Genomic DNA, 57671 nt, shown 5'->3' with positions numbered 1-57671 from the left:
AGCCGGCCGTCACCGGCACCTGGTGGCTGCTCACCGGCCCCGACGACACCGGCGCGGCCGAGGCCGACTTCTGCGCCGAGGCGTTGCGGCGCCACGGCGGCACCGTCGTACCGCTGGCGCTGGACGCCGACCGCACGGACCGCGCGGCGCTCGCCGCCCGGCTGCGCGACCTCGCCGACGGCGGCCCCCGCCCCGCCGGGATCGTGTCGCTGCTGCCGCTCGACGAGACGCCCGCCCCGGCGTACCCGTCCGTGCCGGTCGGCTTCGCCGGCACCGTCACCCTCGTGCAGGCGCTCGGCGACGCCGGCGTCCGCGCGCCCCTGTGGTGCCTCACCCGGGGTGCCGTCGCGACCGGCCCAGCCGACCCGCTGCCGCACCCGCTCCAGCAGCTCACCTGGGGCTTCGGCCGGGTCGCCGCGCTGGAGCACCCGGACCGCTGGGGCGGCCTCGTGGACCTGCCCGACGAGCTCGACGATGCGGCCGGCCGCCGGCTCGTGCGCGTCCTCGCCGGTGCCGACGGGGAGGACCAGGTCGCGCTGCGGTGGGCCGGCGCGTTCGGCCGGCGACTGCTGCACGCCCCGCTCGGCGACACGCCCGCCCCGCGCGCCTGGCGGCCCTCCGGCACCGCCCTGGTCACCGGCGGCACCGGCGCGCTCGGCGGGCACATGGCCCGCTGGCTCGCCGCCAACGGCGCCGCCCACCTGGTGCTGGTGAGCCGGCGCGGCCGGCAGGCCGAGGGCATCGCCGACCTCGAGGCCGAGTTGGTCGCACTGGGCGCCCGGGTGACCGTCGCCGCCTGCGACGCCGCCGACCGCTCGGCGCTCGCCGCCGTCCTCGCCGACCTGCCGTCCGAGCACCCGCTGACCACCGTCGTGCACACCGCAGCCGTGCTCGACGACTCGGTGATCAACTCGCTGACGCTGGACCAGGTCGACTACGCGCTCAGCGCGAAGGTCACCGCCGCACTGAACCTGCACGAGCTGACCCGCGAGCTGGACCTCGACGCGTTCATCCTGTTCTCGTCGATGGCCGGCACCGTCGGCAGCTCCGGCGTGGGCAACTACGCCCCCGGCAACGCGTTCCTCAACGCCCTCGCCGAGCACCGCCGCGCCCTCGGTCTGCCCGCCACCTCCATCGGTTGGGGCGCCTGGGGCGGCGGTGGCATGGCCGACGGCGAGTTCGGCCGGATGCTGCACCGCCACGGTGCACCCGAGATGCCGCCGCGGCTCGCCGTCGCGGCCCTGCACCAGGCCGTCGAGCACGACGAGACGTTCCTGACCATCTCGAACATCGCCTGGGAGCGGTTCTTCGTCGCGTTCACCGCCACCCGGCCCGGCCCGCTGATCTCGGAGATCCCCGAGGCGCAGCGGTTGCAGGCCACCAAGGGACTGGCCGAGACGAAGGAGACCGACGAGGCCGGCCCGGCCGGCGCGTTCACCCGGATGAGCGCCGCCGAGCGCCAGCAGGCGCTGCTCGACCTGGTCCGCGACCAGGCGGCCACGGTTCTCAGGTACGCCGACGGCCAGGCCGTCGACCCGCACCACGCGTTCCGCGACCTCGGCTTCGACTCGGTGACCGCGGTGGAACTGCGCAACCGGCTCGCCACCGCCACCTCGCTGCGGCTGCCGGTGACCCTGGTCTTCGACTACCCGTCGCCGACCGCGCTCGCCCGGCACCTGCACGAGGAACTGGGCGGGGAGGCCGCCGTGGCCGTCGAGGCCGCCCCGGTGGCGCTCGGCGACGACGAGCCGGTGGCCATCGTGGCCATGTCCTGCCGCTTCCCCGGTGGGGCCAACGATCCCGAGCGGTTCTGGCAGATGCTGCACGCCGGCCGCGACGCCGTGTCGGACCTCCCCGGCGATCGGGGTTGGGACGTCGAGCGCCTCTACGACCCCGACCCCTATTCCACCGGCACCTCCTACGTCCGCAGCGGCGCCTTCCTCTACGAGGCGGCGGAGTTTGATGCCGGTTTCTTCGGGATTTCCCCCCGCGAGGCGTTGGCCATGGACCCGCAGCAGCGGTTGTTGCTGGAGGTTTCGTGGGAGGCCGTCGAGCGGGCAGGGGTTGAGCCTGGGGTTCTGCGGGGTTCGCGAACAGGGGTGTTCGTGGGCACGAATGGTCAGGACTATGGGGCCCTGCTGATGGTGGCGGGGGACGAGGTGGAGGGCTTCGCGGGGACGGGCAACGCCGCGAGTGTGGTGTCGGGCCGGGTGGCGTACGCGTTGGGGTTGGAGGGGCCGGCGGTGTCGGTGGACACGGCGTGTTCGTCGTCGCTCGTGGCGTTGCACCTGGCGGTGCAGTCGCTGCGGCGTGGCGAGTGCGACCTGGCCCTCGCCGGCGGCGTGACCGTGATGGCGACGCCCGGGCTGTTCGTGGAGTTCTCCCGGCAGCGGGGCCTGGCGGCCGACGGCCGGTGCAAGGCGTTCGCGGCGGCTGCGGACGGTACGGGCTGGGGCGAGGGTGTGGGTGTGCTGCTGGTGGAGCGGCTGTCGGACGCGCGGCGCAACGGTCACGAGGTGCTGGCGATCGTGCGGGGCAGTGCCGTCAACCAGGACGGCGCGTCGAACGGCCTGACGGCGCCGAACGGTCCGTCGCAGCAGCGGGTGATCCGGCAGGCGCTGGCGTCGGCGCGGCTCTCCGCGGCCGATGTGGACGTGGTCGAGGCGCACGGCACCGGCACGACGCTGGGTGACCCGATCGAGGCGCAGGCCCTGCTCGCCACGTACGGGCAGGAGCGCGAGGAGCCGCTGCTGCTCGGCTCGGTCAAGTCGAACATCGGCCACACGCAGGCCGCCGCCGGCGTCGCCGGTGTGATCAAGATGGTGCTGGCGATGCGGGAGGGCGTGGTTCCCGCGACGCTGCACGTGGACGAGCCGTCGCCGCACATCGACTGGACCTCCGGGGCCGTCGAGCTGGCGATCGAGTCGCGGCCGTGGCCGGCCGTGGACCGGGCGCGCCGGGCGGCGGTGTCGTCGTTCGGCATCTCCGGCACGAACGCCCACGTGATCATCGAACTGCCCGAGGACCTGCCTACCGAGAGCGCGGAACCCGAGACCGCCACCGGCCGGAGCGCGGGGCTCGTGGCTTCCGACGTCGTCGTCTGGGCGGTGTCGGGGCGGACGCGGGGCGCCCTGGCCGGTCAGGCCGCCCGCCTGGCCCGGCACGTCCGCGCGCACGCCGCCATCGACACGGCGGCGGTGGGCTGGTCTCTCGCCGTCACCCGGTCGGTGTTCGACCAGCGGGCGGCTGTGGTCGGGTCGGGCATGGAGGAGTTGCTGGCGGGGCTGGACGCTCTGGCGTCGGGGTCGCCGGCGGGGAACGTCGTCGCCGGCACCGCCATGTCCCATGGCGCGGGCGCGGTGTTCGTGTTCCCGGGTCAGGGTGCGCAGTCGGCGCGGATGGCGGCGGGTCTGGTGGGTCGTGTGCCGGTGTTCGACGCGCGCCTGGCGGAGTGCCAGCGGGCGTTGGCGCCGTATCTGGACGTGGACCTGGTGTCGGTGTTGACCGGTGACGACGAGTCGTGGCTGGCGCGGGTGGAGGTCGTACAGCCGGTGCTGTGGGCCGTTGGTGTGGCGCTGGCGGCGGTGTGGCAGCACGCCGGGGTCACCCCGGCGGCGGTGGTCGGCCATTCGCAGGGCGAGATCGGTGCCGCGTGCGTGGCCGGGATTCTCTCCCTGGAGGACGCGGCGAAGGCCGTGGCGTTGCGGTCGCGGGCGCTGACGGTGCTGCGGGGCACCGGCACGATGGCGTCGATCGACCTGTCCGCCGAGGCGGTCGCCGAGCGGTTGCCGGTGTTCCCGGGCGTGGGGGTGGCGGCCGTCAACGGCCCGTCCACCGTGGTGGTGTCCGGTCCGCCGCAGCCGGTCGCCGACCTGGTGGAGGCGTGTCAGGCCGACGGGGTGCGGGCGCGGTTGATTCCGGTGGACTACGCGTCGCACTCGGCGGCGGTGCAGGAGGTCGCCGAGCGGTTGCGCGCCGACCTGGCCGACGTGACGCCGCGACAGGGCAACGTCCGGCTCGTCTCCACCCTCACCGGGGACTGGGTGGACCCGTCCTCGATGACGGCGGACTACTGGTACGACAACCTGCGGCAGACGGTGCGGTTCGACGCCGCTGTGCGGGTGGCGGTCGAGGCGGGTCACACGACGTTCGTGGAGATCTCCCCGCATCCGGTGCTGACGATGCCGGTCACGGCGATCCTGGACGACGCCGGCGTCACCGGGCACACCCTGGGCAGCCTGCGCAGGGGCGACGACGACCCGACGCGGCTGCTGACCAACCTGGCTACCGCCCACGCGATCGGCCTGCCCGTCGACCTGACGGCCGTCCTCGCCGAGACCGACGTGGTGGCACTGCCCACCTACGCCTTCGACCGGGGACGCTACTGGCCCACCGCCGTGACCGGGCAGGACGGCGCCGAGGAGACCCCGAACGGCGTCGACTCCGCGTTCTGGGCGGCCGTCGAACGCGAGGACCTGGCCGCGCTCGCGGAACTCACCGAGCAGGACGCGACGGAATCCCTGGAACGGCTGGGCGGGGCCCTGCCCGTGCTCGCCTCCTGGCGACGCCGGCAGCGCAACCGGTCCGCCCTGGACGACCTGCGCTACCGCACCGTCTGGCAGCCGTACACCGGCACGCCCGTCAGCTTCCTCCCCGGCGCCTGGTGGGTGATCGCCGACGCGCGGCACCCGGAGGAGGGCGAGGCCGCCGTCGCCGAGCTGTCCCGCCGGGGCGCCGACGTCCGGCTGGTGTCGCTGCCGGAGAACCTGACCGACCGGGCCGCCCTCACCGCACACCTGAGCGGTGTCACCCGTACCTCCGACGGCGGAACGGCTCCGGTCGACGGGGTGCTGTCCCTGCTCGCCCTCGCCGACGGCGCGGTCGACGACACCCAGCCGGTGCCGCCGTTCCTCGCCCGGTCGCTGGCGCTGATCCAGGCGCTCGGGGACCTCGACGTCGCCGCCCCGCTGTGGTGCGTCACCCGGGGCGCCGCCGGCACCACCCGGGGCGGCACCGCCGGCCGCCCGGAGCAGTCGCTGCTCTGGGGCCTCGGCCGGGTCGTGGCCCTCGAACACCCCGAGCGGTGGGGCGGCCTGGTCGACGTTCCGGCCACCCTGGACGACCACGGCTGGGACCTGCTCTGCGCCGCCCTCGCCGGCCTCGACGGCGAGGACCAGCTAGCGGTCGACGGCGCCACCGTCCTCGTCCGCCGGCTGGTACGCGCGCCCGGCGGGGAGGCACCCACCGACGAGGCCGGCTACCCGGGCACGACGCTGGTCACCGGCGGCACCGGCGCGCTCGGCGCGGAGGTGGCCCGCTGGCTGGCCGCCCGGGGCGCCGAGCACCTGATGCTCGTCAGCCGCCGCGGCGCGGACGCCCCCGGCGCCACGGCACTCGTCCGTGAGCTGACCGGGGCGGGCACCCGGGTGACCGTCGCGGCCTGCGACGTGGCCGACCGGGCCGCGCTGGCCAAGCTGCTCGACGAGGTGCCCGCCGACGCGCCGCTGACCAGCGTCGTGCACGCCGCCGGCGTGCTGGAGGACGGGGTGCTCGACGGGCTCACCCCCGACCGGCTCGCCACCGTCCTGCGACCCAAGGTGCTCGGCGCCCTGCACCTGCACGAGCTCACCCTCGGGCGGGAACTGCGCACGTTCGTGCTGTTCTCCGCGATGGCCGGCCAGCTCGGCGCCGCCGGCCAGGGCAGCTACGCCGCCGCCAACGCCTACCTCGACGCGCTCGCCGAGCAGCGGCACCGCCAGGGCCTGCCGGCCACCTCGGTCGCCTGGGGCCCCTGGACGGCCGGCGGGATGGCCGCCACCGACCAGGCCGTCGAGGAGCGCCGCCGGCGTACCGGCGTGGCCCGCCTCGACACCGCGCCCGCGCTCACGGCGCTCGCCCAGTGCGTCGCGCGGGGCGAGCCGGCGACGATGGTGACCGACATCGACTGGGCCCGCTACGTGCCCGGCTTCGTGGCCGTGCGGCCCAGCCCGCTCATCGCGGGTGTGGCCGAGGCACGGCGGGCCGTCGCCGAGCGGGCCGAGGACACCAGCGTCTCCGCGGAGTCCCTGGCCGCCCTGCTCGCCGGGCAGACCGACGCCGAACGACGCAAGACCCTGCTGGAGCTGGTACGCGGGCAGGCCGCCGCGGTGCTCGGGCACGCCTCGGCGGACGCCGTCGAGCCGGACCGGGCGTTCCGCGAACTCGGCTTCGACTCGCTGACCGCCGTGGAGCTGCGTAACCGGCTCACCGCGGCGACCGGCGTGCGGCTGCCCGCCACCGTGGTCTTCGACTACCCGACCGCCGCCGGGCTGGCCGAATACGTGCGGGCCGCGATCGTCGACGGCGGCGTGGCCGGGGTCGCACCGGTCTTCGGTGAGCTGGACAGGTTGGAAGCGGCACTCTCCGGCTCGGCGCCGGACCGCAGCGCCCGAATTCGGATCACCGAACGGCTGCGGGCGCTGCTGGCCTCCCTCAACGAGGCCGACGCCCCGGCGGACGGCGACACCGTCGCCGAGAAGCTCCAGGACGCGACGCCGGACGAGGTCTTCGACTTCATCGACCGCGAGCTGGGGATGTCCTGACGTGATCGCTGCTGTGACGACGGGTCAACACAAGGAGTGCGCGGTCCATGGCTGACGAGGCGAAGCTTCTCGACTACCTCAAGCGGGTCACCGCTGACCTGCACCAGGTGCGCCAGCGCCTGCGCGAGGTGGAGGCCGGTGAACAGGAACCGGTCGCCATCGTCTCCATGAGCTGCCGCTTCCCCGGCGGGGTGCGCTCTCCCGAGGATCTGTGGGAGGTGGTCGCGTCCGGCCGGGACGTGGTCACCGACTTCCCCGAGGACCGCGGCTGGGACCTCGGGTCGCTCTACGACAGCGACCCCGAACAGAGCGGCACGTCGTACACGCGGCAGGGCGGCTTCGTCCACGACCTGCCCGACTTCGACCCGGGCTTCTTCGCGATCTCCCCCCGCGAGGCGCTGGCGATGGACCCGCAGCAGCGCTGGCTGCTGGAGACATCGTGGGAGGCCCTGGAGCGGGCCGGCATCGACCCGCACTCGCTGCGCGGCAGCCGCACCGGCGTCTTCGCCGGCAGCACCGGCCAGGACTACGGCACCGTGCTGATGGGTGCCGCGCAGGGCCTGGAGGGGCACCTGATGACCGGCAACGCCGGCAGCGTGGTCTCCGGCCGGATCGCCTACACCTTCGGGCTGGAGGGCCCGGCGGTCACCATCGACACCGCCTGCTCGTCCTCGCTGGTCGCCCTGCACCTGGCGGGGCAGGCGCTGCGGCAGCGGGAGTGCACCCTGGCGATCGTCGCCGGGGTCACCGCCATGTGCACCCCGGCCGCCTTCGTCGAGTTCTCCCGGCAGCGCGGCCTGGCCGCCGACGGCCGCTGCAAGGCGTTCGCCGCCGCCGCCGACGGGACCGGCTGGTCCGAGGGCGTCGGCGTCCTGGTGCTGGAGCGGCTGTCGGACGCGCAGCGCAACGGCCACCCCGTCCTCGCCGTGGTGCGGGGCAGCGCCGTCAACCAGGACGGCGCCTCCAACGGCCTGAGCGCCCCGAACGGGCCGTCGCAGCAGCGGGTGATCCAGCAGGCGCTGGCCAACGCCGGCCTCGCCACCGGCGGCGTGGACGTGGTGGAGGCGCACGGCACCGGCACCCGGCTCGGCGACCCGATCGAGGCGCAGGCGCTGCTGGCCACGTACGGGCAGGACCGGGGGGACTCGGCGCCACTGCTGCTCGGGTCGGTGAAGTCGAACATCGGGCACGCCCAGGCCGCCGCCGGTGTCGCCGGTGTGATCAAGATGGTGATGGCGATGCGGCACGGCGTCGTACCGCCCACCCTGCACGTGGACGAGCCGACGCCCGAGGTGGACTGGTCGGCCGGCGAGGTGTCGCTGGTGACCGAGGCGACGCCGTGGCCGGCGGTGAGCCGGCCGCGCCGTTCGGCCGTCTCCTCGTTCGGGGTGTCCGGCACGAACGCCCACACCATCCTGGAGCAGGCTCCGGCGCCCCAGCAGTCCCCGTCGGCCGACGGCGCGTTGCTGGTCGAGCGGCCGGTCGTGCCGGTGCCGGTGTCGGCCCGGGACGCGGCCGGCCTCGCCGCGCAGGCGGGCCGCTGGGCGGCCCGGATCGCCGCCGACGAGACCCTGCGGCCCCTGGACGTGGCCTTCTCGTCGGTCACCTCCCGCTCCACCCTGGAGCACCGGGCCGTGGTCTCCGTGACCGGCCGTGAGGAGTTGCTGGCCGGGTTGCGTGCCCTGGCCGCTGGGCAGCCGTCGGGTGCGGTTGTCGTGGGCCAGGCCGGCGGTCGGGGTCCGTTGGCGGTGCTCTTCTCGGGTCAGGGTGCGCAGCGCGCCGGCATGGGCCGGGAGCTGTACGCGGAGTTCCCCGTCTTCGCCGCCGCCCTCGACGAGGCGTGCGGGCACCTGGACAGGGCCCTGCCGCGCCCCCTGCGTGAGGTGCTCTTCGCTGAGCCGGGTTCGGCTGAGGCGGAGTTGCTGGATCAGACGGTGTTCACGCAGGCGGGGTTGTTCGCGGTCGAGGTGGCGTTGTTCCGGCTGGTGGAGTCCTTCGGCGTCGCCCCCGACCTGGTCGGCGGGCACTCGATCGGCGAGGTCACGGCGGCGTACGTGGCGGGGGTGCTGTCGCTGGAGCATGCCTGTGCGTTGGTGGCGGCGCGGGGTCGGTTGATGCAGGCGCTGCCCGCCGGGGGTGGGATGCTGGCCGTGGCGGCCACCGAGGCCGACGTGGCGGCCACGCTGGACGGGCTGGCCGGAGTGGGGATCGCGGCGGTCAACGGTCCGCAGGCCGTCGTGGTCTCCGGCGCCGTTGAGGCCCTCGACGAGGTGGAGCGGGTCTGGCGGGACCGGGGTGTACGTACGCGTCGGCTCGTGGTCAGTCACGCGTTCCACAGTCCGTTGATGGAGCCGATGCTCGCCGATTTCCGGGCCGTTCTCGACGGGTTGGAGTTCGCTGCGCCGTCGCTGCCGGTGGTGTCGAACGTGACGGGTGCTCTGGCCGGCGATGAGATCTGCACGCCGGAGTATTGGGTGCGGCATGTGCGGGAGGCGGTGCGGTTCGCTGACGGGGTGACGGCGCTGCGCGCTGCTGGGGCGGACACGTTCCTGGAGGTCGGCCCGCGTAGCGTGCTGACCGCGATGGTCGGCGATGTCCTGCCCGCCGACGACGCCGTGCTGGCCGTCGCCGCGCAGCGCGCGGACCGGCCCGAGGTGCACGGGCTGCTGGCCGGGCTGGCCGAGTTGCACGTGCACGGGGTGGCGGTCGACTGGCGGCGGTGGTTCGCCGACACCGGCGCGCGGCGGGTGGACCTGCCCACGTACGCCTTCCAGCACCAGCGCTACTGGCCCGAGGCGGGCGCCGGGTGGACCGGCGACGTCACCGCCGTCGGCCTGCGCCCCGCGCAACACCCCCTGCTCGGGGCCGCCGTCGGCGTCGCGCACGCCGAGGGATTCCTGTTCACCGGCCGGCTGGCCCGGCGTACCCACCCGTGGATCTGTGACCACGTCGTCTTCGACACCGTGCTGCTGCCCGGCACGGGCTTCGTCGAACTCGCCCTCCAGGCCGGCGCGCACGTCGGCGCGGACCACGTCCGCGAACTCACCCTGGAGTCGCCGCTGATCCTGCCGGAGACCGGGGGCGTCGACATCCAGCTCTGGATCGGCCCGGCCGACGAGACCGGCTGCCGGTCCGTGTCGCTGCACTCCGCCCAGGACGGCGAGCCGGCCGAGGGCGCGGGCGAGCGGACCTGGACCCGCAACGCCAGCGGCGTGCTGGCCAGCGGCCCCGCCGCCCCGAGCGGCCCCACCGGCTGGTCCGACCTGACCACCTGGCCGCCGCCGGGCGCCACCGAGGTCGGCACCGACGACCTCTACCTGAACCTCTCCGCCCAGGGCTACGACTACGGTCCGTCCTTCATCGCCCTGCGCTCCGCGTGGCGGCGCGGCGACGACCTCTTCGCCGAGCTGGCGCTGCCCGAGGCCCCCGCCGCCGAGGCCGGCGGGTACGGCCTGCACCCGGCCCTGCTCGACGCGGCGCTGCACACCCTCGGCCTGACCACGCCGGCCGGAGAGCCTTCAGGGGCGGGCATGCCCCCGGGGTACGGCCGGCTGCCGTTCTCCTGGAACGACGTCGCCCTGCACGGCGCCGGGGCCGCGGCGGCCCGCGTCCGGGTCTCGCACACCGGCCCCGACAGCATCTCGCTGCTGCTCACCGACGTCACCGGCGCGCCCGTCATCTCCGTCGGCTCCCTGGTCCTGCGGCCGGTCTCCGCCGACCAGCTCCGCACCGCCTCCGGCGGCGGCACCGAGTCGCTCTTCCAGGTCGAGTGGGCGCCGCTCGCGCTGCCCGCCGGCCCGTCCACTGTCGACTGGGCGGTCATCGGCGACGCCGCGGCGCTCACCGACGCGGTCGCGGCCACCGACACGGCCGTGGCGGCGTACCCCGACCTGACGGCCCTGGCCACGGCGATGGACGACGGGACGGACGCGCCCGGCGTGCTGGTCCTGCCGTTGCTCGACCCACCCGCGTCGGCGGACGTGCCGCGCGCCGTCGCCGAGGCGACCCACCGGGTGCTTGCCGTACTCCAGCAGTTCCTCGCCGAGGAGCGCTACGCGGTGTCCCGGCTGGTGGTGCTGACCTCGGGCGCGGTCGCCACCGACCGGGACGCCGACCTGACCGACCTGGCCGGCGCCGCCGTGATCGGCCTGCTCCGCTCCGCCCAGTCGGAGAACCCCGACCGGTTCGTGCTCGTCGACGTCGACGACGTGGCCGGCTGTGCCGCCGCGCTCGTCCCGGCCGTCGCGACCGACGAACCGCAGGTCGTGATCCGCGCGGGTGTCGCCGCCGGCGCCCGGCTCACCCGGGTTCCCGCCCCGGCCGAGCCGCCGGCCGCCCCGTTCGACTCCGACGGCACCGTCCTGATCACCGGCGCCACCGGCACCCTCGGCCAGCTGATGAGCCGGCACCTGGTCAGCACGTACGGCGTCCGGCACCTCATCCTCACCAGCCGGCGCGGCCGCGCCGCCGGGGGCGTCGCGGAGCTCTGCGCCGAGCTGGAGGCGCTCGGCGTGAGCGTCACCGTCGCCGCCTGCGACGTCGCCGACCGCGCCGCCGTGGCCGAGCTGCTGGCCGGCATCCCGGCGGAGCACCCCCTCACCGCCGTCGTCCACGCCGCCGGCGTCCGCGACGACGGCGTCATCTCCTCGCTCACCCCCGAGCGGATGGACGGCGTGCTGCGGCCCAAGGTCGACGCCGCGTGGCACCTGCACGAGCTGACCGCCGACCTCGGCCTGAAGGCGTTCGTCTCGTACTCCTCGCTGGCCGCCACCGCAGGCGGCCCGGGCCAGGGCAACTACGCCGCCGCCAACGCGTTCCTCGACGGGCTGGCCCAGCACCGCAAGGCGCGCGGCCTCGCCGCGCTCACCCTCGCCTGGGGCCTCTGGGCCGACCGTAGCGGCATGACCACCGAGCTGGACGACGTCCACCTCAACCGGATCTCCCGCTCCGGCGTCGCCGCCATGGAGGCCGAGGAGGGGCTCGCGCTCTTCGACACGGCCTGCCGCACCACCGACGCCGCGCTCGTCCCGGCCCGGCTGGACCTCGCCGCGATGAAGGTGCAGTTCGCCGGCGGGAGCATCCCGCCGCTGTACCGGGCGCTGATCCGCACGCCCGCGCGCGCCGCCGCGGCCACCACCGGCGCGTCACTGGTGCAGCAGCTCGCCGGGCTTGGCGACGCCGAGCGGGCCGCCGCGCTGGTCGAGATCGTCCGCGGGCAGGCCGCCGCCGTGCTCGGCTACCCCGACCCGGCGGCCATCGAGCCGCGCCGGGCGTTCAGCGAGTTCGGCTTCGACTCGCTGACTGCCGTCGAGATGCGCAACCGGCTCAACAACGCCTTCGGGATGCGGCTGCCGGCCACCCTCGTCTTCGACTACCCGACCCCGCACGACCTGGCGGGCTTCCTGGGTACGGAGATCGCCGGCACCCCGGTCCCCGTGCGACCCGCGACGACCACCGTGCCGGTCGGCGACGACGAGCCCCTCGCGATCATCGGCATGGCCTGCCGGCTACCCGGCGGCGTGTGGTCGCCCGACGACCTGTGGCGGCTGGTGGTCGACGGCGTCGACGCGATCAGCGACCTGCCGACCGACCGTGGCTGGGATCTCGACAGCCTCTACAGCCCCGATCCCGACGCCCCCGGCACCTTCTACGCCCGCGGCGGCGGCTTCCTCAGCGGCGTCGACCGGTTCGACCCCGGCTTCTTCGGCATCTCGCCCCGCGAGGCCCTGGCCATGGACCCGCAGCAGCGGCTGCTGCTGGAAACCACCTGGGAGTCCTTCGAGTCCGCCGGCATCGACCCGGCCGACGTACGGGGCAGCAGCACCGGCGTCTTCGTCGGCACCAGCGGGCAGGACTACGGCTCGCTGCTCGCGTACTCGCCGGAGGCCGCCGAGGGCTACATGCTGACCGGGATGACCAGCAGCGTCATCTCCGGCCGGGTGGCGTACACGTTCGGGCTGGAGGGGCCCGCGGTGTCGCTGGACACGGCCTGCTCCTCGTCGCTGGTGGCCCTGCACTGGGCCGGTCAGGCGCTGCGGCGCGGCGAGTGCGACATGGCCCTCGCCGGTGGCGTGATGGTGATGGCCACCCCGACCGCCTTCGTCGAGTTCTCCCGGCAGCGCGGCCTGGCCGCCGACGGCCGGTGCAAGTCGTTCGCCGCGTCCGCCGACGGCACCGGCTGGTCCGAGGGCGTGGGCATGCTGCTCGTGCAGCGGCTCTCCGACGCCCGTCGGCAGGGCCGCACCGTGTACGCGGTGGTGCGCGGCTCGGCGATCAACCAGGACGGCGCCTCGAACGGGCTGACGGCGCCGAACGGTCCCTCGCAGCAGCGGGTGATCCGGCAGGCGCTGGCGTCGGCGCGGCTCTCCGCGGCCGATGTGGACGTGGTCGAGGCGCACGGCACGGGCACGACGCTCGGTGACCCGATCGAGGCGCAGGCCCTGCTGGCCACGTACGGGCGGGAGCGGCCCGCCGACCGGCCGCTGCTGCTCGGCTCGATCAAGTCGAACATCGGCCACGCCCAGGCCGCCGCCGGGGTGGCCGGTGTGATCAAGATGGTGCAGGCCATCCGGCACGGCCTCGTCCCGGCGACGCTGCACGTGGACGAGCCGTCCCCGCACATCGACTGGACCTCCGGCGCCGTCGAGCTGGCCACGGAGTCGCGGCCGTGGCCGGCGGTGGACCGGCCGCGCCGGGCGGCGGTGTCGTCGTTCGGCATCTCCGGCACGAACGCCCACGTGATCATCGAGCAGGGTGACGAGCCGGTCGACGCCGCACGCGTGGACACACGGCCCGGCCTCGTGGATTCCGGCGTCGTGGCATGGCCGCTGTCGGGGCGGTCGAGGGAAGCCCTGACCGGCCAGGCGGCCCGGCTGGCCCGGCACGTGCGCGAGCACGGCGAGGTCGATGCGGCGGCGGTGGGCTGGTCCCTGGCGACGACCCGGTCGACGTTCGACCACCGGGCGGCAGTGGTCGGGTCGAGCACGGAGGAGTTGCTGGCGGGGCTGGACGCTCTGGCGTCGGGGTCGCCGGCCGGCAACGTCGTCGCCGGCACCGCCATGTCCCATGGTGCGGGCCCGGTGTTCGTGTTCCCGGGTCAGGGTGCGCAGTCGGCGCGGATGGCGGCGGGCCTGGTGGGTCGTACGCCGGTCTTCGACGCGCGGTTGGCGGAGTGCCAGCGGGCGTTGGCGCCGTTTCTGGACGTGGACCTCGTGTCGGTTCTCACCGGTGACGACGAGTCGTGGCTGGCGCGGGTGGAGGTCGTGCAGCCGGTGCTGTGGGCCGTCGGCGTCGCCCTCGCCGCCGTGTGGCAGCACGCGGGTGTGGTTCCGGCGGCGGTGATCGGTCACTCGCAGGGCGAGATCGGCGCGGCGTGTGTGGCGGGGATCCTGTCGCTGGGGGACGCGGCGAAGGCGGTGGCGCTGCGGTCGCGGGCGCTGACGGTGCTGCGGGGCACCGGCACGATGGCGTCGATCGACCTGTCCGCCGAGGCGGTCGCCGAGCGGTTGCCGGTGTTCCCGGGCGTGGGGGTGGCGGCCGTCAACGGCCCGTCCACCGTCGTGGTGTCCGGTCCGCCGCAGCCGGTCGCCGACCTGGTGGAGGCGTGTCAGGCCGACGGGGTGCGGGCGCGGTTGATCCCGGTGGACTACGCGTCGCACTCGGCGGCGGTGCAGGAGGTCGCCGAGCGGTTGCGCGCCGATCTGGCCGACGTGACTCCGCGGCCCGGCCATGTCCGGATGGTGTCGACGTTGACCGGTGACTGGGTCGATCCGGCGTCGATGGACGCCGGTTACTGGTACGACAACCTACGGCAGACGGTGCGGTTCGACCCGGCCGTGCGGGTGGCCGTCGCCGCCGGGCACACCACGTTCGTGGAGATCTCCCCGCATCCGGTGCTGACGATGCCGGTGACGGCGATCCTGGACGACGCCGGCGTCACCGGGCACACTCTGGGCAGCCTGCGCCGCGGTGACGACGATCCGACGCGGCTGCTGACGAACCTGGCTACCGCCCACACGATCGGCCTGCCCGTCGACCTGACGACCGTCCTCGCCGAAACCGACGTGGTGGCACTGCCCACCTACGCCTTCGACCACCAGCGGTACTGGGTCGAGCCGCCGGCGCACCGGGCGCAGGACGTCAGCTCCGCCGGTCTCCAGGACGCCGGGCACCCGCTGCTCAGCGCCACGCTGACGTTCCCCGACAGCGAGCGGATGGTCTTCACCGGGCGGCTGTCGGTGCGTACCCACCCGTGGCTCGGCGAGCACCGGGTGATGGACAACATCCTGCTGCCCGGCACCGCCTTCGTGGAACTCGCCACGTACGCCGGTGCGCAGGCCGGCTGCCCGACGGTGGAGGAGTTGACGCTGCTCGCCCCGCTCGTCCTGCCCGAACTCGGCGCGCTCCAGGTGCAGCTGACGGTCGGCGACCGCGACGACGACGGGCGGCGCACCGTCCAGCTCTACTCCCGGCCCTACCGGGACGGCTCCGACGAGATCCTCGCCGACGTCGCCTGGACCTGCCACGCCACCGGCCTGCTCGGCCCGCAGCCGGCCGACGCCGCGCCCGCCTTCGACCTGGGGGTGTGGCCGCCGCCCGGCGCGACGCGCGTCGAGTCCGACGACTTCTACTCCGGCATCGAGGCGACCGTCTTCGGGTACGGGCCGGCGTTCCGGGGTCTGCATGCCGCGTGGATCCGCGACCACGAGGTCTTCGCCGAGGTCGAACTGCCCGCCGGCCACCACGCCGAGGCCGGCCGTTTCGGCGTGCACCCGGCGCTGCTGGACGGCGCGCTGCAGGCCATGTCGATCGGCGGCTTCCTCGGCCGGATGGGCGACGGCGCCGACGCCGACGTGCCCCGTCTGCCGTTCGCCTGGACCGGGGTCTCCCTGCTCGCCGCCGGGGCCACCGCCCTGCGCGTGCGCGTCGCCGCGGCCGGCGAGGTCGGCGTCTCCTTCCAGGTGGCCGACGCCACCGGCGCCCCGGTGCTGCACGTCGACTCGCTGATCATGCGCCGTGTCTCCGGGGACTCCCTCGGCGCGGCCCGCTCCGGCCGGCACGAGTCGCTGTTCCAGGTGGACTGGCCCGTGCTGCCGGTGCCCACCGGCCCCGTGCCGGCGGCCATCCGCTGGGTGGCGCTCGGCGACGACCTGGTGCTCAGCGCGGCCTGCGAGGCGGCCGGTGCCCGGGTGCGTACCGACGTCGGGCTCGACACCCTCGGCGACCTGCTCGCCGGGGGTGAGCCGGCGCCCGAGCTGGTGATCGTCCCGGTCGGCGACGCCGGGAACCCGTCCGACCCGGAGCTCGCCGCGCAGGCGCGCGCCGCCACGCACCGTACGCTCGCCGCGTTGCGGACCTGGCTCGCCGACGACCGGTTCGCCGACTCGCGGCTGGTGCTCGTCACCCGGGACGCGGTCGCGGCGGGGGAGCAGGAGCCGGTGAACCTGCGCCAGGCCCCGGTCTGGGGCCTGCTGCGCGCCGCCCAGCTCGAACACCCGGGCCGGTGCCAGCTCGTCGACCTCGACGACGCCCCGGACAGCGCCGCCGCGCTGGCCGCCGCCATCGCCTCCGGCGAGCCGCAGCTCGCCGTGCGCGACGGGCAGGTCCGCACCCCACGGCTCGGCCGGGTTCCGGCCGGTGTCGAGCCGCTGCCCGGCGGGATCGACCCGGCCGGCACCGTGCTGATCACCGGCGGCACGGGCGTGCTGGGCCGCATCCTGGCCCGCCACCTCGCCACCCGCCACGGCGTACGGCACCTGCTGCTGGCCGGACGGCGCGGCGCGGCGGCCGAGGGGATCGGCGACCTGGTCGGCGAACTCGCCGGCACCGGTACGGAGGTGACCGTCGCGGCCTGCGACGTCGCCGACCCCGATGCCCTGTCGGCGCTGCTGGCCGGGGTGCCGGCAGCGCACCCGCTCACCGCCGTGGTGCACGCCGCCGGCGTCCTCGACGACGGCGTGCTGGAGTCGATGACCCCCGAACGGGTGGACGCGGTCGCCGTGCCGAAGATCGACGCCGCTTGGCACCTGCACCGCCTCACGGCCGACGCGAACCTCGCGGCCTTCGTCCTGTTCTCGTCGGCGGCGGCCACACTGGGCAGCGCCGGCCAGTCCAACTACGCGGCGTCGAACGCCTTCCTCGACGCCCTCGCGGCGCACCGCCGGGCACGCGGCCTCGTCGGCATCTCGCTCGCCTGGGGCCTGTGGGCGCAGGCCAGCGGCATGACGGGCCACCTCGGCGACGACGACGTGCGGCGGATGGCCGAGCAGGGCGCCACCGGCCTGGCCACCGAGCAGGCGCTCAATCTCTTCGACGCCGCGTGGCGGCTCGACGCGGCAGCCGTCCTGCCGATGCGCCTGGACGTCGGGACGCTGCGCGGGCAGGCGGAGACCGGCACCCTCGCGCCCATGCTCCGGGCCCTGGTCCGGGTGCCGCTGCGACGCTCCATGGACGCCACCGGTGCCCGCTCGGGCGGCGTGCAGCTCGGCCGGCGGCTCGCCGGACTGGCCGCCCCGGAGCGGCTCAAGGTGGTGCTCGACGTGGTACGCGCGAACATCGCCGCCGTCCTCGGCCACGCCGGCTCGGACGCGGTCGACCCGAACCGGCTCTTCACCGACCTGGGCTTCGACTCGCTCACCGCCGTCGACCTGCGCAACCGGCTCAACAGCCTGTCCGGCCTGCGGCTGCCGGCGACGCTCGTGTTCGACTACCCGACGCCGACGGCGCTCGCCGAGAAGCTGACGAGCGAGATCGCCGCCGACGCGGCGCCCTCCACCCAGCCGCTCTTCCAGGGCATCGACACGGTGGAGAGCCTGCTCACCGCCATCCCGCTCGACCCGGCGGCCCGCGCCCGGTTCACCGCCCGGATGCAGGACCTGCTCGCCAAGGCGTCCGACCTGGCGGCCGGGCCCGCCGTCGAACCGGACCGACCAGACCTCGACTCGGCCAGCGACGACGAGATCTTCGACTTCATCAGCAAAGAGTTTGGAATCTCCTGAGATGACCAACCTTCGGATCGAGGCAGGGGCCACCCGATGAGCGACGACAAGCTGCGGTACTTCCTGAAGCGGGTGACAGCCGACCTGCACGACACCAAGCGCAAGCTGCAGACCGTCGAGGCCCGCGACCAGGAGCCGCTGGCCATCGTCTCGATGAGCTGCCGCTTCCCGGGTGGCGTGCGGTCGCCGGAGGACCTGTGGGAGCTTGTCGCCGACGGCCGGGACGCGCTCACCGAGTTCCCGGACGACCGGGGCTGGGACCTGGAGGCGCTCTACGACCCCGACCCGAACAAGCCGGGCAAGAGCTACACCCGCATCGGCGGGTTCCTCGACGGCGCCGGTGACTTCGACCCGTCCCTGTTCGGGATCTCGCCGCGTGAGGCCCTCGCCATGGACCCGCAGCAGCGGCTGCTGCTGGAGACGTCCTGGGAGGCCGTCGAGCGGGCCGGCATCGACCCGCTGTCGCTGCGCGGCAGCTCCACCGGTGTCTTCGTCGGGCTGAGCACCTCGAACTACGGCATGGGTCTGCCGAACGTGCCCGAGGGCGTCGACATGTACATCGGCACCGGCAACACCACGAGCGTGGCGTCCGGCCGGATCTCGTTCACCCTCGGCCTCAACGGCCCGGCCGTCACCGTGGACACCGCCTGCTCCTCCTCGCTGGTGGCCCTGCACCTCGCCGTGAACGCCCTGCGCCGCGGCGAGTGCGACCTGGCCATCGCCGGTGGCGTCACCGTCATGGTCACCCCCGGCGTGTTCGTCGTCTTCTCCCGGCAGCGCGGCATGTCCGTCGACGGCCGGTGCCGGGCCTTCGCGGCCGGCGCGGACGGCACCGGCTGGGGCGAGGGCGGCGGCGTGCTCGTCGTGGAGCGGCTGGCCGACGCCGAACGCAACGGCCACCCGGTCCTCGCCGTGATCCGGGGCAGCGCCCTCAACCAGGACGGCGCCTCCAACGGGCTCACCGCCCCCAACGGCCCCTCTCAGCAGCGGGTCATCCGCCAGGCCCTCGCCAACGCCCGGCTCGGCTCCGCCGACGTCGACATGGTCGAGGCGCACGGCACCGGCACCACCCTCGGCGACCCGATCGAGGCGCAGGCGCTCATCGCCACGTACGGGCAGGACCGCCCGGCCGACCGTCCGCTGTGGCTGGGCTCGGTGAAGTCGAACATCGGCCACACCCAGAGCGCCGCCGGCGTCGCCGGGCTGGTCAAGATGGTGATGGCGCTGCGTAACGGCGTCATGCCGGAGACCCTGCACATCGACGAGCCGTCCCCGCACGTGGACTGGACGGCCGGGGCGGTCTCCCTGCTCACCGAGTCCAAGCCGTGGCCGGAACTGGACCGCCCCCGCCGCGGCGGCGTCTCCTCCTTCGGGGTCAGCGGCACCAACGCCCACGTCATCCTGGAGGAGTACCGCCCGCGCGTCGCCGAGGCGGCGACCGTCGACGGCGGGCAGGCGGACGGGACCGGCGCCGTCGAGCCCGCGCGCCGGCCGGGCCTGGTCGCCTCGGACGTGACCCTCTGGCCGGTGTCGGCCCGGTCGAGGACCGCCCTGGGCGGGCAGGCGGCCCGGCTCGCGGACTTCCTGCGCAAGCGCGGCGAGATCGATCCGGCGGCGGTCGGCTGGTCGCTGGCCACCACCCGCTCGACGTTCGACCACCGTGCCGCCGTCGTCGGGTCGACCGCCGACGAGCTGCTGGCCGGGCTGGACGCCCTCGCCGCCGGCCAGCCGGCAGGGAACCTCGTCACCGGTACGGTCACCAGCGCCGGCGCAGGTTCCGTCTTCGTGTTCCCCGGTCAGGGGGCGCAGTCGGCGCGGATGGCGGCCGGGCTCGTCGGTCGTACGCCGGTGTTCGACGCGAAGCTGGCCGAGTGCCAGCGGGCTCTGGCGCCGTACCTCGACGTGGACCTCGTCGCGGTGTTGACCGGTGACGACGAGTCGTGGCTCGATCGGGTCGAGGTCGTGCAGCCCGTGCTGTGGGCCGTCGGCATCGCCCTGGCGGCCGTGTGGCGCGCGGCGGGCGTCGTCCCGGACGCGGTGATCGGTCACTCCCAGGGCGAGATCGGCGCGGCCTGTGTCGCCGGGATCCTGAGCCTGGAGGACGCTGCGAAGGCAGTGGCGTTGCGGTCGCGGGCGCTGACGGTGCTGCGGGGGACCGGGACGATGGCGTCGATCGACCTGTCGGCCGACGCGGTCACCGAGCGACTGGGGGAGTTCCCGGGCGTCGGTGTCGCGGCCGTCAACGGGCCGTCCACCGTCGTGGTGTCCGGCCCGCCGCAGCCCGTGGCCGACCTCGTGCAGGCGTGCCAGGCGCAGGGCGTCCGCGCCCGGCTGATCCCCGTGGACTACGCGTCGCACTCCGAGGCCGTGCAGCAGGTGGCCGAGCAGCTCCGCGCGGACCTGGCCGGCGTCACCCCGCGGGCCGGCCACACCCGGCTGGTCTCCACCCTCACGGGCGAGTGGGCCGACCCGCTCACCATGGGCGCGGAGCACTGGTACGACAACCTGCGGCAGACCGTGCAGTTCGACGCCGCGGTCCGTACGGCTGTCGCCGCCGGGCACACCACGTTCGTCGAGATCAGCCCGCACCCGGTGCTGACGATGCCGGTCACCGCGATCCTCGACGACACCGGCGCGAGCGGGCACACCCTGGGCAGCCTGCGCCGGGGCGACGACGACGCGACCCGGCTGCTGACCAACCTCGCCACCGCGTACGCCGTCGGCCTGCCCGTCGACCTGGCGGACGTCCTCGCCGAGACCGAGGTCGCGCCGCTGCCCACGTATGCCTTCGACCACCAGCGGTTCTGGCTCGACGGCAGCGGCGGTCCCGACCTGGAGACCCTGCTGTCGGGCATGAGCGGCGACCCGGGCGACGCGGGCTTCTGGGCCGCCGTCGAGAGCGGGGACGTCACGGCCCTCGCCGAGACCATCGCCACCGAGGAGACCCCGGCACACGAGGTTCTCGACGCGCTGCTGCCGGCCCTGCCGATGCTCACCTCCTGGCGCCGGCAGCGGCGCCGGCAGGCCGACATCGACAGTTGGCGCTACCAGGACACCTGGAAGCCCCTGACCGGCGTCGCCAACCGGGGCATGGACGGCACCTGGGTCGTGGTCATGCCGACCGGCGACATCATCGAGCCCTGGCAGGACGCCTGCGTCGAGGCGATCGCGGCGGCCGGCGCGACGCTCGTGCCGGTGGCCGTCTCCACGCCCGACGTCGACCGCGACCAGTTCGGCAAGCTGCTGCAGGAGGCGCTCGCCGCCGCACCGGGCGGCGACGCCACCGCCGACGTCGCCGGCGTGGTCTCGCTGCTCGCCTTCGACGAGCTGGCCCACCCGCTGTACCCCTCCGTGCCCGGCGGCTTCGCCGCCACCGTCGCGCTCTTCCAGGCCCTCGGCGACATCGGACTGCACGCGCCGATGTGGAGCGTCACCTCCGGCGCCGCGTCGGTAGGCATGGCCGACCTGCTGCGCGCCCCGGCGCAGTCGCTGGTCTGGGGCTTCGGCCGGGTCGCCGCGCTGGAGCACCCGCAGCGCTGGGGCGGCCTCGTGGACCTGCCCGAGGCCGTGGAGGACCGCTGTGCCGACCTGCTGGTCGCCGCCCTCACCAGCGCCGGGGACGAGGACCAGATCGCGGTACGCCCGAGTGGCCTGCTCGCCCGCCGGCTCACCCGCGTCCCGCTCGGCGACAGTCAGCCCGCCAACCCGTGGCAGCCGTACGGCACGGCGCTCGTCACCGGCGGCACCGGCGCGCTCGGTGGGCACGCCGCCCGCTGGCTGGCCCGCAGCGGTGTGGAGAACATCGTCGTCGTCAGCCGGCGGGGCATGGCCGCGCCCGGCGCGCAGCAGCTCGTCGACGACCTCACCGCGCTGGGCGCCCAGGCCACAGTGGTCGAGTGCGACGCCTCCGACCGCGACGCCCTGGCCGAGCTGATCGAGGCGATCCCCGCCGAGTACCCGCTCACCGCGGTCGTGCACGCCTCCGCGGTCCTCGACGACGCCATGATCAACGACATCCGGCCCGAGCAGATCGAACGGGTGCTGCGGGCCAAGGTCGACGTCGCGTACAACCTGCACGAGCTGACCCTCGACCACGAGCTGTCCGCGTTCGTCATGTTCTCGTCCTTCGCCGGCAGCGTGGCCAGCTCCGGCGTCGGCAACTACGCCCCGAGCAACGCGTTCCTCGACGCGCTCGCCCAGCACCGCCGGGGCCTCGGCCTCACCGCCACCTCCGTCGCCTGGGGGGCGTGGGCCGGCGGCGGCATGGCCGACGGGCCGCTCGGCGAGCTGCTGCACCGCCACGGCGTACCCGAGATGACCCCGGAGGCGGCGATCACCGCGCTGCACCAGGCCGTGGACCATGGCGAGGCGTTCCTCACCATCGCCGACATCGCCTGGGAACGGTTCTCCGTCGCGTTCACCGCCACCCGGCCCGGTCCGCTGATCAGCGACCTGCCGGACGTCCGGCGGCTCGCCGCCGCCGAGGCGATGGGCAGCGTGGAGGCCGGCGACGGCCCGGAGTCGTTGCGGGAGCGGCTCGCCGGGCTGCCCGCCGCCGAGCGGTTCGCCGTGCTGCTCGGCCTGGTCCGTGGCCAGGTCGCCGCCGTGCTCAACTACCCGTCCGCCGACTCCGTGGACGAGCATCGGGCGTTCCGGGAGCTGGGCTTCGACTCCGTCACCGCCGTCGAGCTGCGTAACCGGCTCGGCGCGGCCACCGCCGTGGCCCTCCCGGTCACCCTGGTCTTCGACTACCCGACCCCGACGACCCTGGCGGAGTACCTCTACGCCGAGGTCGCCCACGACGACGTGGTCACCCCGAACGCGCTCCTCGACGATCTGGACCGGATCGCCGAGGGCCTCGACGTGGTCGCCCGGGACGAGGCGGCCCGGGTGCGGGCCACCGTACGCCTGCAGGCGATGCTCTCCCGGCTCGGCCAGGACAGCGGTGGCGCCGACATCGGCCGGCACCTCGACGACGCCACCGACGACGAACTGTTCGCGATGGTGGACAAGGACCTCGGCATCTCCTGACCCAGCTTCAGCTCTCTCCCGTCTCTTTCGAGGAAGCGGCACTCCGATGGCCAACGAAGACAAGCTCCGCGACTACCTCAAGCGGGTCATGGCTGATCTCCACGACACCCGCCGCCGACTCAGCGAGGCCCAGTCCCAGGAACTGGAGCCGGTGGCGATCGTGGCGATGAGCTGCCGGTTGCCGGGCGGGGTGCGCAACCCCGACGACCTGTGGGAGCTGTTGCGGGACGGCCGGGACGCCGTCGCGCCCTTCCCCGACGACCGGGGCTGGGACCTGGAGCGCCTCTACCACCCCGACCCCGACCACCCGGGCACCTCGTACGCCCGGGAGGGCGGGTTCGTCGACGGGGCCGGCGACTTCGACTCCGCCTTCTTCGGCATCTCGCCGCGCGAGGCGCTGACCATGGACCCCCAGCAGCGGCTGCTGCTGGAGACCGCCTGGGAGGCGGTAGAGGCCGCCGGCATCGACCCCGCCTCGCTGCGCGGCAGCCGGACCGGGGTGTTCGTCGGCACCAACGGGCAGGACTACGGCACCCTGCTGATGATGTCGCCCGACGGCGACGAAGGGCACTCGATGACCGGGGGCGCGGCGGCCGTCGCGTCGGGCCGGGTGTCGTACGCCCTCGGGCTCGAAGGACCGGCCGTATCCATCGACACGGCCTGCTCGTCGTCGCTGGTGGCGCTGCACCTCGCCGTGCAGGCGCTGCGGGCGGGGGAGTGCGACCTGGCGCTGGCCGGCGGGGTGACCGTGATGGCCACCCCGGGCCTCTACATCGGATCCAGCCGGCAGCGCGCACTCTCCACCGACGGGCGTTGCCGGTCGTTCGCCGCCGCCGCCGACGGCGCCGGGTTCTCCGAGGGGGTCGGCTGGCTGCTGGTCGAGCGGCTGTCGGACGCCCGCCGCAACGGCCACCGCGTCCTGGCTGTGGTCCGCGGCACCGCCGTCAACCAGGACGGCGCGTCGAACGGGCTGACCGCGCCCAACGGGCCGGCCCAGCAGCGGGTCATCAGCCAGGCCCTCACCTCCGCCCGGCTCTCCACCGCGGACGTCGACGTGGTGGAGGCGCACGGCACCGGCACCAGGCTGGGCGACCCGATCGAGGCGCAGGCGCTCATCGCCACGTACGGGCAGGACCGTGACGAGGCCCCGCCACTGCTGCTCGGCTCGGTGAAGTCGAACATCGGCCATGCCCAGGCCGCCGCGGGCGTGGCCGGCGTGATCAAGCTGGTGCTCGCCATCCGGCACGGCCTCGTGCCGGCGACGCTGCACGTCGACGCGCCGTCGCCGCACGTCGACTGGACGGCCGGTGCGGTGGAACTGGTGACGGAGGCCCGCCCGTGGCCCGAGACGGGCCGGGTACGCCGGGGCGCCGTCTCCTCGTTCGGCATCTCCGGCACCAACGCTCACGTGATCATCGAGCAGTCGGCTGAGCCGGTCGAGTCGGGTGCGTGCGGGCGTGGGGCGGGGTTGGTCGCTTCGGATGTGGTGGCTTGGCCGGTGTCGGCGCGGTCGGGGACGGCGTTGGCCGGTCAGGTTGTCCGGCTTGCGCGGCACGTGCGTGAGCGGGGTGGGATCGATCCGGCAGGGGTGGGCTGGTCGTTGGCGGCTACCCGGTCGGCGTTCGATCATCGCGTCGTTGTCGTCGGGTCGTCCGTCGAGGGGTTGCTTGCCGGGCTGGATGCCTTCGCCGCCGGTCAGCCGGCGGGGAACGTGGTCACGGGGGTGGCGTCGAGTCCGGGTGCGGGTCCGGTCTTCGTGTTTCCGGGTCAGGGTGCGCAGTCGGCGCGGATGGCGGCGGGGCTGGTGGGTCGTACGCCGGTGTTCGACGAGTGTCTGGCGGAGTGCCGGCGGGCGTTGGCGCCGTATCTCGATGTGGATCTCGTGTCGGTGCTCAAGGGCGAGGACGAGTCGTGGCTGGACCGGGTCGAGGTGGTGCAGCCGGTGCTGTGGGCCGTCGGTGTCGCTCTGGCGGCGGTGTGGCGTGCGGCGGGTGTGGTTCCGGACGCGGTGATCGGTCACTCGCAGGGTGAGATCGGTGCGGCGTGTGTGGCGGGCATTCTGAGCCTGGAGGACGCGGCGAGGACGGTGGCGTTACGGTCGCGTGCGCTGGCGGTGCTGCGGGGTACCGGGACGATGGCGTCGGTGGACCTGTCGGCCGAGGCGGTGGCCGAGCGGCTGCCCGCGTTCCCGGGTGTCGGGGTCGCGGCGGTCAACGGCCCGTCCACCGTCGTGGTGTCGGGTCCGCCGGAGCACGTCGCCGGCCTTGTGCAGGCGTGCGGGGCCGAGGGTGTTCGTGCCCGGCTGATCCCCGTGGACTACGCGTCGCATTCGCCCGCGGTGCAGGAGGTCGCCGAGCAGCTTCGGGCGGACCTGGCCGGTGTCAGTCCGCGGGCCGGTCACACCCGGCTCGTGTCCACTCTCACCGGGGACTGGGTGGATCCGGCGGTGATGACCGCTGACTACTGGTACGACAACCTGCGACGGACTGTGCTCTTCGACGCGGCCGTGCGGACGGCTGTGGCTGCCGGGCACGCCACGTTCGTCGAGATCAGCCCGCATCCGGTGCTGACGATGCCGGTCACCGCGATCCTCGACGACGCCGGTGTGAGCGGGCACACCATCGGCAGTCTGCGTCGTGGTGACGACGACGCGACCCGGCTGCTGACCAACCTCGCCACCGCGTACGCCGTCGGCCTGCCCGTCGACCTGACGAGGGTGCTGCCCGCCGCGGCCACCGTCGACCTGCCCACGTACGCCTTCGACCACCACCGGTACTGGCCCGCGCCGCCGCTCTTCCTCACCGCGGCCGGCGCCGCCCCGGACATCGACCGCTGGCGCTACCGCGTCACCTGGCGGGCCCTGCCCGACCTGCCGCTGACCTGGCTCGCCGGCACCTGGCTCGCGCCGGTGCCCGCGGCGCTGGGCGACGACCCGCTGGTCACCGACGTGCTGTCGGCCCTCGGCAACTTCGGCGCGGACGTCGTCCCGGTGGAGCTGGACGTCACACACGACCCGGCGGCGCTGGCCGAGCGGCTGAGCGCCGCGCTCACCGGCCCGGACGGACCCGTCGCCGTGCTCTCGCTGCTGGGTCTGGACGAGCGGGCGCACCCGGAGCACCCGGCCACCTCGCTGGCCGTCTCGGGCACCGCCCTGCTGGTGCAGGCGCTCGGGCTGCTCGGCGTCGAGGCGCCGCTGTGGTGCGCCACCCGGGGAGCCGTCGTGGCCTGCGCCGACGACCCGGCGCCGCGCCCCGCCGCCGCCTCCGTCTGGGGGCTCGGCCGCGCCGTCGCCCTGGAACACCCCGCCCGCTGGGGCGGCCTGCTCGACCTGCCCGACGTGCTCGACGCGCAGGCCGGCGCGCTGCTCTGCGCGGCGCTCGGCGCCAACGGTGGCGAAGACGCCTTCGGCGACGACGGCGCGGAGCAGTCCGGCCGGGGCGAGGACCAGCTCGCCGTCCGCGCCTCCGGCGTCTTCGTCCGCCGCCTCACGCGGATCACCGAACCCGAGCCGGTCGACTCCGGCGACGCGGACGACACCCGGCGGATGCGCGGCACCGTGCTGATCACCGGTGGCACCGGCGGACTGGGCGGGCATCTGGCCCGCTGGGCGGCCCGCTCCGGCGCCGCGCACGTCCTGCTGGCCAGCCGGCGCGGCCCGGACGCCCCGGGCGCCGCCGAACTGGAGGCGGAGCTGACCGGCCTCGGCGTACGGGTCACAGTGGCCCGCTGCGACGTCGCCGACCGGGCACAGGTGGCCGACCTGCTCGCCGCCGTCCCCGCCGACGCCCCGCTGAGCGCCGTGCTGCACACCGCCGCCGTCCTCGACGACGGCATCGTCGACACCGTCACCGCGCAGCGCCTGCACACCGTCGCCGCGTCGAAGTGCGTCGCCGCGCTGCACCTGGACGAGCTGACCCGCGACCTCGACCTGGACGCCTTCGTGCTCTTCTCCTCGGTGGCCGGAACCACCGGCAACGCCGGGCAGGGCGCGTACGGGGCGGCCAACGCCTTCCTCGACGCCCTCGCCGAGCGGCGCCGGGCCGAGGGACTGCCGGCCCTCTCGGTGGCCTGGGGCGCCTGGCGCGGGGCCGGCCTGCCCGCCGAGAACGAACGCGCCCAGGAACGGCTGCGCCGGGGCGGCATGATCGGCATGGACCCGGAACTGGCCGTCGAGGCCCTCGCCCGGGCGCTGCGCCGCGACGAGCCCACCACAGTCGTCGCCGACATCGACTGGGCCCGTTTCGCCCCCGCGTTCACCCTGGTGCGGCCCAGCCCGCTGATCGGCGACCTCGCCGAGGCCCAGGAGGCGACGCAGCCGGCCGGGCAGGAGGCCGCCGAGGAGGAGACGGGCGTACCATCGGCCCTCGCCCGGCGGCTCGCCGCGCTCGCGCCGGGGGAGCGCACCGCGACACTGCTGGAGCTGGTTCGGCAGTGCGCGGCGACGGCCCTCGGCTACGGCGCCGCCGACGACATCCCGGCCACCCAGCCCTTCCGCGACCTCGGCCTGGACTCGCTGACGGCAGTCGACATGCGCAACTTCCTGGCCGCCGCCACCGACCTGCGGCTGCCCGCGACGCTCGCCTTCGACTATCCGAACCCGACGGTGCTCGCCGCGCACCTCGGCGAACTGCTCACCGGGATCGTCCCCGACGCGACCACCCCCGCCCCGGCCGCCGCGGCCGAGGACGACGACCCGATCGCCATCGTGGCGATGAGCTGCCGCCTGCCCGGTGGGGCGGACACCCCGGAGCAACTGTGGCAGCTCCTCGCCGCCGGCGGCGACGCCATCGGGGAGTTCCCCACCGACCGGGGCTGGGACCTGGACCGGCTCTTCGACTCCGACCCGGAGAAGGAGGGCACGAGCTACGCCCGTGAGGGCGGCTTCGTCACCGGCGCCACCGACTTCGACGCCGGCTTCTTCGGCATCAGCCCCCGCGAGGCCCTCGCCATGGACCCGCAGCAGCGGCTGCTGCTGGAGGCGTCCTGGGAGGCGGTCGAGCGGGCCGGGATCGACCCGCACACGCTGCGCGGCAGCGCCACCGGCGTATTCGTCGGCACCAACTACCAGGACTACCGCAACCTGATGTTCAGCGCCGAGGGCGCCGAGGGGCACCTGATGACCGGCAACGCCGGCAGCGTCCTGTCGGGCCGGGTGTCGTACACCCTCGGGCTGGAGGGGCCCGCCGTCTCGGTCGACACCGCCTGCTCGTCGTCGCTGGTCGCGCTGCACTGGGCCTGCCAGGCGCTGCGCCGCTCGGAGTGCTCACTCGCCCTGGTCGGCGGCGTCACCGTCATGTCCACCCCCGGGGTGTTCGTCGGCTTCAGCCGGCAGCGGGGCCTCGCCCCGGACAGCCGGGTCAAGGCGTTCGCTTCCGCCGCCGACGGCACCGGCTGGGGCGAGGGCCTCGGCCTGCTGCTCGTCGAGCGGCTCTCCGACGCCCGCCGCAACGGTCACCCGGTGCTCGCGGTCATCCGGGGCAGCGCCGTCAACCAGGACGGCGCTTCCAACGGCCTCACCGCCCCGAACGGGCCGTCGCAGCAGCGGGTGATCCGGCAGGCGCTCGCCAACGCCGGCCTCGCCCCGGCCGACGTGGACGCCGTCGAGGCGCACGGCACCGGCACGAAGCTCGGCGACCCGATCGAGGCGCAGGCCCTGCTCGCCACGTACGGCAGGGAGCGGCCCGCCGAGCAGCCGCTCTGGCTCGGCTCGATCAAGTCGAACATCGGTCACACCCAGGCCGCCGCCGGTGTCGCCGGGATCATCAAGATGGTGCTGGCGCTGCGGCACGGCTACCTGCCGCAGACCCTGCACGTAGACGAGCCGACCGACCAGGTGGACTGGAGCGTCGGTGCGGTCGAACTGCTCAGTGAGGGCCGCCCTTGGCCGGTCACCGACCACCCGCGCCGCGCCGCCGTCTCCTCGTTCGGCATCAGCGGCACCAACGCGCACACCATCCTGGAGCAGGCCCCGGAGCCGGTCGAAGCCGAGCAGCCGACTGGTGACCCGGCGCGGCTGCCGGTGGTGCCGGTGCTGCTGTCGGGCCGTTCGGGGCTCGCGCTGGCCGCCCAGGCGCAGCGCTGGTCCGAGCAGCTCACCGGGCTGGAGGCGCCACGTACGGTCGACGTCGGCTGGTCGTCGGCCGTCGCCCGGGCAGCCCTGGAACACCGGGCCGTCGTGCTGGCCACCGACCGGATCGCGCTGGGCGCCGGGCTGCGCGCCCTCAGCACCGGCGAGGACGCGCCGCTGGTGGTCACCGGCGTGGCGGTGCCCCGGCCGAAGGTGGCGTACCTGTTCTCGGGTCAGGGCGCCCAGCGGGCCGGGATGGGTCGCGAGCTGGCCGAGGCGTTCCCCGTCTTCGCCGCCGCCCTGGACGAGGCCTGCGCCGCCCTCGACGCGCATCTGCCCCGCCCGCTCAGGCCCCTGCTCTTCGCCGAGCCCGGCACGCGTGAGGCCGAGGCGCTGGACCGCACCGAATTCACCCAGCCGGCGCTGTTCGCCGTGGAGGTGGCGCTGTTCCGGCTGTTCGAGGCGTGGGGGGTCCGCCCCGACGCCGTCGCCGGGCACTCGATCGGCGAGATCGCGGCCGCCCACGCCGCCGGTGTGCTCTCCCTGGCCGACGCCGCCGAGCTGGTCGCCGCCCGGGGCCGGCTGATGCAGGCGCTGCCGGCCGGGGGGGCGATGCTTGCCGTCGCCGCCACCGAGGCCGAGGTGACCGCCACGATCGGTGAGCGGGCCGACCGGGTCTCCGTCGCGGCCGTCAACGGCCCCGCCGCGGTCGTGGTGTCCGGGGCCGGCGACGCCGTCGAGGAACTGGCCGCCCAGTGGGCCGCCCGGGGTGTCCGGGTCCGGCGCTTGGCGGTCAGCCACGCGTTCCACAGTCCGCTGATGGATCCGGTGCTCGACGACCTCGCGGCCGTCGCCGGACGGCTGCGGTACGCGGCTCCGAGCGTCCCGATGGTCTCCACCGTCACCGGCGCGCCGGTCGACGCGGCGGAGATCGGCACGCCCGGGTACTGGGTGCGCCACGCCCGCGAGGCGGTACGCTTCGCCGACGCCGTCGTGGCACTGCGCGAGCGCAACGTCACCGGCTACGTCGAGATCGGCCCGGACGGGGTGCTCACCGCCCTCGCCCAGGCCGTCCTGGCCGAGGCCCCGGCCGGCGGCCGGGCCCCACTGGTGGTGCCCGCCCTGCGCCGGGACCGCGCCGAGCCGAGCACCCTGCTGCGCGCGCTCGCCGCGCTGCACACCCACGGCGTCTCCCCGGACTGGTCCGTCCTCTACGCCGGTACCGGCGCCCAGCGGGTCGAGCTGCCCACCTACGCGTTCGACCGGCAGCGCTACTGGCCGGAGCCGCCGCCCTGGGCCGCCCTCGTGGCCGCCGACGAGGCCACCGAGGTCGAGCGCCGCTTCTGGGCCGCGGTCGAGGCCGAGGACCTGGAGTCGCTGGCCCGCGACCTCGACGTGCACCGCGACCAGCCGTTCGGCACCGTGCTGCCCGCCCTGTCGGCGTGGCGCCGGCGCGGCCGGGAGCAGGCCCTGGTCGACGGCACCCGCTACCGGGCGGTCTGGGAGCCCATCGCGGAGACCACGCAGGAGCAGGATCCCGGCCGGTGGCTGGTGCTGCTGCCCGCCGACCGGGCGGACGACCCCGACCTGCACTCCTGCACCTGGGCCCTGGGTGCCGAGGTGAGCATCGTGCCCGTGGACACCGCCGCCGACTCCGAGGAGCTGTGCGGCGGGTTCGCCGACGTGCTCACCGAGGCGCTCGGCGCGGGCGACGAGCCGCTGTCGATCCTGTCCTTCCTCGGCCTGGACGACGCCCCGCACGCCGAGCACCCGGCGCTGCCGCGCGGCCTCGCCGCGACCGTGCACCTGCTCCAGCAGCTCGTCGACCTCGACGCCTCGGTCCGGCTCTGGTGCGTCACCCAGGGCGCCGTCGGCCTCGGCGACGGCGACGCCCCGGCCAACCCGCGGCAGGCGATGCTGTGGGGCCTGGGCCGGGTGGCCGCGCTGGAGCAGCCCGCCCGCTGGGCCGGGCTGGTCGACCTGCCCACTGACCTGGAGCCGTGGACGGCGATGCGTCTCGGCGGCATCCTCACCGGCGGCGGCGTGGAGGACCAGCTCGCCGTCCGCGAGTCCGGGGTGCTGGTGCGGCGGCTCGTACCGGCCACCACCACCGACGGGGAGCTCACGCCGTGGCAGCCCCGGGGCACGGTGCTGATCACCGGAGGCGCCGGTGCGCTCGGTGGGCACGTGGCCCGCTGGGTGGCCGCCGAGGGCGCCCAACGGGTGGTGCTGACCAGCCGGCGGGGGACCGGCACCCCGGGCGCCGCCGAGCTGATCTCCGAGCTGGCCGGGCTCGGCGTGGACTGCCGGGTGGTCCGCTGCGACGCCGCCGACCGCGCCGCCGTGACCGACCTCCTGGCCGATCTCCGACGGGAGGGGCCGCCGCTGCGCGCTGTGGTGCACGCCGCGGGGGTCAGCGAGGTGGTGCCGCTGGCCGACACCACCCTGGAGGACCTGGCGTACGTCATCGCCCCGAAGGTCTGCGGCGCCGAACACCTCGACGAGCTGCTCGGCGACGCCGAACTGGACGCGTTCGTGCTCTTCTCGTCCATCTCGGCGGTGTGGGGCAGCGGCGGACAGGGCGCGTACGCGGCCGGTAACGCCTACCTGGACGCGCTCGCCGAGCGGCGACGCGGCCAGGGCCGGGCGGCCACCTCCATCGCCTGGGGACCGTGGACCGAGTCGGGCATGTACACCGAGGGTGCGGCGGAGCAACTGCGTCGCCGCGGCCTCCAGGTGATGCCGCCCGGCGTGGCGATGGCCGGGCTGCGGCACGCCGTCGCGGTCGGCGACAGCTGCGTCACCGTCGCCGACGTCGACTGGGCCACCTTCCAGCCGCTGTTCACCTCGCTGCGGCCCAGTCCGCTGCTGGCCGACCTGCCGGCCGTACGCGGGCTGGCCGCCGCCCCCGCCGAGGCGCCGGAGGCGGTCGCGCCCGGCGCTCGGAACCTGCTCGCCGGGCTGCAGGCGCTGCCGGACGACGAGCGGCGGGCCGCACTGCTGGAGATGGTGCGGGTCGACGCGGCGAAGGTACTCGGCCACCCCTCCGCTGACGCGATCGAGACCGACCGGGGCTTCCTGGACCTCGGCTTCGACTCGCTCACGGCCGTGGAACTGCGCAACCTGCTCACCGCGGCGACCGGGCACGACCTGCCCACCACCGTCGTCTTCGACTACCCCACCCCGGACGGCCTGGCCGGCCACCTGTACGAGCAGCTCTTCGCGGGCGCTGCGGGGGACGACGGCGACGGCGGCGACGAGGAGTCCGTGCGCCGGGCCCTCGCCGCGATCCCGCTCGACGAGCTGCGGCAGGCGGGCCTGCTCGACCAGCTGCTCCAGCTGGCCCGTACGAGTGCCGGCACGCCGGCCGCGGCGTCCGCTGCCCCGGTCACGTCGTCCGAACCCGAGACCCAGATCCGCGAACTCGACGTCGCCGGCCTGGTCCGGATGGCCCTGGAAGGCTCCGACTCGTGACCCGGCCGGCCCTGAGGAGCGCCCGATGAATGTTTCCCTGGACGAGGTCGTCGGCGCGCTGCGTGCGTCCCTGCTCGACAACCAGAAGCTCAAGCAGCAGAACCAGCAGCTCACCGCCGCGCTCAGCGAACCGGTAGCGATCATCGGCATGAGCTGCCGGTTCCCCGGCGGTGTCGGGTCACCGGAGCAACTGTGGGACCTGGTGGCCGCCGGCGGCGACGCGATGTCGGCGTTCCCGGACGACCGGGGCTGGAACCTGGGCGCGCTCTACGACCCGGACCCCGACCCCGACAGCCGGGGCACGTCGTACGTGCGTGAGGGCGGGTTCCTCTACTCCGCCGGGGACTTCGACCCGGCGTTCTTCGGCATCAGCCCCCGCGAGGCCCTCGCCATGGACCCGCAGCAGCGGCTGCTGCTGGAGACCGCCTGGGAGGCGTTCGAGCGGGCCGGCATCGACCCCACCCGGCTGCGCGGCACGCCCACCGGTGTCTACGCGGCAACCAGCAGCCAGGGTGACTACGCGGCCCTGCTCACCGGGGTCACCGGCGGCGTCGAGGGCTACCTCGGCACCGGCAGCGCCGCAGCCGTGGCGAGCGGCCGGATCTCCTACGCTCTCGGGCTGGAGGGGCCGGCGGTCACCGTGGACACCGCGTGCAGCTCGTCGCTGGTCGCGCTGCACCTCGCCTGCCAGGCGCTGCGGCTGGGCGAATGCACGATGGCGCTGGTCGGCGGGGTGTCGGTGATGGCCACCCCGACCGTCTTCGTGGAGTTCTCCCGGCAGCGGGGCCTGTCCACCGACGGCCGGTGCAAGTCGTTCGCGGCCGCCGCCGACGGCACCGGCTGGTCCGAGGGGGCCGGCGTGCTGCTCGTCGAGCGGCTCTCCGACGCCCGCCGCAACGGCCACCCGGTCCTCGCCGTGCTGCGCGGCAGTGCCGTCAACCAGGACGGTGCGAGCAGCGGGCTGACCGCTCCGAACGGCCCGTCGCAGCGCCGGGTGATCCGGCAGGCTCTGGCGAACGCGGGGCTGGGTGCCGACCAGGTGGATGTCGTCGAGGCGCACGGTACGGGCACCACGTTGGGTGATCCGATCGAGGCGCAGGCGCTGATCGCGACGTACGGGCAGGGCCGGTCCGCGGAGCGGCCGTTGTGGCTCGGCTCGGTGAAGTCGAACATCGGGCACACCCAGGCGGCGGCGGGCGTGGCCGGGGTGATGAAGATGGTGCTGGCGATGCGGCACGGGGTGCTGCCGCCCACGCTGCACGTGGACGAGCCCACCCCGCACGTCGACTGGTCGGCCGGGGCGGTGTCCCTGCTGACCGGCCCGCAGCCATGGCCGGAGACCGGGCAGCCGCGCCGGGCCGCGGTCTCCGCGTTCGGCATCAGCGGCACCAACGCACACGTCGTCATCGAGCAGGCCGCCGCGACGGACACCGACGGCGCCCGGCCGGCCGGTACGCCCGCCCCGCCGGTACCGTGGATCGTCTCGGCCCGCTCCGCACCGGCCCTGGCCGGGCAGGCGCGGCGGCTGCTGGCGCATCTGGCCGATCACCCCGACCTGACCCCCGCCGACGTGGCGTACTCGCTGGTCACCACCCGGGCGGCCCTGCCGTACCGGGCAGCGGTGATCGGCGGGGACCGCGACGCGCTGCGGGCCGGCCTGCAGGCGGTCGCCGAAGAGCGCGACACCCCCGGCGTGGTGCGAGGCGTGGCCCGCCCGGCCGGCAAGGTCGCGTTCCTCTTCACCGGGCAGGGTGCCCAGCGCCTCGGCATGGGCGCCGAGCTGTGCCGCCGGTTCCCGGTCTTCGCCGCCGCCTTCGACGAGGTGGCCGGGGAGCTGAACCGGCACTTGAGCCGGCCGCTGCGGGAGGTGGTCTGCGCCGAGGCCGGCTCGCCCGGCGCGGATCTGCTGGACCGTACCGAGTTCACCCAGCCGGCGCTGTTCGCCTACGAGGTCGCCGCTTACCGGCTGGTCACCGCATGGGGGCTACGCCCGCAGTTCCTGCTGGGCCATTCGGTCGGCGAGCTGGCCGCGGCACACGTCGCCGGGGTGCTGTCGCTGGCCGACGCGGCGACCCTGGTGGCCGCCCGGGCCCGGCTCATGCAGCAGTTGCCGCCCGGCGGGGCGATGCTGGCGGTGCAGGCGTCCGAGGCGGAGGTGGTCCCGCTGCTCGACGAGCGGGTGTCCCTGGCCGCCGTGAACGGCCCCCGGTCGGTGGTGCTCTCCGGCGACGAGGAGGCCGTGCTCGCGGCCGGGCGGCGGCTGTCCGCCGAGGACCGGCGGTCCCGTCGGCTGCGGGTCAGCCACGCCTTCCACTCCGCCCGGATGGACGCCATGCTGGCCGACTTCCGGATCGTCGCGGAGAAGGTCGCGTGGCACCCGCCGAACCTTCCGATCGTCTCCGACCGCACCGGCGAGCCGCTCACCGCCGCCCAGGCCACCGACCCGGGCTACTGGGTCGACCACGTCCGGGACACCGTCCGTTTCCACGCGGGCGTCGCCACCCTCGCCGCCGGCGGCGTCGGAACCTTCGTGGAACTCGGCCCCGACAGCGCGCTGACCGTGCTGGCCCGGGAGTGCCTGCCCGACATGGAACCGGCGGCCTTCGTGCCGCTCGCCCGCCGGGACCAGCCGGAGGCGACCACGCTGCTCGCCGCGCTGGCCGCGGTCGACCTGCGCGGTGCCGGGGTCGACTGGGCGGCTCCCTTCGGCGGCAGCGACGCCGCGCGTGTCGAGTTGCCCACCTACGCCTTCCACCGCGAGCGTTTCTGGCCGGACCCGCCCACGGTGGATCTCGTCCCGCCCGCCGCGACCGGAGAGGACGAGGAGTTCTGGGCGGCCGTGGCGCAGGGACGACCGGCCGAGCTGGCCGCCGCGCTCGGCCTGCCCGCCGACCGGCAGGACGCGCTCGCCGACGTGCTGCCCGCCCTCGCCTCCTACCGGGACCGGCGGCGTCGCGGATCGGAGCTGGACGGGCTGCGCTACCGCGCCGACTGGGAACGCGTCGACCTGCCCCCCGCCCGTACCACGCCGACCGGCCGATGCCTGCTGGTGGCTGGGGCCGGCACCGACGCCACCGCGGTGCTCACCGTGCTGCGCGCCGAGGGCCTGGACCCGACGCTGGTCACGGTCGGAGACGACCTGGACGCTGTCGTCCGGGCCTCGCTCGCCGACGGCACCTGGTCGGTCGTGGTCTCGCTGCTGGCGGCGGAGAACCCGGCGGCCGGCGCGGGAACCGGCGCGCTCGCCGGGACGGCCGCGCTGGTGCGGACCCTCGCCGCTGCGGGGAACGGCACGCCGATGTGGACGGTGACCCGGGGCGCGGTGGCCGTCGACGCGCACGACGCCGCTCCCGGCGTGGCCGGGGCGTACCTCTGGGGCCTGGGCCGGGTGCTGGCGCTGGAGCAGCCACGCCTGTGGGGCGGGCTGGTCGACCTGCCGGCGGAGCCGGACGACGTCGCGCTCGCCGCGCTCGCCCGGGTCGTCGCGTCCGGCGGCGACGAGGACCAGGTGGCGGTACGCACCGGCGGGGTGTATGTCCGGCGGCTCCGCCGGGCCCCGGCCGGCGCCACCGATACGGACTGGCGGCCCCGCGGCGCGGTCCTGGTGCACGGGTCCGCGCAGGTGCGTACCCCGCACCTGCTGCGCTGGCTCGCCGAGCGCGGCGCGTCGCACCTCGTCCTCGTGGGGCCGGTGGCGGATGCCGACCCGCCCGGCCCGGACGTCACCGTCACCGCCGTCGGCGACCTGGACGGGCTGCCCGAGGTGCTGGACCGGCTGGCCGCCACCGGCAGCGAGATCCGTACCGTCCTGCACGTCGCCGACTCCGACGGGGCCGGCGACCCGGTGGCGGTACTGGACCCGCACGACCTGGCCGACGCCGTGGCCGCCCGTACCGCCGCCGTGGAACTGCTCGGGCGGGCCTGCGCCGGCCTACCGGTCGACGAGTTCGTCGTCTTCGCCTCGACGGCCGCCGTCTGGGGCAGCGGGGGAGCGGCGGTCGCCGCCGCCGTGGGCGCCGGGCTGGCGGCGCTGGCCGCGGGCTGGCGTGCCGCCGGCCGCCCGGCCACCGTCGTCGCGTGGGTGCCCTGGGCGGACGAGATCACCGACGCGGCGCAGTTGCGCCGCCGGGGGGTCCGGCCGCTGCCCGCCGACCTGGCCCTGTCCGCGCTGGGGCAGGCTCTGGTCCGCGGCGACGACCAGGTGGCCGTGGCGGACCTCGACTGGCGCGCGTTCGTGCCGGCCTTCACCGCCGTACGGCCCAGCGCGCTACTGCGCGGCGTGCCCGAGGCGACGGCCGGCGCGGAGCCGGAGGCCGGCGATGCCGCGACCGATCCCGCCCGCGCGCTGCGCGAGCGGCTGGCCGGCGTTGCGGCCGGCGACCGGCACCGGATCCTGCTGGACCTGGTCCGGGCGCGGGTGGCCACCGTCCTCGGGCACGCCTCGCCCAACGCGGTCGAGGCCGACCGGGACTTCCTGGAACTCGGCTTCGACTCGCTGACCGCACTGGAACTGCGCGACGCGCTGCGCCAGGAGACCGGGGTGGAGCTGTCGGCGACCCTGCTCTTCGACCACCCCACCCCTACGGCGCTGGCCGTTCACCTGCTCGGCCGGCTCCTCGGCGCGGCGGCGGCCGGGGACGGCGCGGACGACGCCGGTGGCCCTGCCGGGGAGAGTGCCGGCGGCGGACTGCTCGGCGGGTTGTTCAACCAGCCGAAGGCGCGCGAGAACCCGGCCGGGTATGCCGAACTGCTGGTCAAGCTCGCCCAGTTCCGCCCCAGCTTCCGCGAGCCGGCGCAGCTCACCCGCCCGGCCGGAATCCTCCGGCTGGCCGAGGGCGGCGCCCGGGCGCAGTTGGTGTGCTGCTGCACGATGTCGCTGCTCTCCGGCGCGCACGAGTACGCCCGGCTGGCCGCCGGCTTCCGGGGCGTACGTGACGTGTGGGCCCTGCCCAACCCCGGGTTCGGCGTGGGCGAGGAGCTTCCCGCTGACCTCGACGCGCTGCTGCGGGTGCACGCCGACACGGTGCTGCGTACCGTCGGTGCCGGCCCGTTCGTGCTGGCCGGTCACTCCGGTGGTGCGATGGTGGCCAACCTGCTCGCCGGGGAACTGGAACGCCAGGGCCGCCCGCCGGACGCGGTGGTGCTCATGGACACCTACCCGGCCGACAGCGAGGTGCTCGGCGGGTGGGTGCCGCAGCTTCTCGACGGGATGATCGACCGGGACACCGCGTACACGCCGATGGACGACTGGCGGACGACGGCGTGGGCGGGCTACCTGCCGCTGTTCCTGGACTGGCAGCCGACCGAGATGGCGGCGGCGACCCTGCTGGTGCGGGCCACCGAGCCGCTGGGGGAGTGGGACGGCGAACCGGACGGCTGGCGGTCGCGCTGGCCCTACCCGCACGAGGCTGTCGACGCGGCCGGCGACCACTTCAGCATGGTCGCCGACCGGGGGCCGGAACTCGCCGGCACGGTCCAGCGCTGGCTGGCCGCGCGGGGCCTGTGACCGGTTCCGCCCCTGGCGTGCCCCTAGCGCCCCCTATCGGCGTACATACATCTATCGGACCGACGTTCCAGGACGGAGCATGACGACGTGGACGAGGCAGTGGTGGTCACGGAGCTGGTCAAGCGGTACCAGCCCAACATGCCACCGGCGGTGGACGGGCTGAGTTTCTCCGTCGCCGCCGGTGAGGTCTTCGGCCTGCTCGGGCCGAACGGTGCGGGCAAGACGACGACGATCGGGGTGCTGACCACACGGGTGCGGGCCACCTCGGGCCGGGCCCGGGTGTGCGGCGCGGACGTGATCGGCTCGCCCGCCGCCGCCCGGCAGTTGCTGGCGGTCGTACCGCAGCGGGTGAACCTGGACCGGGCGCTGACCGTCCGGCAGAACCTGCTGTTCCACGCGGCCTACCACCGGGTGCCCCGGGCGCAGCGCATCCGGCGGGCGGACGAGTTGCTGGACCAGATGGGGCTCAAGGACTTCGCGAACCACCGCACCGACTTCCTGTCGGGCGGCCTCGCCCAGCGGACGATGATCGCCCGCGCGCTGATGCACTCGCCCCGGGTGCTCTTCCTCGACGAGCCGTCGGCGGGCCTCGATCCGCAGTCCCGGCTCTTCGTGCACGACCGGATCGCCGAGCTGAAACGGGACGGCGTGACAGTGGTGGTCACCACACACGACATGGACGAGGCGGAGAAGCTCTGCGACCGGGTCGGCATCGTCGACCACGGAAAGCTGCTCACCATGGACACGCCGTCCGCGCTGACCCGTACGCTGCCGGGCAGCAGCACCCTGACCCTCGTGGTGACCCCCGGCGCCTCCGCCGAGGAGGTGCGGGCCGCGCTCGATGCGATCCCCGACGTGGAGCAGGTGGAACACTTCAAGATGACCGCCAAGGTGCCCGTCGCCGCGCCGGCGTTTCCCGGCATGCCGGCGATGCCGATGCCCGCCCCGGTCCCGGACGCGCCCGCCGACTCGGACGCCCCCCTGTCCTTCCGGGTCTACACCAGCGGCCAGCCGGCCAACGCCATCCCGATGGCGATGAAGATCCTCGCCGACCTGGGTTGCGAGGTTCGTGACCTCAACATCGGCCAGCCCAGTCTGGAAGATGTCTTCATCCACCTGACCGGAAGGGAACTTCGGTGAGCGTCACCGCCCCCGCCCCCCCGTCCGCGCCGTCACCGCCCGCGGCGCCGCCGCCGGTGCGCGCGCTGGACCAGCTTGCCACCTTCCGCGCGGTGCTCTCGCGGGACCTGTTCGTCACCGGCCGGGAGCTGGTCGGCTTCCTGCTCCAGGTCTTCATCCAGCCGCTGTTCATGCTGCTGATCTTCGGCAAGGTGCTCAGCGACCTGGGCTACGCCAGCGACGACTTCTCCAACGTGCTGCTGCCCGGCGTCATCGCGCTGAACGCCTTCCTGATCGGCCTGGAGAACACCGCGCTGCCGATGATGATGGACTTCTCCTTCACCCGGGAGATCGAGGACCGCCTCCTGGCGCCTATGGCGACCCCGCTGGTGGCGCTGGAGAAGATCGTCTTCGGGGGCATCCGTGGCCTGATCGCCGGTGTGGTGCTGATCCCGGTCGGCATGCTCATGCTCGGCGTCACCTGGCCCTGGGCGGTGGTGCTCAAGGTGGTCGGGGTGTTGGCGATCGGTGCGCTGGTCGGCGCGGCGGTCGGTCTCGCCTTCGGCACCCTGGTGCCCACGCAGCACATCCAGATCATGTTCACCGTGGTGATGACCCCGATCATGTTCACCGGTGCCACCCAGTTCCCGCTGCTCGGCCTGGACTCGCTGCGCTGGTATCAGGTGATCTGTTCGCTGAACCCGCTGACCTACATCAGCGAGGCGACCCGGTCGCTCGTCGGCCCGCCGGGGGTCGAGTCGCTGCCGCTCTGGCTGTGCATGTGTGTCCTCACCGGGGTCTTCGTGGCGTTCTCGGCGATCGGCATGCGTGGCTTCATGCGTCGCGCCATGGACTGACCGCCCGCGCGGTCCGCCGAGGGCCCGAACCGCACCTGCGGTTCGGGCCCTCGCTTTCGCCCCGTGTCGCAGGGGGCCGGTGGTCACCGCGCCCCTGCGACAGCCGTCAGGACGTGGCGCTCGGTGTCTCGTCGGCCAGCGTCTCGGCGTACACGACGAGCCGCGACGGCAGGTCGGTCCGGCGCTTCACGTCGAGCTTGCGGTAGACCCGGGTCAGGTGCTGCTCGACAGTGCTCACCGTGATGAAGAGCTTGCTGGAGATCTGGCGGTTGGTGTGGCCGTGTGCGGCCAGCGCGGCAACGCGCCGCTCGGCGTCGCTCAGCCCGTCGTCCGGTTCCTGGAGTTCGGCGGCGGCCGGGTACGCCGGCAGTCCACTGCCCGGCTCCCGGCGGATCAGCCGCTGAGCCAGCACCGACGCCCCGCAGTCCTGCGCGAGCTGGTAGGCGCGGCGGACGAGCAGCCGGGCGCGGGCGGAGTCTCCGGCGCGCTGTAGCGTCTGACCGGTGTCGCCGAGGGCGCGGACGAGCTCCAACCGGTCGCCGCTGGACTGGAGCAGGTTGACCGCCTCGGAGAGCAGCTTGCGCCGGTGGTCCTGGGCGGCGGTGGTGGCGAGCAGGCGCAGCGTACGGCCCCGGGTCCGGTCGTCGACCCCGTGCGGCACCCGCAGTTGCTCCTGCAGGAGCTGCATGGCCTGCGTCTTGTTGCCGACGCTGAGCTGCACCCGGGCCAGCTCCAGCCGCCACGGCACCAGTCCGGCCGCGTCGATCCCCCACGTGCGCATCAGCTCGCCGCAGCGCCGCAGGTCGGTGGTGGCGGCGTGCGGCCGGCGTACGGCCAGGTGGTGCCGGCCGCGTGCGGCCAGGTAGTGCAGGCCCAACGGGGTGCGGAACATGCCGGGCGGGGTCGGGTGGGCCAGCCACCGGTCGGCCTCGGCGAACCGGCCCGACTCCGTCGCGGACGCGATCAGGGTAGACAGCGGTCCGGCGATCGCCACTCCCCAGGCGGGGGCTGGCATGTCCTCCAGGGCCGCGCCGGCGTGGTGCTCGGCACCGGGCAGATCGCCGACGCGCAGGGCCGCCTCCGCCCGGATCGCCCGGATCACCGCCCGCCAGCCCGGCGCGTGCTGAACCACCGGCCGGTCGAGCAGCACGTCGCCCCAGACCGTGGCCCGGTCCGACCGGCCGGCCCAGAGCAGCGCCAGCAGGGGCGCGGTCAGCAGGCCGAGGGCGCCGTCGTCCGTGTGGTGGCGCTGCAGGATCTGCTCGGCGGTCTGCACCGTGTCGTTGTCGGCGGTCGGCGTCAGCGCGGTGCCGAGCACCGTGACCGCCTGCAGGAGCGGGCTGACGGTGGTCGGTGCGCTGGCCGCGCGGCTCCAGGTGGCCGGGGTCTGCCGTACGCTCGCCAGGTGGTCCGGGTGGGAGAGGGAGACCAGAACTTGCATGATCCGCAGGCGGCCGGGCGGGGTGGCCGGAGCCTGCTCCTCGTCCGCCGAGAAGCCGCTGACGGCCTCGGCAGCCTCGTCGACGCGGCCCTGCCAGAGCAGGTACGGCACGGCGGAGAGGCTCGCATCGGTGGACCAGCCGGCGGCCCGCGCCGTCTGCACCAGTTCCGTCAGCTGCCCGTTCACCGTCAACGGGTTGAGCTGCCAGCGGGCATTCACCAGCATCTCGGTGGTGGCGGTGCGTTGCCGCTCGTCCACCGGCGCGCTGGCGAGCAGCCGCAGGCAGGCTGCCGCCACGTCGGGCCGGCCGGACGAGAGCGCGTGACCGGCGGCGTCCTGGAGCACCGGCACCCGCCAGCCGGCCACCGTCGCACCGGCGGCCACGAGGTGCTCGGCCACCACGCTCGCCTCGGCGCCGCGGTCGTGCAGCACCTCGGCGGCCCGCTGGTGCAGGCCGCGCCGCTCGTCGGCCGACATGTCAGCGAGGATCGAGTGCAGGATACGCGAGTGGCGTAGCTGGTCGGACTCCATCAGACCCGAGGTACGCAACACGCGCACCGCCGGGACAGTGGTCGCGGGCATCACGTCGAGGAGGTGGCCGAGCAGTTCGGTCGACGCGGGCCGGTCGAGCACGGCGAGCGCCTGGGCCACCCGGCGTACCCCGGGCTCGTGGCGGTAGAGGCACCCGAGCACGGCCTGGTCGAACGCGTCACCGACGGACGGAAGATCGTGGTCGCTGCCCTCGCCACCGGCCCGTTCGTCGAGCAGCGCCCGGGTGAGCAGTGGATTGCCTCCGGTGATCCGTACGTAGTGTTCCGCGGTCCTGCGGGTGTCGGCGTCGTCGACGGCGCCCTCGACCAGCCGGGCGACGGCGTCGACGGTCAGTGGTGGCAGGCCGATCCGGGAGAAGTGCGGCTGGCTGAGCAGCTCGGCGCGGAACAGCGGGTGCGGCGGGCGCAGCGTCGACGCCTCCGCGAACACGACCATGATCCGGGCGTGGCGCAACCGTCGGGTCACGTAGAGCAGGCAGTGCAGCGAGGCCGGGTCCGCGTGGTGCACGTCGTCGACGAGGAGGACCAGGGGCCCGTTGGCCGTCAGGTCGATCAGGGTGGTGAAGAGGCCGTGCAGCAGGGGTGCCCAGGCCCGGTCTCCGTCGGACGCCTCGCCGCCGACTTCGGGCAACGGCACCGCGGAGGTGGCGTCGCGCAGCAGCTTCTCGACGTGGGCGGCGGCCTCCGGGGCGAGTCGTGCACTGTGGAAAAGCTGCCCGACGACTCCCAGGTGGAGACCGCGCTCCGCCCGCGAGCCGGTCGCGCTCATCACCTGCCCGCGGGAGCCGGCCGTCCACTCGCCGAACGACTCCAGTAGGCTGGTCTTGCCGCTGCCCACGGCGCCGGTGACCAGCGCGACGTGTCCGCGCTGCTGCTCTTCGCACGCGTGGAACACGCGCCGCAGACGGGTGATCTGTTCCTCTTGCTGAACCAACACCTGCGCGTAAGCCCTCCTTGTACGCGGCGCGGGCCTGGAAACGCCGGTGCGGCCCGACACCGCCACCCCTGCCGGAGACAGCCGCCCCTCCGCCCGCGTCTCGACGGGTAGGGGTGGAGCGCGCCGGGCGGCTACGCCGGGTGGACCTGAAATCCTTCGTCGGACCGGTCTTCTCGCCGTACGGTCCGCGTGTCGAGGCGAGTCTGGCACCGGCATGATGGTGCGACAACGGGCGTGAGACCCCATCGTTTCGCACCCAAACCTGCGGCTCCAGAAGGCATCTAGGGGTTGCGCGATTCGGGGTGAGAGGTGTTGGAGCCGATCGGCCCGGGGGAGGCGACACGCCGGTGAGCGGCTGGCGTCGGGGCGTAGAGCTTGATGGTGCCACACTGCGACTCCCGGCGTGCGCCTGGCGGTACCCACAGTGGTGGTGAGCGAACTCTTCGCGACGGTCGGCGAGGGCGACGGTCGCGTGACGCCCGGCGGCTGTTCCGTGCGGAAGCCCGACCGGGATCAGCGCGGCCGAGGGCCGGACGGACGGCCGCCCGGGGGGTCCGTGCCCCGCGTCAGCGGATCCAGCACCGTCGTACCGGGGCGGTCGAACCGCAGCCGTCCGGCGAGTTCGCTGCGTGAGTTGACGTCCAGCTTCCGGTAGATGCGCGTCATTCGCTGTTCGATCGCGCTGACCGTCAGGAAGAACTTCTCGGCGATCTCACGATTGGTGTGACCCTGGGCGGCCAGGGTGGCCATCCTGGATTCGGTGTCCGTCAGGCCCTGGACCACGACCGCCGCACCCGTCCGGCTGCCGGTGGCACCGTCTCTGGTCGACAGGGCGCTGGGCCACAACGTCGGGATGCCGCACTCCTCCGCGAGAGCCCGGGCCGACCGGGTCGCGGCGCGGGCCTGCCGCCGGTCGCCGGCCTGCTCGTAAGCGTGACCGAGGTCGGCGAGGTTGTGCGCCAGTTCCATCCGGTCGCCGCACTGCCGCAGCAGCCGTACGGCGCTGCGCAGGTGCGGGATCCGTTCCTGTCCCTCCTCGGTCGCGGCCAGAACCCGCAGGGCCGCGGCCCGGTACCGGACATGGAGGGGGCGCAGCCGGGCCAACTCGTCGCGCACCAGCTTGCGCGCCTGCTGACGGCGGCCCATCCGGAGCAGCGCCCGAGCCGACTCGGTGCGCCACGGCACCAGGCCCGAGAAGTCCAGCTGCCACCGCTGCATCAGCTGCCCGCAGAGCTGGAAGTCGGCCAGCGCGGCCTCGGGGCTTCCCGCGGCGAGGGCGTGCGTCCCACGGGCGTGCAGGTAGTGCAGCCCGAGCGGGGTCTCGAAGATCGCCGGCGGCACCGGCACCTGAAGGCAGGCGGCCGCCGTGTCGAGCTGGTCCATGTAGGTCAGGGCCCGTATCCGGACGGCGAGAGGTATCCCGATCACCACCCCCCAGCCTTTCGGCGAGAGCTGCCCCAGTGCCTCGTCGGCCAGCTTGCCGGCGCGGGGGAGGTCGCCGAGCCGGCCGGCGACGGCGGCCCGCAGGGCGGTGAGCGTGGCCGAGGGGGTGGGGTGGTGCGGGGTGGTGAGGTGGCGGTCCAGCCGGTCGCACCAGTCGTCGGCCAGGTCGAGCTGGTCGGCGTAGATCATGGCGATGAGGGCGCAGATGACCCTCCACATGTGCGGTTCGTCGTCCGGCCCGGTGGTCGACAGTGTCCGCTCGGCCTTCTCGACCACGCCCGCGTCCCCCCGGGCCAGCACGCCGGACAGCAGGGTGACTCCGCTGAGCCCGTGCTTGACCCGGGCCAGCGTGAGCGGATCCCGCGCGGCCACGGCGGGCGCGGGCCGGTCGACCATGACCCCGGGATAGAGCGTCGAGATCCAGCCGGTGATGATGAGCAGCTCGGCCACGGACTGCGGATCGGCGGGATCCGACCGCTCGCTCAGGTGCCTGACCAGGTCGACGGCCTTGTCGATCTCACCGTGCCAGAGGAGGTACTGGATGGGACCGGCGGCCTGTTGGCTGCCGAGGTGCCCGGCCCGGATGGCGGTGGCGACGCTGACCAGGTGGGGGATCGTGGCCTGCGGGTCGAGTCGCCACTCGGCGCGCGCCAGCGCGGAGCGGATCCGCGCCCGCAGACACGCGCCGACGCCACTGCGGTGCGCCCGGCGCAGGTACCGCAGGGCGGTCTCCACCTCGCCGTCGAGCAGCGCCTGCTCGCCGGCGTCCAGCAGGGTCTGCGCCATCCAGGGTTCGGCCAGCTCGCCGATGTCCACCAGGTGCGGCGCGATCCGGGCCGGGGGCGCGCCGTCGTCGTGCAGCAGGCGGGCTGCTCCCAGATGCAGCCGTACGCGTTCCTCGGCGGTCATCCCGTCGATCACGGCCTGGGTCACCGCCGGGTGGCGCAACCCCTGTTCGTCGATCAGCCCCGCGCTGGTCGACTTGTCGACAGCGCCCAGCGCGGGGTGCAGCCGGGCGTCGACGAGATGCGGCAGCAGGCTGCCGTGCAGCGGCTCGCCGGTCACGGCGAGCACCCGGGCGGCGTTGAGCACCAGGCGGTCGCAGCGGTACAGGCAGCTCAGCACGGCCTCCCGGAACGACTCGCCGACCGCCGGGGCGTCGGCGGACCGTGGCGCGGCTGCCTGGTCATCGGCGAGCGCATGCACCAGGAGCGGATTCCCGCCGCTGATCCGGTGGCTCTCCTCGGCGATGCTGCGGGCGAGCGGGATGTCGAGCCGCTGGGCGAGCAGCTGGAACGTCCCCTCGGCGGTGAGCAGCGGCAGGCGGATGCGGTGCAGCTTCGCCGGTTGCAGCATCTCGGCGTGCACGTCCGCCTGCCACGGCCGGGTGCGTGGCGCCTCCGTCAGGACCATCAGCACGGGTAGGCCGGCGAGCCGCCGGGCCACGTAATCGAGACAGCGCAGCGACGGCACGTCCGCGTGGTGGATGTCGTCCACCACGATGACCAGCGGCCCCCGCGAGGTCAGTTCGAGCAGGGCGCGCCCGATGGCGGCGGTGAGCCGGGCGTTCTCCGCGTCCGCCGGATCGGCGTCGCTCCATGCGAGGGCGCCCGCGTCCAGCAGCCGGGCGAGGCGGGCCCGGATGTCGGGGGCGTCCGCGGCGCACGACGGCACCGCGCGGACGAGCTGCCGGACGACCTCCAGCGGTACGCTGCGCTCCGCGCGGGAGGCGCTCGCGCCGATGACCCGTGCTCCGGCGTCGCAGGCGCGCCGGGCGAAGGTCTGTGAGAGCGCGGTCTTGCCGGAGCCGACCGGGCCGGTCAGCACGGTCACCGGCCGGTCGGTCGGCGAGGTGCCGCCGCGGAGCAGGTCTGCGAGTCGGCGCTCCAGCAGGCCGAGCTGGCTTGAGCGCTCGGTCAGCTCCATCACCGCCCCCTCCGGGGGAGGGCCGCGTGCCCGGTGCGGCCCGACAGCTCGACCAGATTGGAGACCGGCAATTCTTGACCCATTCCGTTATCGGCAAGTATCGACTGGTGTCGAGCTTTGCCGGTGCGCCATCGACCGACTTGACCGGTTGGCTGCTGCGAGCCGCGTTCCCGTGTGCGTCGGCGATAATTCCCCAGCCCTCTCGGGGTCGACACTTCCTATCGACCTCCTTGATGGTGGGAGTATGGCAGTTGGGCAATTGGGCGGCAAGCCGAGTCGTGTAAAGGATGAGCAAACATGGGTTACTTGTCTCGGGGGATCCTGACCGGGGGTGGCGACGGAAAGTCGCCGGCTGGTCCCGTACCGTGACAGAGCGCTCCCATGAGCCGATGGTTCCGCTTATTCGGCCCGCCTGCTGATTGGCGAATGGGCATTTCCGTGCTAATCCGGCGTCCGGGCGTTGTCGGTCGCTCTCGCCGAGGTGTTCGATGCCGCCCGCGGTTGCGGCGTGCGGAGACGTCGAGCTGGGCCTCAGCGTCGTTGAACTCGGCGTTCGTGACCCCGCCCGTGCCGATCACGGCGCGGGCGGGCGTGGTGCCGGAAGCTGGCGTGGAGGTGTCGTCCGCCCCCGGGGTGGGGCTGTGGGGCTGGTCGGGTCTCCGGCAATTGCCGGAGACGCTCGATTGTTGCGATGTAAGGCATCGATGCCGGAACTGCGGTCGATGCCTGTCCGATCCTGCCGGCGGTCGAGGCTTGGTGTGCGTCGGCGGGTCACGATTCGGACGTTTGGGAGATTCTGCGATTATGTATGAAAAGGAATTATGCATCCGAGTGTCCTGTTGGTTGCGGAGGTCCGCGGTACCATTCGGCCTGAAGGCTGATCTCATGCGGCACGCGTCAATGCGATAAAGTCGTGACGGCGAGCTGCCGGGCATTGAGAAAGACGTTTTCCGATTGCTTTTCGCTCGCTGAGGACAAATGCGCTCTCTGCATTGTGCGCCGAGCCGCAGTGAGCGCTCGGGCCGGCCGTTGTGTCCGGACGGACGGGATCCGGTCCTGGCTGGCCAGTAGGCCCGGACAGGGGGATTCGGACTCGGCGGCTAGGGGTTGTGCCCGACGATAGCCCGGCCCTAATTTCGGGGCACCCGGTCTCCACCGTCTGGATAGCCGGACATGGGGCCGTGCAGGCCCGAGACCTGAAGGGTTCTGTGGCCGTCGTGATGTCCCAGCTGCCGCCGCGACTCGTTGCGGCCCCGCGCAGGGGATAGCGCAGATGACACTGCTGCCGGTGCTGCGTGGATTCGGTGCGGATCGGGCCGACACGGTCACGGTGGCCGGAAGAGCCCTCTCCAGCGAGGCCCTGCTGGGCTGCGTCACCGCCGTCGCTGATCGGATCAGGGGCGCGACCGCGGTCGCGGTCGACGGCACACCGACGCTGGAAGCGGTGGTCGGAATGCTCGGCGCCCTCCTCGCCGGGGCGCCGCTCGTACCGCTGCCTCCCGGCGCCGACGAACGCGAACGCCGCCGTATCCTGCGGCAGTCCGGAGCGACGGTGATCCTCGGCCGTGCCCCGTCCGGGGCCGACGGCCTGTCCACGGTCCCGGTCGACCTGCGAGAACACGCCTCGACGCGGCATCCCGAGCCCGCCCCGGGCAGCGACGCCGTCATCCTCTACACCGGTGGCGCATCAGGGCCGCCGCGAGGGGTGCGCATCTCGCGCCGCGCCATCGCCGCCGACCTCGACCTTCTGGCCCGTGCGTGGCACTGGAGCGAGGAGGACGTGGTCGTCCAGGGCACCCCGCTGTTCCGGGCGTACGGTCTGGTCGTCGGCCTGCTCGGCGCGCTGCGGGCCGGTAGCCGTTTCGTCCACCTCGACCACGCCGGCACCGGGCCGGTCGGCTCCGTGCACCTGGCGTCGCCCGACCAGTGGGCGAGGATAGCGCTGGACGGCCACCGGGCCCGGCCGCTGTCCGCGGCGCGGATCCTCGTTTCCGCGGACGGCCCGCTGGCCCGCGCCGTGGCCGAGCGGCTCCGACTGCTCACCTCGCACCGGCCGGTGCAGGCCTACGGCACCACCGAGACGCTCGTCGCGCTGACCGGGCGGGCCGGCGAGCGTACGGTTCCGGACGCTGTCGGCACCCCCCTGCCCGGCGTCGAGACGCGCGTGCTGGACCGCGAGGACCGGCCGGTGCCGGCCGACGGCCAGTCGGCGGGCGAGCTGAGCGTCTGCGGGCCGATGCTGTTCAGCGGGTACGTCGGCGGGCGGAGCCTCGCCGCCGGTCGCTGGCACGCCACCGGGGACCTGGCCAGCGTGGCTCCCGACGGCACGTACCGGATCATCGGGCGATGCGGGCTCGACGTGGTGCACAGCCGGGGCCGGCGGATGCCCGCCGGGCAGATCGAGGAGGCGTTGCTGAGCCACCCCGGCGTGCGCGACGCCGCCGTCGTCGGCACGCCGCACCACGCGCTCGGCGAGCAGGTCACCGCCTACGTCGTCGCCGAGGGGGTGACCGCGCAGGTGCTCATCGACCACGTCGGCCGGTACCTCTCGGCGGGCCAGCGCCCCCGGCGGGTGCACTTCGTCGACGAGCTGCCGCGCAGCGCCTTCGGGCGGATCAGGAAGTCCCTGCTGATCGCCGGCGGCTGAGACGGCCGGACAGCGGGCAGCGGTGACCCGCCCCCGCCACGGTCAGCCCTCCACCCAGCCGTGCCGCCGGGCCAGCTCCAGCATCCTCGTACGTACCGCCACGATCTGCGCTCCGGTCAGGTCCGGCACGGAGGTCACCAGCGCCTCGGTGGTCTCCGCGGAGAAGGCCCGCTCGGAGAGGACGTCGCACAGGCCCTCGTCGTCCTCCGCGCCGCCCGTGGCCTGCCCGCTGTCCCTGCTGCGCCCGCCGCCGACCGTGACGCCGGCCCGGGCGGACAGCCCCGCACCGGCCGTCGGGACGCGATCCGCACCCGGGGCGACGCCGGACACCCGCACGAGCACGGCCTTGGGCCCGCGCTCGGTCTCCACCGCGTCGTACTCGACCGGGACGCCGGGCGTCAGTGCCCACTTGTCGCCGTCGAGCATGTTCGCGTGCACGAACACGTCGTCGCTGCCGTCGTCCGGAGCGATGAACCCGTAGCCCCGCACCTCGTCGAACCGCACCACTTTGCCAGTAAGCATCGCCATTCCCGCGTCCATCCGCCCCAGATCCAGGTGCCCCCGCCCGCAGGACCGGGACGGCGCCCAGAGTGGCACCTGTCCCGTGCAGGCCGGCACCCGTACCCGACCCCTATGGTGCACCTATCGCCGAGGTCCGCCGCGGCGAGGGGTGCCGCAGCGCCTACCATCGGCCACCGTGATCGAGCAGATCCTGCCCCCCACCGTGGCGGTGTCCGAGTCCTTCACCGATCCCGCCGGCGTGACCCTGTTCCCCGAGGAGGAGGCGCTGGTGGCACGGTCGGTGGAGAAACGACGCCGGGAGTTCACCACCGTGCGGCACTGCGCCCGGCTGGCCCTCGGCGAGCTGGGCCTCGCCCCGGCGCCGATCGTCTCCGGCGCACGCGGTGCTCCGCTCTGGCCGGACGGCGTGGTCGGCAGTATGACGCACTGCGATGGCTACCGGGCGGCGGTCGTCGGCCGTACGGCGGCGTTCGCCAGCCTCGGAGTGGACGCCGAGCCGCACGCCCCGCTGCCCGACGGGGTGCTTGGAGCGATCGCCCTGCCGGCCGAACGATCGCGCACCGTCACGCTGGGCGCGGTCCGCCCCGCCGTCTGCTGGGACCGCCTGTTGTTCAGCGCCAAGGAGGCGGTGTACAAGGCGTGGTTCCCGCTCACCGGCAAGTGGCTGGACTTCTCCGAGGCGGACATCGTGTTCGACCCGGCCGGCACGTTCGAGGCCCGGCTGCTGGTGCCCGGTCCGGTGTTCGGCGGGGCCGAGGTGCGGGCGTTCGCGGGCAGGTTCCTGGTCGAGCGGGGGCTGGTGGTCACCGCGATCAGCATCCCGGCGGTCGCGTCCTAACCGTCTGCGCCGAGCCGCGTCTTCTGCACCTTGCCCAGGGCGTTGCGGGGCAGGGCGTCGACCAGGCGCACCTCGCGTGGTCGCTTGTGCGCCGAAAGGTGCCGGGCCACGAAGTCGATCAGCTCGGCCTCGCCCACCCCGTCGCCCACCACGTACGCGGTGACCTGCTGACCGAGGTCGGGGTGCGGCGTGCCCACCACGGCTGCCTCACGGACCCCCGGGTGCGTCAGCAGTGCGTCCTCCACCTCCCCGGCGCCGATCCGGTAGCCACCGCTCTTGATCAGGTCGGTCGACGCCCGGCCGACGATCCGGTGCCAGCCGTCCGGGTCGACGGTGGCGACGTCCCCGGTGCGGAACCAACCGTCCGGGGTACGGCTCGCCGCGTCGGCGTCCGGACGGTTGAGGTAGCCGTCGAACAGCGTGGGGCCGGTGACCTGAAGCTCGCCCATCGTCGCCCCGTCGGCCGGGAGCGGGGTGCCGTCGTCGCCGACCAGCCGCGTACGGACCCCGGGCAGCGCCAGTCCGACGGTGCCGGGCCGGCGTGGGCCGTCCGTCCGGGCGCTCACAGTGATCAGGGTCTCGGTCATCCCGTACCGCTCGACGACCCGGTGACCGGCGAGGGTGGCGAGGTCGGCGAAGACCGCCGCTGGCAGCGCCGCGCTGCCCGAGACCAGCAGCCGCGCCGGACGCAGCGCCCGGGCCGCGTCCGGGTCGGCCGCGATTCGGGACCACACCGTCGGCACCCCGAAGTACATCGTGCCGTTGGCGGCGGCGTACCGGTCGGGGCGGGGGCGGCCCACGTGGTGCAGCCGGCCGCCCAGCCGCAGTGGTCCGAGCACGCCGAGCACCAGCCCGTGCACGTGGAACAGCGGCAGGCCGTGCACCAGCAGGTCGTCCGGCGTCCATGCCCAGGCGTCGGCCAGCCCGTCGAGGCAGGCGGCGATCGCGCGGCGGGAGATCACGGCGCCCTTCGGGGCGCCGGTGGTGCCGCTGGTGTAGAGGATCACCGCGGTGCAGGCCGGATCCGGCTCGGGGTGGACGGTGTCCGACCGGCGGGTCAGGTCGACGGGTACGACGGGCCGGCCGGCGTCACCGACGGTGCGTTCCGCGCCGACCGGGGCCAGCAGCGCCGTCGCGCCCGAGTCGCGCAGGATGTGATCGCGCTCCATCGGCCCGGCGTCCGGCGGGATCGGCACGACCGCAACCCCGGCCGTCAGCGCGCCCACCACGCCGACCACGGTCTCCAGGGTGGCGGTGGCCTCGATCGCCACCCGGTCGACGCCGCGCAGCTCGTCGGCCACCGCCGTGGCAAGGCGGCGAAGCTCCACCCAGGACGCCGCCCGGCCGTCGACCCGGATCGCGTCCGGGTGCTCGTCGGTGCCCTTCGTCAGCCAGCCCAGCAGCGGCATGGTGCGATCCTCTCAGCGGCCCGGTCCGAGCCCTGCCGGGGGCCGCGACGCAGGTAGGGTCGTGGGGTACCGCCGGATCCGGGTGGGCGAGTGCGCCGCGCCGGTGGGCCGGGAGAACGGTCCTGACCGTAGTCGGGGGTCTCCGCGGCCTGCCACCCCTACCGGCCGTGGCGGTCGTGCGGGCGGGGAGGTGACATCGGTGGGCGCGAGGGCGACGGCGGCATCCGACGGTGTCCGGGCGGTGGTGTTCGACCTCGACGGGGTGCTGGTCGACAGCCTCGCCGTGGCCAGAGAGGCGTTCGCCCTCGCCTACGCCGAGGTGGTCGGCGACGGCATGGCCCCGGTCGAGGAGTACTGCCGCCACCCGGGCCGGTACCTGCCGGAGGTGCTGGAGCTGATGGGTCTGCCAGCGGCGCTCGCCGAGCCGTTCGTGCGGCAGAGCAACCGCCTTGCGCACCGGGTCAGCCCGGTCGTCGGCGCGGCGGAGCTGCTGCGCACCCTGCGTCGGCGGGGGATCGGGCTCGCCGTGGCCACCGGCCGCAGCGGCGTACGCGCCCGGGACCTGCTCGGCCGGCTCGACCTGTTGCCGCTCGTCGACCACGTGGTGGGCTCGGACGAGGTGCCCCGCCCGAAGCCCGCGCCCGATATCGTACGGCGGGCGCTGCACCTGCTCGGGGCCCGGCCGGAGGAGGCGCTGATGGTCGGCGACGCGCCCAGCGACCTGGCCAGCGCGCGGGCGGCCGGGGTGACGGCGGTGGCCGCGTTGTGGGGCGAGTCCGACGAGGAGACGCTGCGCACGGCCGGCCCGGACGTCGTTCTGACCCGGCTCGACGAGTTGCTGCCGCTCTGCCCGGCACGGCGGTGACGAGCCACACCGGATCCGTGGGCGAGAAGCCTCCCGGCGCCGCCGCCCGCCCGGACGGACGCCCGGACACCTGGCGTGACCGGGCGACACCCCTGTCGCCGGGCGGCACCCCTGTGGAGGATGGTTTCCCGCATCGATACCCCCGATTCGTCACCTGATCAGTTGATCGGCGCATCGGTTGCGCGGATGATGTCGGGCGTCGGTCGGCCCGGGTCCGGCCCGTTGCCGCGAACCGACGCCGCGATCAGCCGAGGGGTCGGCCTTCCCGACGGCGAACCGCACATGAAGGAGGACCACCCCAGATGCCGGTCATCGAGGTCGATCATCTGCAGAAGCGGTACGGCGAGAAGGTCGCGGTCGACGACGTTTCCTTCACCGTCGAGCAGGGCGAGATCTTCGGCGTCCTCGGCCCGAACGGCGCCGGCAAGACGACCACTGTCGAGTGCGTGCAGGGGTTGCGCCGTCCCGACGGCGGGACCGTCCGGGTGTTCGGGCTGGACCCGGTCCGCGACCGCACTGAGGTGCGCCAGCGCGTCGGCGCCCAGCTCCAGGAGAGCCAGCTGCCGGACAAGGTGCGGGTGCGGGAGGCGCTGGACCTGTACCGGTCCTTCTACCGCAACCGGGCCGACATCGACGAGCTGCTGACCGACCTCGGCCTGGCCGAGCAGCGCAACACCTACTTCCAGAAGCTCTCCGGCGGGCAGAAGCAGCGACTGTCGGTGGCCCTGGCGCTGGTGGGCAGGCCGGAGATCGCCATCCTCGACGAGCTGACCACGGGCCTCGACCCGCAGGGCCGCCGGGACACCTGGGATCTCGTCGAGCGGATTCGCGACCGCGGCGTCACCGTCGTGCTGGTCACCCACTTCATGGAGGAGGCGCAACGACTCTGTGACCGGATCGCGATCATCGACAAGGGGCGGATGGTGGCCATCGACAGCCCCGCTGGCCTGCTCGCCCGGGTCGGCAGCGAGCACCGGGTGCACTTCCGCCCGGCGGAGCCGGTCGAGGACGCCCTGCTGCTCGCCGCGCCCGACGTGACCGGGGTCAGTCGCTACGGGGCGGAGGTGACGGTGACCGGCACGAAGGACGTGCTCCAGTCGGTCCTGGCAGTGCTCAACGGGCGCGGGACGACCTACACGGACCTGCGGGTCGAGCAGCCCACCCTCGACGACGCCTTCGTCGCCCTGACCGGCCGTGGCGGCCGGGCCGCCGCGCAGTCCCCGACCGACGGGAGGTCGTCGTGAGCGCCCTGTCCAAGCTGATCGCCGTCGAGACGAAGCTGTTCCTCCGGGAGCCCGTGTCGTTGTTCTTCGTCTTCGCCCTGCCGATCGGCCTGATGCTCGTCTTCGGCCTGCCGCAGCGTGCCGGTACCGCCGCCGACACCGGCCAGCACGCCGAGCAGACGTTCCTGCCGTCGCTCGCGCTGGCTCTCACCATCGGCATGCTCGCGCTCTTCACCCTGCCGATGGCGCTGGGCATCTACCGGGAACGCCGGATCCTGCGCCGTCTGGCGACCACCCCGGTGCAGCCCGCGCTGCTGCTGGTCGCCCAGGTCGTGGTCAACCTCGTCATGGGCGTGCTCGGTGCGGTGGTCACCTCGATCGCCGTGCGGTTCCTGCTGGACCAGCCGGCGCCGGCCAACATTCCCGGGTTCGTGCTGGCCTTCCTCCTCGGGGTCGCGTGCCTGTTCGCCGTCGGCCTGCTGATCGCGGCGCTGGCGCCGTCGGCCAGGGCGGCACAGTCGATCGGCCCCGCGCTGTTCTTCCCGCTGCTCTTCCTGGCCGGCGCCTGGCTGCCCCGCGACCGGATGCCGGGTGCCTTGGCGGCCGTGGCCGACTACTCGCCGCTCGGCGCGACTGTCGACACCATCGGCGCTGCGTGGGCGGGGGCCGACCCCGAACTGCCGCAGCTGATCGCCCTGGCCGTCACGGCCGCCGTCGCCGCTCTGGGGGCGACGCGGTTCTTCCGCTGGGAGTGAGCCCGCCTCCCGAGCGGGCTGGTCCGGGCATCGTCGCTGCCCAGGGCCGTTTCTAGGGGTGCGCTAAGGGTGCTCACGAAATGTGATCTGCACTACGTTCGGTGCTGAACGGGTGGCCGCTCACCGGACAAGGACGTTCGACCGCGGAGCGTCCGTTCACCCGGCAACGGGTGTCGTTGGACCTGTGTGGACCGAACCGCGTCGCCCCTGCGGCGGCTCGTGGGGTGTGCGGAATGCGACGGAGGTCGTGCCATGAAGGACGTTTCGCAAGCTGATCCGGTCGCCCGGGACGCCGCCGGCGTCATCGATGTCGTCCTGGAGGGCGGCCCGGCCGGCCTGCCGGCCGATCTGCGCAGCCGTCGGGTGTCCAGGGCCGAGATGAAGATCAAGATCCTGTACTACGGCGGGTACGAGCACTTCGAGCGGGGCACCGCCGCCACGGCGGTCGAGCCGGTGGTCTTCCGCTGGACCGGCCGGACCCGGATCGCCGAGTAGCGAAGGGACGGCAGCAGTCTCATGCGGGCACAGGACAAGCGGACGGGACCGCACCTGACGGTCAGCGACACGAGCGAGGCGATCGCCTTCTACACGGACGTCTTCGACGCCGTGGCCATCCAACGGGAGTGCCTGCTCGACGGGCATGTCGTGCACGCGGAACTGGCCGTCGGCGGTCATCGCCTGATCGTGAGCGAGTGGTGGGAGGCGGGCGACCCGTCGGTGGCCGCGAACCGTGACGAGGTGTTGACCATCGAGCGGACGGACCCCGAGTCGGTGCTGCGGCGGGCGGTGGCCGCGGGCGCCCATGTCGAGCCGCCGGCTGCCCCGTCGCACCAGGTCACGTTGCGCGACCCTGCCGGCCTCTGCTGGACCGTCGTCGGCCCGCAGCGGACGGGGTAGGGCGAGTCCCGGCGGACCCGGGACACGCCGCGGGAACCCGTGCGTACGGCGCGGGTTCCCGCCCGTCCGGCGGGACGTCGCCGGAGTCCGCGCGGTGCGCGGCACCTGGGCGCTCCTCCGGTCTCCTGGTCAGCCGCAGACCTCGGCTTTGTCGGCTGGGTCGGCGTCGCGGAGCACGGTGGTGATGTCGCCGAGCGCGGTTACCAGGGCCGTGATCTCTCCTTGGCTCATCCGGCGCGGGGTGGTGCGGAGTTCGGCTTCCGCGCGGGTGCGGTCGGCCTGGGTCTGCGCGATCCAGGCGGTGACCACAGCTCGTTGTGGGCGGATGGTTGAGGGGTTCGGCGTCGGCCATCGCCGTGATCGTCTGTGCGATGCGGTGGGGCGCGACGGCAGAGGCCAGCCAGGTGTCGAGTGGGTCGGTGAGGGCGGTCCCCCCCGCTTGGGAAGGATCGAGACGGCAGGAACGAAGCCGTATCCGCGGGAGTCGCGGGAGCGGGCGGTGCGGATGGTCGCGCGGTTGGCCTTGGACGTGTAGGCGCGGTCCGCGAGGGCTTGCTGCGGGCGGGTCCGGGGGCCGGCCGGGTCCGCAGCGGGTGACGCGGATGCGGTCGAGGACCGTGGTGAACTGCGGGCTGTGACCGCCGTGCCCGGCCGTGACGACGGTGGCCAGGACCGTGCGACCCTGCTCGCAGGCGAGGTGGGTCTTGCTGGTCCACCCGCCCCCGCGAACGGCCCAGCGCATGATCGGCAGGCTCGGCATGGATCCCGCCCGGTGGTTCTTTCTCCCGGTGCCCGTCACGACGCGCCCCGGCGGCGGCTTGCAGCCCAGCCAGGATCCGGGCCCACGTGCCATCACGCTGCCACGGCGGAACCATCGATACAGCGTCGGCTACGGGGCGTCGTTGGCGGCGGGTCGTCGGGTCGGCTGGGCGCGATAGCCGCTCGCCTCGAGCTCTCGCCCGATATACGACCGGGCGGCGGTGTGCCGCGCACAGGAACCTGAGCGAGAATGGGTCGGTTCGAACTCTGCGCAACCCTGGAAGGACCCTCCCTTGGCCGGTGGACTCGTAGCCCTGCTGGATGACGTGGCGGTGCTGGCCCGAGCCGCTGCCGCGTCGATCGATGACATCGGGGCCGGCGCCGCGAAGGCCGGCGTCAAGGCTGCGGGCGTCGTCGTCGACGATGCTGCCGTCACGCCGCAGTACGTACGGAGCCTGGCGGCCGAGCGTGAGTTGCCGATCATCAAGCGCATTGCCCTGGGGTCGCTGCGCAACAAGTTCTTCATCATCCTGCCGGCAGTGCTGCTGCTCAGTCAGTTCGTGCCCTGGCTGCTCACTCCGATCCTCATGCTCGGCGGCGCCTACCTCTGTTACGAAGGCGCGGAGAAGGTGTGGGCCAAGATCGCCCATCACGATGCCCACGGCGCGGGCGAGGAAAAGGTGCAGGACGAGACGACACTGGTGTCCGGGGCGGTACGAACCGACCTGATCCTCTCGGCGGAGATCATGGTCATCACCCTCAACGAGGTGATCGACGAGGCGTTCTGGTCCCGCCTGGCGATCCTGGCTGTCGTCGCCGTCGTCATAACCGTTCTGGTGTACGGCGTGGTCGCCCTGATCGTGAAGATGGACGACGCCGGGCTGCACCTGTCGCAACGTTCCGGCGCCGTCGCCACGTTCGGTCGCGGCCTGGTGAGGGCGATGCCGGTAGTCCTCACCGTGCTGACGGTAGTCGGCACCGCGGCGATGCTGTGGGTGGGCGGGCACATCCTGCTGCTAGGCACGAACGAACTCAACCTGCACTTCCTGTACGAGGCCGTGCACCACGTGGAGGTCGCCGCCCACGACGCCACGGGTGTTCTCGGCGGGCTCGTCGGCTGGCTCGTCAACACGGTGGCCAGCGCGATCCTCGGGCTGATCGTCGGAGCGCTGGTCGTGCTGGTCATGACTTTCACGCTCCACCGCCGCAGATCCAAGCCTGCGGCTGCGACTGCGGCGGCCACGACTCGTACTGACGGCATCATCCCCGCGCCGCCGAGCCGTGCAGCTCAGCGTCGCGACGCTCCTGCGGACCGAGCGCCGCGCGGTTGACCGCAAGATCATCGCAAACCCGACCACGGGGCCAGGCGCTCTGGTGCTGAGCCGCCTTGGCACTCCAGCCGCACCTGGTGGAGTCAGACTCTTCGCTGGTGGTGAGCCCGTCTTGGCGCGGTATTGGTGTCGTCGCCGCCATCGTGACCCAACGACTCAAAGACCGCGACCTCGGCCGCGTCCCCGCAGCCACAACGACCAACGACTCAAGGTCAACCAAACCAAGGTGGTCCAGTTTCAGCCGGACCACGGTGGTCCCGTTCGGGGCGGCGTTGACAGGAGTCCACCGGCCGTACCGTCCGTCGCTGGAACCGAGCGTGGCCGCGGTCGGGGGCGGTGTCGGTCACCTTGGCGGAGGCTCCCCACAGCTCAGTCGACAGACCGAGGCGGTACCCGACCTGGAGCCGGACTGCCCCTTCTGTCCTTAGGGTGGTGGGAGCCGCCCCCGCAGCGGGCCGGCCGTCCGTCCTCGTTCACGCCACGGGAGTGACACCA

19 protein-coding genes and 2 pseudogenes (1 of these 21 running past the window's edge) are annotated in these 57671 nt (G+C 74.2%); 15 read left to right on the top strand and 6 right to left on the bottom strand.

Going from position 1 to position 57671, the window contains the following annotated elements:
* From ACPCK6_RS15830 to ACPCK6_RS15800, 7 genes and pseudogenes are all read left to right on the top strand, one after another.
* Window positions 1–6581 carry part of the coding region annotated (locus ACPCK6_RS15830; protein WP_423481477.1) for a type I polyketide synthase on the top strand (this coding region is incomplete at its 5' end). 3722 nt of the annotated region lie to the left of the window's left edge, so 6581 of the 10303 annotated nt are shown.
* A gap of 47 nt (window positions 6582–6628) precedes the next feature.
* Window positions 6629–17578 (top strand): type I polyketide synthase, encoded by a 10950-nt coding sequence (locus tag ACPCK6_RS15825; protein ID WP_423481476.1) that lies wholly within the window; start codon window positions 6629–6631, stop codon window positions 17576–17578.
* A gap of 36 nt (window positions 17579–17614) precedes the next feature.
* Window positions 17615–22609: a type I polyketide synthase gene (locus ACPCK6_RS15820; protein WP_423481475.1), complete on the top strand. Its 4995-nt coding sequence runs from the start codon at window positions 17615–17617 to the stop codon at window positions 22607–22609.
* 46 nt (window positions 22610–22655) lie between these two features.
* Window positions 22656–32150, top strand: a complete 9495-nt coding sequence (locus ACPCK6_RS15815; RefSeq protein WP_423481474.1) for a type I polyketide synthase — start codon at window positions 22656–22658, stop codon at window positions 32148–32150.
* Between the two features lie 25 nt (window positions 32151–32175).
* Window positions 32176–37656 (top strand): annotated as a pseudogene (locus ACPCK6_RS15810) (type I polyketide synthase); the annotation flags it as partial.
* Between the two features lie 87 nt (window positions 37657–37743).
* Window positions 37744–38796 (top strand): ABC transporter ATP-binding protein, encoded by a 1053-nt coding sequence (locus tag ACPCK6_RS15805; RefSeq protein WP_030498869.1) that lies wholly within the window; start codon window positions 37744–37746, stop codon window positions 38794–38796.
* The gene (locus ACPCK6_RS15800; RefSeq protein ID WP_030498870.1) at window positions 38793–39632 is read left to right on the top strand and encodes an ABC transporter permease; all 840 of its coding nucleotides are present in this window, start codon (window positions 38793–38795) and stop codon (window positions 39630–39632) included. Before ACPCK6_RS15805 ends, ACPCK6_RS15800 begins: the two co-directional genes overlap by 4 nt.
* A 106-nt stretch (window positions 39633–39738) precedes the next feature.
* Here ACPCK6_RS15800 and ACPCK6_RS15795 read toward each other — a convergent pair whose 3' ends face one another.
* Window positions 39739–42561 (bottom strand): helix-turn-helix transcriptional regulator, encoded by a 2823-nt coding sequence (locus ACPCK6_RS15795; RefSeq protein ID WP_423481472.1) that lies wholly within the window; start codon window positions 42559–42561, stop codon window positions 39739–39741.
* Between the two features lie 513 nt (window positions 42562–43074).
* On the bottom strand, window positions 43075–45930 hold the full coding sequence (locus tag ACPCK6_RS15790) for a helix-turn-helix transcriptional regulator (protein WP_423481471.1): 2856 nt from the start codon (window positions 45928–45930) through the stop codon (window positions 43075–43077).
* 1273 nt (window positions 45931–47203) lie between these two features.
* Here ACPCK6_RS15790 and ACPCK6_RS15785 point away from each other — a divergent pair.
* Window positions 47204–48577, top strand: a complete 1374-nt coding sequence (locus ACPCK6_RS15785; protein WP_396883420.1) for an AMP-binding protein — start codon at window positions 47204–47206, stop codon at window positions 48575–48577.
* A 42-nt stretch (window positions 48578–48619) separates the two neighbouring features.
* On the opposite strand, the gene ACPCK6_RS15780 is transcribed toward ACPCK6_RS15785, so the two are convergent.
* Entirely contained in the window at window positions 48620–49117 is a 498-nt protein-coding gene (locus ACPCK6_RS15780) for a cold-shock protein (RefSeq protein ID WP_396883421.1), read from the bottom strand.
* Between the two features lie 157 nt (window positions 49118–49274).
* Between ACPCK6_RS15780 and ACPCK6_RS15775 the strand changes: the two genes are divergently transcribed.
* A complete protein-coding gene (locus tag ACPCK6_RS15775) occupies window positions 49275–49937 on the top strand; it encodes a 4'-phosphopantetheinyl transferase family protein (protein WP_396883422.1) in 663 nt (220 codons plus the stop codon).
* Here the strand turns inward: ACPCK6_RS15775 and ACPCK6_RS15770 are convergent.
* Window positions 49934–51346 carry an acyl-CoA synthetase gene (locus ACPCK6_RS15770; protein WP_423481470.1) on the bottom strand — a complete coding sequence of 471 codons (1413 nt, stop codon included), beginning with the start codon at window positions 51344–51346 and terminating at the stop codon, window positions 49934–49936. The genes ACPCK6_RS15775 and ACPCK6_RS15770 overlap by 4 nt on opposite strands.
* A 199-nt stretch (window positions 51347–51545) precedes the next feature.
* On the opposite strand from ACPCK6_RS15770, the gene ACPCK6_RS15765 reads away from it, so the two are divergent.
* The 5 genes from ACPCK6_RS15765 to ACPCK6_RS15745 all read left to right on the top strand — a co-directional run bounded on the left by ACPCK6_RS15765 (window position 51546) and on the right by ACPCK6_RS15745 (window position 55086).
* Window positions 51546–52211, top strand: coding sequence for an HAD-IA family hydrolase (locus tag ACPCK6_RS15765; RefSeq protein WP_423481469.1), 666 nt, complete (start codon window positions 51546–51548; stop codon window positions 52209–52211).
* 302 nt (window positions 52212–52513) lie between these two features.
* Window positions 52514–53455: an ABC transporter ATP-binding protein gene (locus ACPCK6_RS15760; protein WP_043322824.1), complete on the top strand. Its 942-nt coding sequence runs from the start codon at window positions 52514–52516 to the stop codon at window positions 53453–53455.
* Entirely contained in the window at window positions 53452–54189 is a 738-nt protein-coding gene (locus ACPCK6_RS15755; RefSeq protein ID WP_396883426.1) for an ABC transporter permease, read from the top strand. The genes ACPCK6_RS15760 and ACPCK6_RS15755 overlap by 4 nt, the downstream gene beginning before the upstream one ends.
* A 252-nt stretch (window positions 54190–54441) precedes the next feature.
* Window positions 54442–54684, top strand: a complete 243-nt coding sequence (locus ACPCK6_RS15750; RefSeq protein WP_423481468.1) for a DUF5988 family protein — start codon at window positions 54442–54444, stop codon at window positions 54682–54684.
* Window positions 54685–54705: 21 nt separating this feature from the next.
* Window positions 54706–55086: a VOC family protein gene (locus tag ACPCK6_RS15745; protein ID WP_318333585.1), complete on the top strand. Its 381-nt coding sequence runs from the start codon at window positions 54706–54708 to the stop codon at window positions 55084–55086.
* Between the two features lie 129 nt (window positions 55087–55215).
* Here ACPCK6_RS15745 and ACPCK6_RS15740 read toward each other — a convergent pair whose 3' ends face one another.
* Entirely contained in the window at window positions 55216–55395 is a 180-nt protein-coding gene (locus ACPCK6_RS15740) for a hypothetical protein (RefSeq protein ID WP_423481478.1), read from the bottom strand.
* A gap of 192 nt (window positions 55396–55587) precedes the next feature.
* Window positions 55588–55949: pseudogene (locus ACPCK6_RS15735) on the bottom strand (transposase); the annotation flags it as partial.
* Between the two features lie 189 nt (window positions 55950–56138).
* On the opposite strand from ACPCK6_RS15735, the gene ACPCK6_RS15730 reads away from it, so the two are divergent.
* On the top strand, window positions 56139–57176 hold the full coding sequence (locus ACPCK6_RS15730; protein WP_423481467.1) for a DUF808 domain-containing protein: 1038 nt from the start codon (window positions 56139–56141) through the stop codon (window positions 57174–57176).
* Window positions 57177–57671 lie beyond the last annotated feature (495 nt).

Source organism: Micromonospora sp. AB353 (assembly GCF_049538395.1).
GTDB classification, from domain to species: Bacteria; Actinomycetota; Actinomycetes; order Mycobacteriales; family Micromonosporaceae; genus Micromonospora; species Micromonospora aurantiaca.
Note: the sequence above shows the minus strand (reverse complement) of the source record. Positions and strands in the feature narration are given on the sequence as shown.

What these genes read in the sequence shown, in the direction of transcription:
- ACPCK6_RS15825 (WP_423481476.1), top strand. Translation starts at nt 6,629, where the DNA reads ATGGCTGACGAGGCGAAGCTTCTCGACTACCTCAAGCGGGTCACCGCT.
- ACPCK6_RS15820 (WP_423481475.1), top strand. Translation starts at nt 17,615, where the DNA reads ATGAGCGACGACAAGCTGCGGTACTTCCTGAAGCGGGTGACAGCCGAC.
- ACPCK6_RS15815 (WP_423481474.1), top strand. Translation starts at nt 22,656, where the DNA reads ATGGCCAACGAAGACAAGCTCCGCGACTACCTCAAGCGGGTCATGGCT.
- ACPCK6_RS15790 (WP_423481471.1), bottom strand. Translation starts at nt 45,930, where the DNA reads ATGGAGCTGACCGAGCGCTCAAGCCAGCTCGGCCTGCTGGAGCGCCGA.
- ACPCK6_RS15785 (WP_396883420.1), top strand. Translation starts at nt 47,204, where the DNA reads ATGACACTGCTGCCGGTGCTGCGTGGATTCGGTGCGGATCGGGCCGAC.
- ACPCK6_RS15780 (WP_396883421.1), bottom strand. Translation starts at nt 49,117, where the DNA reads ATGGACGCGGGAATGGCGATGCTTACTGGCAAAGTGGTGCGGTTCGAC.
- ACPCK6_RS15770 (WP_423481470.1), bottom strand. Translation starts at nt 51,346, where the DNA reads ATGCCGCTGCTGGGCTGGCTGACGAAGGGCACCGACGAGCACCCGGAC.
- ACPCK6_RS15760 (WP_043322824.1), top strand. Translation starts at nt 52,514, where the DNA reads ATGCCGGTCATCGAGGTCGATCATCTGCAGAAGCGGTACGGCGAGAAG.
- ACPCK6_RS15750 (WP_423481468.1), top strand. Translation starts at nt 54,442, where the DNA reads ATGAAGGACGTTTCGCAAGCTGATCCGGTCGCCCGGGACGCCGCCGGC.
- ACPCK6_RS15745 (WP_318333585.1), top strand. Translation starts at nt 54,706, where the DNA reads ATGCGGGCACAGGACAAGCGGACGGGACCGCACCTGACGGTCAGCGAC.